The sequence below is a fragment of the Aestuariivirga sp. genome (assembly GCF_046294715.1).
Taxonomy (GTDB): Bacteria; Pseudomonadota; Alphaproteobacteria; order Rhizobiales; family Aestuariivirgaceae; genus Aestuariivirga.
The window spans coordinates 1-55,719 of the sequence record NZ_JBKBKI010000007.1 but is presented as its reverse complement, the minus strand read 5'-3'; the positions used below and the strand labels follow the sequence as shown (position 1 = coordinate 55,719).

Here is a 55,719-nt window from a genome sequence, read left to right as displayed (position 1 = left end):
CGCGCAGCACCCGGATCGGGCCGAATTCCTTTTCGACGTCGCGGATCTCGAGGAAAGCCATCTCAGCCCCCTGCCCGCATGCGGGCATTGTCGCGTTCGATCAGCCGGTCCACGAAGCGGGCCTGCGGAATGGTGATCAGCACGAAGAGGATCGCCACTATGGTCACGGCCGAGAGATTGAAGGCATTGGAGGCGATGATGCGCGACTGGTTGAAGGCATCGATGACCCCCACGACCTGCACCAAGGCCGTATCCTTCTGAAGCCCGATGAAGTCGTTGAGGAGCGGCGCCATGATGCGCCGCACCGCCTGCGGCACCACGACGTAGCGCATGGTCTGCATGTAGGAGAGACCGAGCGAGCGCGCGGCGGAGACCTGGCTCCAGTGGATGCTTTCGATACCCGCGCGATAGACCTCAGCCACGTAGGCGCCATAGGTGAGCGTGAGGGCCAGGATGCACCACCAGCTCACAGGAATGCGGGTAGCGGCACGCTGCTCTGCTACCGTCATCGACGATAGGTCGGTGAAAAGACCCACGATGTGCGGCACGATCAGATCGGGCAGGCCCGAGGTCGGAATTCCGAAGCCGATCAGGTAGAGCGTCACGATGGCCGGAAGACCGCGGAAAATGTCGCAATAGAGGATGGCAAGAGCCCGGATCGGCTGGCCCGCCTTGCCAGGCATGAGCCGCGCCAGCGCCACGACCAGCCCCCAGACGAGCACCAGCACCTCGGCCACGACGAATATGAAGATGTTGTTGAGCAGGAACTGCTTGGTGACCTGCCACCATTTTTCCTGCATCAGCGGCAGGTAGAAGAACGTCCGGCCCACCGCGACGTCGTTCATCATCAGGAAGCAGGAAAAGCCCAGCGCGATGAGCGCGAAAGCGCCCCAGCCGAAGGTGAGCCAGGCGTGGTCCCGCGCCGCCGCCGTCTCGATCCGCGCCGTGACGATGTCATCCTTGGCCAGGGCGGCACGCGCGCGGCGTGCGCCGGCCATTCCAGCCATGGCGGGAATGAACAGCAGCGACGTCGCGGCGATCACCAGCCAGAAGATCGCCGCCCAAAGGCCGGTCATCACGCCCAGATGATCGAGCGCGCTGCGGACGAGCCAGGTGGCGCCATAGGCCGCCAGAAGGCAGAGGAGCGCGAAGAGTGTCGCCGTGAGGGCGAGCCCATCGGCGCGCTGGGGCAGCGGAGGAGTGTAAGTTTTCACGGGAGAGGTGGCCCCGCCGGTCGTGCCCGGCGGGGTCATCCGATCAGGGGTTGAAGTAGGGAACCGTGGCCGGATCCTTGCCCCATGCGGCCGCAAGATACTTGGCGGCCAGCTTCGAAATGGTGCCGTCGTCGATCATCGCCTGCATGATCTTGTCGAGCGTGGCATTGTTGGCGTTGCCCTTCGGATAAATCGCTCCATAGGCCTCGCCCGTCTTGTACTGGCCGATCACCACGACCTTGTCCGGGTTGGCGACTTCCTCCGCGAGCGTGATCGACGTGTCGGTGACCGCGGCATCGATCTGCCCGGCGCGGAGCGCGGCGAACATGTCGCCTTGGTCCGGATAGACCTGCAGATCGGTGATGCCGAGCTTATCCTGCGCGAAGGCGGCGCCCGTGGTGGCCTGCTGCACGCCGACCTTCGCGGACTTGATGGATTTTTCATCAACCGGCGCATCCTTGCGCGTCAGCACCCCAATGTCCGAGTTGAAATACGACACCGAGAAGTCATGAACCTTCTTGCGTTCCTCGGTGATCGAGATTTGCGACATGGCAAGGTCGAAACCCTCGGTCTGCCCGGCAATCAGGGCGTCCCAGCCGACATTCACCACCTCCAGCTTGTCATAGCCGGCCCGCCAGGCGATCTCGGCGGCCATGCAGTATTCCATGCCATCCTTGATGGCTTCGGGCGTATCGCCATTCCACCAGATGGGCGAGGGAAGCGAGACCTCCACCGTCAGCTGGCCCGCCTTGGCGGGGTTGGCGATGGGAATCGAACCCTTCTCGCCCGTCACTTCGCAATTGCCGATCATGTTGGCCGCCGAGGCCGGCAGGCTCAACGCCAAGACCGCAGCTGCGGCAATCAAAATGCGCGACGAAAATGCCATCGATTCACTCCCTCTATCTTGACGTGTGAAGAAAATAGACTGGAAAATGCGGGCAAGAGCAAGAGGCAAGCGGAAGGACCGCGAGGCTCCCTCACCCAGTCCAGCCGAGCCCGGCCGCCACGCAGTTCATGGTCATCAGGAGCGGCATCATCTGCGGCTCGCCGCCGTCGTTGCGGCGGGTTTCCTTCAGTAGCTGCACCTGCCATCGGTTGGCCTGGTCCACCATGGGCCGGACGCGCTCGAAGCGGCGCTGCAGGCCCTCGAAACGTTCGCACAGGCGCATTTCGCCGGTGAGCTCGAGGATGGTGCGGGACGTGCGGCGATGCTCGTGGCGGATCAAGGCAAAAAGGCGCTCGGCCGAGGTGCGGTCGGTGACGAGTTCGGCATAGCGTTCCGCCACCTCCATGTCGGCGAGGTAGAGCGACTTTTCGACTTCGTCGACGGCCAGCCGGAAGCCGCGCGAGCGGTTGAACATGTCACGCAGGAGGCGCATGCCATCGGTCCCGCGGGGCACCAGGAAGTCGTCGAAGGCATAGCCGAGCCCGTACCAGCCAGTGAGAAGATGCCTGTTCTGGCTCCAGGCGAAGACCCAGGGAATGGCGCGAAGGTCGCCAATGCCCTTGGCCCCGAAACGGCGGGCGGGCCGCGAGCCGAGCTTCAGGTTGGCAAGTTCCTCCACCGGAGAGGCCTGGTGGAAATAGTCGAGAAGCGCCCTGTCCTCCGCCAGCTTGCGGTAGTGGCGGAAGGAAGCCTGCGCGATCCACTCCACCGCGCCCTGGTGCTCGGGATTGATCCTGAGTTCGGGCTCATCAATTGATTTCAGCGTGTGGATGAAGACACTGGAGGCGAGAATTTCGAGGTTGTTCTGGGCGGTGCCGCGGTTGGCGAATTTCGATGAGACCACCTCGCCCTGCTCCGTCACCCGCATGTGTCCGGCAATGGTGCCGGCCGGCTGAGCGGCGATGGCGCGGCCTGTCGGCGCGCCGCCGCGGCTCACCGATCCGCCGCGCCCGTGGAAGAAGCTTATGGCGATCCCCGCCTCGCGCCCGATGCGGATCAGGCGGCGCTGGGCTTCGAACAGCTCGAAGCTGGCGCAGAAGAAACCGCCGTCCTTGTTTGAGTCCGAATAGCCGAGCATCACCTCCTGCCGCCCCCCATTCGCCGACACGGAACTCTGCACCACGGGATGCTTCAGGAGTTCGGTCATGATGGCAGGAGCGGCGCGCAGGTCGTCGATCGTCTCGAACAGCGGCACCACGCGGATGCGGCAAGTCTCCCGCGCCGTCTCGTCGGCGAAGAGGCCTGCGAACTTGGCGAGCAGATAGAGCCCCAGCACGTCGCCGGCACTCTGCGTCATGGACAGGATGAAGGCGCCGATAGCCTGCGGATCGGGTCCGTCGATTGTCTCGCGGATGAGGCCGAGAAGGTTCAGGAGCTCGCGGGCCTCTTCCGAGATGCCGCGGAATTGCGGGAGGAAACCGAGCGGCTTGGCAAGTTCGGCCTCCACCCAGCCCTGCCACTCCCGGGTGCCGGGTTCAGGGCCTGCGCTCTCCTCCAGGGGATTGAGCTTCCGCCAGATCTCCTTCAGCACCCGGTTGATGACGGTGGTGTTCTGGCGGATGTCGAGGCTCTGCGTGCGGAAGCCGAAGGTTTCGACTTCCCAGCGCACCGGCCGCACCAGCGAAGAGGCGATGGAGACAGCCTGCATCTGCGCCAAAGCCTCCTCGCCGGCGAGCAGCTCGGCAATGAGTTCACCCGTGTCGCGGAAGCCGGTGCCCTTCGCCAGAGGATCGAAGGTCGCCGCGAGCCGCAGCCGAAGAGCTGTGAAGAACTGCCGGAACGGCTCATGCACGTTGCGGCCCACTATTCGCTGGGCATCGCCCGACAGTTCGATCTGCCGGGCGAGGCGATCCGAGAAGTCCGGTGGAAATGCAATTTCCTGCGAACTGAGCGAGACGAGCTGAGCGAGCTCATTCAGCCGCCGGTCAAGGCGCGAGACCACCGCCTGACGGTTCTCCTCCAGCGCATAGCGCGTCACGTCCACGGTCACGAAGGGATTGCCGTCGCGGTCGCCGCCGATCCAGGAAGAAAATCGAAGCGGCGGGCGGACGCGGCAGGGCGTTTCCGGGTAATGGCGCTGGAGTGCAGCCTCGAGAAGGTCGCAGAGGCTCACCGTGCGGTCGAACAGGGTTTCGCGGAAGAAATGAAGGCCCCAGTGGATTTCCTGTTCCACAGTGGGCTTCTCAAGGCGGATCTCGCCGGTAAGCCACAGAAGGTCGATCTCGTTCCTGAGCGCCTTCAGTAGGGCCGTGCGCTCGCGCGGCGTCCAGCGCGGACTTTCGAGCTCATAGAGCTTGAGATAGATGCGGCGGTGGATTTCGAGCACGGTAACGCGCTTCGCCTCCGTCGGGTGGGCGGTGATGGTGGGCTGGACATCGATGGTGTCGAGCGCCCTCTGCACTGCTTCCGGAGAGACGTTGGCGGCCGCCACGGCGGCAAACGCATGGGCGAAGGACCCCGGCACCTGGTCCGGCCCGCTCCGCGTCTCCATCTGGCGGCGGGCGCGCATCGCCGCATTCTCCTCGGCGATGTTGAGCAGCTGCAGCCAGATGCCGATGACCTGCAGCGCGTGCTCGATCAGCTCATCCGGCAGCGCCGCCGCATTCGAGGGTTCGTCGATCAGGGCGAGAACGCGGGGCTCGCGCAGCCGGATGACCTGGCGCAGCAGGTCTCGGAGCATCATGGTGATCTCGTCCAGGTAGGCGGCGTCCGCCGGGCCGGCCTGAATCACCCTGGCAGGGCGTCCGTCATTCACCTGATGTGCGCTCCTCAATTCCCATCACGGCTTGTGCGGTGCAGCACGCTCCAAGTCAATACCGTTTTGGACGACAGTGCGACGGGTGACAGGGCGGGTCCCGGCCGCTAGAAGGCGCTGCCATGCTGCACATCAACGGTCTCACATCCCGCATCGGCGGCCGCCTGCTCCTGGAAGAGGCCAGCGTTGCCGTTCCCGATGGCCACAAGGTGGGAATCGTCGGCCGCAACGGGGCGGGCAAGTCCACGCTGTTCCGGCTCATCCTGGGAGAGCTTCCGCCCGAAGCGGGCTCCATCACCCTACCCCGCAATGCGCGGATCGGCACCGTCGCCCAGGAAGCCCCGGGAGGCTCCGAAAGTCTCGTCGCTACCGTCATGGCGGGTGACGAGGAGCTGTCGGCGCTCACCGCGGAGGCGGAGACGGCGACCGACCCGCACCGCATCGCCGAAATCCAGACCCGACTCTCGGACATGGATGCACACAGCGCGCAAGCGCGCGCCGCCACCATCCTGAGCGGGCTCGGCTTCTCGGAAGAGGCGCAAGCCGGCCCCTGCTCCGCCCTCTCCGGCGGCTGGCGCATGCGCGTGGCGCTCGCCGCGGCGCTCTTCGCCAGGCCCGACGTGCTGCTGCTCGACGAGCCCACCAACTATCTCGACCTCGAAGGCACGATCTGGCTCAAGAGCTTCATCCGAGATTATCCGCACACCATCGTCCTGATCAGCCACGACCGCGACCTCCTGAACGAGGCGGTGGGCGACATCCTTCATCTGGAACGTGGCAAGCTCACGCTTTACCAGGGCAATTACGACAGCTTCGAGCGGCAGCGGCGCGAAAAGCAGGCACTCACCCAGAAGCTTCGCAAGAAGCAGGAAGACCAGCGCCAGCACATGATGGCCTTCGTGGAACGCTTCCGATACAAGGCGTCGAAGGCGCGCCAGGCGCAGAGCAGGCTGAAGGCGCTGGCCAAGCTCGAGCCCATCGCCGAACTCGTCGAAGACCGCGTGGCGCCCTTCTTCTTTCCCAATCCGGAAAAGGCGATCGCACCGCCCATCGTGAAGTGGGACAGGGTGAGCGTCGGTTACGCCGAGAACCGGCCGATCCTGAAGAACATCACGCTGCGGCTCGATCCTGACGACCGCATTGCACTCCTGGGCTCAAACGGCAACGGCAAGTCGACCTTCGCCAAGCTGCTCTGCGGCAAGCTTCAGCCGATGTCAGGCGAGATGAAGGCGCCCGCCCGGCTCACCGTAGGCTATTTCGCGCAGCACCAGCTGGATGAGCTGTCGCCGGAACGCACGCCCTACTCCTATTTCAGCGCACTGATGCCGGAAGAGCCGGAATCGAAGAGGCGCGCCCGGCTGGGCGCCTATGGGTTTGGCGCGGCGCTGGCGGATTCGCGCTGTGACACGCTTTCGGGTGGCGAGAAGGCGCGGCTGCTGTTCGCCCTTGCCGCCTTCCACGCGCCGCATGTGCTGGTGCTGGACGAGCCGACGAACCATCTCGACGTCGACAGCCGCGAGGCGCTGGTCATGGCGATCAACGACTACGAAGGCGCGGTCATCCTCATCAGCCACGACCGCCACATCATCGAAACCTGCGCCGACCAGCTCTGGCTGGTCAGCGACGGGACGGTGAAGCCGTTCGACGGGGACATGGACGATTACACAAGGCTGGTGCTCGAGCGGGCACGCGAGGCCCGGCGCGGCGAGCGGTCCACGGCTGCGAAGGCCGCAGCGCCGGCCGCGCGCGATGCGCCGCGGCCCTCTGCCTCCGCCACGCAGAAGGTGCTGGAAAAGCTCGACCGCAAGATGGAGGAGATCCGCGGCAAGATCGAGATCCTCGACCGGGCGCTGTCCGATCACAGCCTGTTCACGGAGGAGCCCCGGAAGGCGGCGGACTTCACACGGCTCCGCACAAGGCTGGCCGAGGAGCTCGATGCACTCGAGAACCAGTGGCTCGAGGCGCAGCTCGGCTGAGCGCTCAGCGCCCGGCGCGGTTCTGCCACTGTCCCCGCTCGTCCTGCTGGAAGTAAGTCACCTCATGGCCCGCTGCACGGAAACGCTTCCACCCGGCCCGTGCTCTCTCGACAGCTTCGCCGTCCTGCCCGTCGAAAAGGATGACGGCGCGCGTCAGCCCTTCGACCGCTTCGGGCTCCGCCCCGTCGACGAAGAAGCGGACATTGGCGTTGTTGGGATTATCGCCGTCTGCGGTAATCCAGATCGGCTGAAGGTCGGGAAATCCGTCGGCCTTAGTGCCGTGCGGCAGGAAGCTCTCCTCGTCGTGGCTCCAGAGCTGCGCGGCGATCGCCTCGGCTCGCTCTTCCGAGCCCGCCTGCACCACGACGCGCCAGCCTCTCTCGAGGCTCATCGCCAGCAGCTTCGGCAGGACCACGTCGAGGGGCTGCCGCTCGAGGTGATAGAAAAAGACTGGGGTCATGCCTCCATTCAGCAAGCGGCCCGCGGGCGGTCAAGTGCCTGGCGGGCGATATACAATCGATTACTTTGCGCTACGTCAGCCGTTTTGGAGCAACATTGGTCATCGCAGGAGAGCACAAGTAATTCCCTGCCGGGGACGAACTCACCCTAAGTCAAGTGATATGGCAGTTCTTCTATATTGCGCGGATGCATTTCCCGCGCGAACGTGCAACCTCGTAAACGCGTGACGTGAAGTTCAATTGCTGCAGCGGAGACCAGACGTGAGCGGTTCGGAACCAGATCATCGCCTCAAGCCCGACAACGCCACAGCGGTGAATGTCTATTGCATGGGTGCTCTGGTGGCGGACGAGGCGTCGCGAAACGGCTTCCGCGACCTGTCGCGCGCCATCGAGGCGGCGCTTCACGGCTTTCTCTCGGGACTTTCGCGCGACGAGCAGGGCCAGGCCCTGCGTCTCTCTTATGAGCTGGCGCTTCGCGGGGAGGATCCCTCACCGCCCCGCCTGAGGCTTGTCTATTCGCGGGACTAGAAGTCCGTCTTCTCGCCGCCTTCCGAAACGCGTCGGGCCACGAAGGCATCGATATCGGCAAGCGCCGCCGGATCGAGATGAGGCGGCGTGTACTCGGCAAGGGCCTGCTTCCAGAGTGCGTTGGCTTTCTTCTCCGCCGTCGGCCGCCCGGCCGCTTCCCAATTCGGAAAGTTGCGCCAGTCCGAAATGAGCGGCTGATAGAATGCGGTGGCGTAACGTTCCAGCGTATGCTGCGCGCCGAAAAAGTGGCCGCCCGGCCCCACCTCCTCCATGGCGGAGAATGCCATCTCGTCGTCATTGACGAGCACCGGCTTCAGGAATTCCTGCACCATCTGAAGCAGATCCACGTCCAGCGCGAACTTCTCGTAAGAGGCCACGAGGCCCCCTTCCATCCAGCCCGCGGCATGCTGGATGACGTTGCCGCCGCCCATGACGGCGCCCCACAGCGAGAACACTGTCTCGTAGGCAGCCTGCGCGTCGACGCTGTTCGCCGCGTTGGTGCTCGATGTGCGGTAGGGCAGCTTGTAACGCCGTGCGAGCTGCCCGCCGATGATGCAGGCCTTCATGTATTCGGGCGTGCCAAAAGCCGGAGCGCCCGATTTCATGTCGACGTTCGAGGTGAAACCGCCATAGACGAAGGGCGCACCGGGGCGCGCGAGCTGCGAAAGGGCGAGGCCCGCCAGCGCTTCGGCATTCTGTTCCACGAGCGCACCCGCGAGCGTCACCGGGGCCATGGCTCCGAGCAGCGTGAACGGTGTCACGACGACGATCTGGTTGAGCCGCGCCATCTCGATGATGCCCATGGCCATGGGTGCATCGAGCTTCAGCGGCGAATTGGTGTTGATGACGGTGTAGGCCGAAGGCTCGCGCAGCAGCTGCTCATGGCTGATGCCGCGCGCCAGCCGCACGATCTCGAGGCCGTCGAGCAGGCGTGCCTTGCCAGTGGCGTAGATGAAGGGCACCTTGTCCGAATAGACCATCTTGTTGCGCGTGATGTGCAGGTGCCGGATCGAGGCGTGTACGTCGAGCGCATCAACCGAGGCGCCGCCCGCCGTGTGCACGGTGTTGAAGAACTGCGCCAGCTTCACGAAGTTGCCGGCGTCCTCCAGCGTGCCGGGCCGGCGGCCGCGGTCGAGGTCAGAGCAGTTGGGCGGCCCGCCGACGGGAGCGAAGGCGATCCACTTTCCGCCCACGCGGATGCTGTGCGCGGGGTTCCTGGCGTGGAAGGTGAACTCGGAGGGCGGCGTCTTCAGCGCCTCCTCGATGATGTCGCGGCCGATCCGCACGCGCTCGCCGGAGACGCGGGCGCCGGCCTTCTGGAGAATGTCCCGGGCCTCGGGCAGAAGCACGTCCATGCCGAGTTCTTCCAGCACCTTCAGCGATTGGCGGTGAATGGCCTCGATGTGGTCGTCCGAGAGGATGCGCGAGAATTCCAGCGTGTGCTGCGGCTGCTGCCATGGCAGCTGGTGGATGGGTGAATGGGCGGCATCGGCCCGGCGGCCACGGCGCTGAACGTTCATGAGGAAATCTCCGCATAGGCGACGGCAAGCGCCGCGGCCATTCTGGCATTGTGCTTGACGAGAGCGATGTTGGCGGCGAGGGAGCGGCCTGCCGTGACGCCCGCGATCTCGGCCAGGAGAAAGGGTGTGAGCGCCTTGCCGGCGATGCCCTGTGCGTCCGCCTTGCTTACCGCCGCGGCGATGACGGGGGCGATCTCCTCTGCGGGGATCTCCGCCTCCGTGGGAATTGGATTGGCGACCACGATGCCGCCGTCCAGCCCCATCTCCCACTTGGCGTGCATCACCCGCGCCACCTCCTTGGGCGTGGCGCAGCTCATCGGCACGGCATGGCCGCTGGCGCGCGAGTAGAAGGCGGGAAAATCGTCGGTGCCAAGCCCGATCACCGGCACGCCCAGGGTCTCCAGGGTCTCCAGCGTCAGCCCGAGGTCGAGGATCGCCTTGGCACCAGCCGTCACCACGGCCACGCCGCTCCTGGCGAATTCCGTGAGGTCGGCGGAAATGTCGAAGGTCTTCTCCGCGCCGCGATGGACCCCGCCGATGCCGCCCGTCGCGAAGACGTGGATGCCCGCCAGGGCAGCGATCCGCATGGTGGAGGCGACCGTCGTCGCCCCATCCCGCTTCATGGCCACGACATAGGGAAGATCGCGCACCGAGACCTTGGCGATCCTCATTCCTTCCCGTCCCAGCCGGTCCAGCTCGTCGGCGGATAGCCCCACCTTCACGTCACCGCCCAGAATGGCAATCGTCGCCGGAACCGCGCCGCCTTCGCGTATGATCGCCTCGAGGCTGCGCGCCGTCTCGACGTTCTGGGGATAGGGCATGCCATGGGCGATGATGGTCGATTCCAAAGCCACCACGGCGGCCCTGCGCCGCAGCGCCTCGCGGATCTCCTCCGAAACGGCCAATCTGATCGTCACGCTCAGTCCCTATGGTAATCCCGCGAGGCGGAAGACCCTATCACGGGCGAGGCCCATCGCCACCGACTCGCGCGATGAAATCTTGCTGGCCGCGGCAGCCTGGCCGAGCCGCGCGGCCTGCACCAGCGTCCGGCCTTCGACGAGGCCGCAGACCAGCCCCGCGACGGCCGCATCGCCGGCACCCGTCACGTCGGCCACCGCCGCAGCAGTGCAAAGTGGCGCAACCTCCACGCTTATCTGCCCGTCCGAAGCGAGGGCGCCCTTTCCGCCGCGGTGGACAACGACGTTGGCAAAGCCCCTCTCGTGGAGCCGGTGCACGTCGCCCCCCGCAAGCGCCGCGAGCTGCTGCATGTTCGGGGTCACCGCGAAGACAGGCTGCGCGCGCTCGAACTGCAGGAGCTTCGCCGATTTCGCGACCGAGACCGGCTCGATCAGCAGGCGCCTTCCGTGATCCGCTGCGAAGGCGCAGAGCCAGGCGAGACAGGAGACAGGAATGTTGCAATCCGCCACCAGCATGTCGGCCGCTGCCAGGTGGCTGGCGGCCGCTTCGAGATGAGCGGGCGCGAGACCCTCGATGGCATGCATGTCGCTCACGGCGCTGACCATCTCTCCCGTATCGTCGAGCACGGCCAGGTAGGTGCCGGTGGCCGCATCAGAGGTTACGGTGTGCGAGAGGTCGATCCCTGCCGCCGCGCAAGCTGTGCGCAGGAACTCCCCGTTCGCATCTTTCCCCAGAACCGTAAAGAGCGAAGCCGCAATGCCGAGCCGCGCGAGATTGTCGGCGATGTTGCGGCCGACACCGCCCGGAGAAACGGTGACGTCGCCGGGGTTCGAGGTTCCGGAAACATAGGGGGCGCCGCAACGGCCCTTGATGTCGACATTGGCGCCGCCGATGACGATGACGCGCGCCATCATTCCTCAGAAATCCGTCGGCGCACCGCCCTCGGCCTTGCGGCGGTCGACGAAGGCGTTGAGCTCTTCGCGCACCGCCGCATCGATCGCGGGCTGCTGATAATCGGCGAGCGCCTGTTTCCACACGGCGTTGGCCCTCTGCCAGGCCTCGGGCTTGCCCGCCGCCAGCCACTGCTGGTTGTTGCGCCAATCGGAGATGATCGGTGCATAGAAGGCGCTGGTGTAGCGGGCGAGCGTGTGCTGCGCGCCGAAGAAGTGGCCGCCGGGGCCAACCTCGCGGATCGCCTCGACGCCCAAGGCATCCTCGCTGGTGTCGAGTGGCTGCAGGAACTCGCCGACCATCTGGATCAGGTCGCAATCGAGCACGAACTTCTCGAAGCTCGCCACCAGGCCGCCTTCGAGCCAGCCCGCGCCATGCATTATGAGGTTGCCGCCACCCATCGTGAGGCCCCACAGCGAGAAGACGCTCTCATAAGCCGCCTGCGCATCGACGGTGTTCGCGGCACAGGTGTTGGAGGTGCGGAACGGGATGCCGTAGCGCCGCGCCAGCTGGCCGCCGACGATCGTCGCCTTCATGTATTCAGGCGTGCCGAAGGCGGGTGCGCCCGACTTCATGTCGACGTTGGAGGTGAAGCCGCCATAGATGACAGGCGCACCCTTGCGCACGAGCTGGGCGAAGGCGATGCCGGCCAGTGCCTCGGCATTCTGCTGGACGAGCGCGCCTGCCACCGTGACGGGGGCCATGGCGCCCGCCAGCGTGAAGGGCGTCACACAGACGATCTGGTTCCGCGACGACATCTCGATGATGCCGCGCAGCATGGGCGTATCGAGCTTCAGGGGCGAATTAGTGTTGATGATGGTGAAGAGCGATGGCTGCTCTTCGAGCTGCCCTCCCGGGATGCCGCGGCCGATGCGGGCGATCTCGATCGCATCGCGGATGCGCTCGGTGCCCAGCGAATAGGCATGGAACGGCTTGTCGGTGAGCAGCACCATGTCGCGCAGGGCCTCGAGGTGACGGACCGAGGCGTGGATGTCGATCGGTTCCACGGGATAGCCCGAGAGAAAGCCGATGCAGTTGAAATATTGCGCGAGCTTGAGGAAGTTCCGGTAATCGGCGTGGTTGCCGGTCCGCCGCCCGCCATCCATGTCGGCGCTGTTGGGCGGGCTCGCCACCGTGCCGAAGCAGATGGCATCACCGCCGATCTCCAGGTCGTTTTCCGGGTTGCGGGCGTGGAATGTGAAGCGCGAGGGCGCGTGCGAGACCAGCTCTTCGATCATGGCAGGGTCGAAGCGAACGCGCTCGCCGGCGACGCTGGCGCCCGCCGCCTTCAGCATGTCGCGCGCCTCCGGCAGCGTGAAGTCCATGCCGATGTCGCAGAGCACCTTCAGCGAGGCGTGGTGGATTGCCTCGAGCTCATCCACCGAGACGATCTCCATGGGAGGGAAGGCCCGCCTCAGCTTGCGGCGCGGCACCTGCGGTACGGCGGCCTGGCCGCCGCCCCCGCCGCGGCGGCCTCCCCCCTCGCGGCGGCTTCTGCGGGGGGTCTCGGCTTCGATGTTGGTCACGTGGGCTTTCCTTTTTCGCGGTAGGGCTCGAGTGCCGGATCGGCAGCGATCTGCTTCGCCAGCCACTCCTCGAAGCGCTTGATCTTGGGTTTCATGCGGTGCTCGGCGTTGCATGCGAAGAGCCAGTTATGCCGGTGCTGCACCTTCAGGGGAAAGGGCTGCACGAGGCGGCCAAGCTTGATCTCCTCGGTGGCGAAGGGCCCGATGGTCATCGCCACCCCCCTGCCCTCGATCGCGGCTTCCTGGGCCAGGATGTAGCTGTCGAAGGCCAGGCGGTCGGACAGCTTGATGCCCTTCACGCCCGCCGCCTCGAGCCAGATGTGCCAGTCCTCCTCGGCGGTATAGACATAAAGCAGCTTGTGTTTCTTCAGGTCCTCGGGCGTCTTCAGCGCGTTCGGGCCCTTCAGCAGCTCGGGCGAACAGATGGGCGTGAGCCGCGAGTTGAACAGCGTCCGGTAATAATGGTCGGGCGAACGGTTGCGCGCGAGGATGAAGCCGACGTCGACGTTCTTCTCGTCGAAGTCCCAGTCGAAATAGGAGGTGGAGAGCCTCACCTTCATGTCCGGGAATCGGCGCTCGAAATCATGAAGGCGCGGGATCAGCCACTTCAGCGCCACCGTGACATAGACTTGCACGGTGAGTTCATTGTCCGCCGCCGAGGGCTTCAGCGCCCGGGTCTGCGCCTCGACCATGTCGAAGGCCTCGCGGACCGGGGGAAAATAAGTGTGGCCGGCCTGGGTGAGTTCGGCCCGGCGGGCATCCCTCCGGAACAGCTGGACGCCGAGGCGCTGCTCCAGCGATTTCACCTGGTGGCTCACGGCCGAGCGGGTGATGCCGAGTTCGCTCGCCGCCAGCCTGAAGCTGCCGAGCCGGGCCGCGGCCTCGAAGGCGGTCAGCGCACGCAAGGGGGGCAGGTCTCGTCTGGCCAAGTTTCCTCACCACTGGGTCGAGGCCGCCTTTTATCACCAATGAAATTCGGGCGATAAGAGGGGAAAACAGGGATTGCACCGAAATGTGGTGAAAAATATTGACGCTGCCCGGAAAAAGATAGGCCATTGAAACCGGGCCGCGAAACGGGGGATATAGGGGCAAATCAGGAGTCTTTTTCATGAGTGCTGTCGAAGACCTTTCCCGCCGCCGCGGCGGCCGCGAAGCCCGCCGTGCCCTGCGCTCCCGCCCCATTCCCATGGCCGAGGCGGCCGTGCGGCCAGGCATGGAAGGCGGCCAGTACAAGCCGCTCTCCGAGCACGACATGCAGCGCATCCACCGCACCGCGCTGCAGCTGCTCGAAACCGTGGGCCTGGCGCAGGCGATACCGAGCTGCGTCGAGGCGATGACGGCCAGGGGCTGCTGGCTCAGCCCGCAGGGCCGCCTGTGCATTCCTGCAAGCCTCGTCGAAGATACGCTGGCAAGCTGTGCGAGAAACTTCGTTCTCCACGGGCGCGACCCGAAGCACGACATGGAACCCTCGGGAAACAAGGTCTACTTCGGCACGGCTGGTGCGGCCGTCCACATCGTCGAGCCGAAGACCCGGGAATACCGCGAGTCGGTGCTGGTCGACCTCTACGACGCGGGCCGCATCGTGGACAATTGCGAGCACATCCACTTCTACCAGCGCCCGGTCACCGCGCGCGACATGCTCACCGGCCACGACCTCGACATCAACACCATGTATGCCTGCATCGCCGGAACGCAGAAGCACGTCGGCACCTCCATGGTCGATCCGGCGCATGTCGAGGAATGCCTGCAGATCCTGCATTTCGTGGCGGGCGGCGAGGACAAGTGGCGCGAGCGGCCATTCGTGTCGCAGTCAAACTGCTTCGTGGTGCCGCCGATGAAGTTCGCCGAGGACGCCTGCCGCTGCCTGGAGGTGGCCGCAAGGGGCGGCATGCCGGTGCTGCTGCTGTCGGCCGCGCAGGCCGGCGCCACATCGCCCGCGGCGCTTGCCGGAACCGTGGTGCAGGCGGTGGCGGAATGCCTCGCCGGCCTCGTCTACATCAACTGCGTCGTCCCCGGCGCGGTGGCGATCTGGGGCCCATGGCCCTTCGTGTCCGACCTCCGCACCGGCGCCATGTCGGGCGGCTCGGGAGAGCAGGCGCTCATCACCTCGGGCTGCGCCCAGATGGGGCACTTCTACAATCTCACGGTCGGCTCCGCCGCCGGCATGTGCGACTCCAAGATGCCGGACATGCAGGCCGGCTACGAGAAGGGCGTCACCGCCGGCATCTCCGCCATGACCGGCATCAACCTCCTTTACGAATCCGCCGGCATGCACGCATCGCTGCTGGGCTTCTGCCTCGAGAGCCTGCTGATCGACAACGACATGCTGGGCTCGATCAACCGCAACGTCCGCGGCATCGAGGTGAACGAGGACACGCTCTCCCTCGAGGTGATCTCGCAGGTCTGCCTCGAAGGTCCGGGGCACTATCTCGGCAACGAGCAGACGCTTTCCCTCATGCAGAAGGAATACGTCTATCCGCACGTGGCGAACCGCATGAGCCCCAAGGAGTGGAACGAGGCGGGCAAGCCCGACCTCGTCGAGCGCGCCGCCGCCCGCAAGCGCGAGATCCTCTCAACCTATTACCCGGACTACATTCCGCGCCAGGTCGACGAGGCGATCCGCGCCAAGCACGACATCAAGCTGCCGCGCAGCGTGATGGAGCCGGGCGATCCGCGCTGGGCGTAAGCGTGGAACACCCGGTTCTGACGGCGATCCGCCGGGCGGCATTCACGCCGCTCGGCTGGTTTGCGCCGTCGCCCGACGACAAGGTGCCGGAGGGCGCGCGTTTCGTGATTCTCATCGGCAATGCCGGCCCGGACATGTTCCGCCGCTTCGCGCGCGAACGCGATCCCGCCCGGGAAACGATGGACGAGTGGACGCGCGACACGGTCGCGCAGTTGGCGCGCGATCTCGAGGCCAGGGCCGCCTATCCCTTCGACACGGATCCGCCATGGCCCTTCCTCACCTGGGCGCGGCGCGGCGGCGCCGGGCATGTCTCGCCGCTGGGGCTCAACATCCACCCCACCTACGGCCTGTGGCACGCCTATCGCGCGGCGCTGCTGTTCCCGGTCGCCTTCGACCTGCCGCCTCCGGCGGCCGGGCCCCACCCCTGCGAGCGCTGTGCGGAGAAGCCCTGCCTCGCCGCCTGTCCCGTCTCCGCCTTCGACGGCACGCGTTATGACGTTGCGGCCTGCGCGGGCCACGTGGGGCGCGAGGCCGGAAGGGAGTGCATGTCGCGCGGTTGCCTTGCGCGGCACGCCTGTCCTGTGGGACAAGGCTTTGCCTATGCTCCCGCACAGGCTGAATTCCACATGCGCGCCTTCCTCGCGGCGCGCCAGAAGGCATGAACATGTACGACCACATAAGGGACAAGCTCGCGCGCGGCGAAACCATCATTCTGGACGGCGGTACGGGAACCGACATCCAGCGCCGGGGCGTGCCGATGAGCAGCAGCACCTGGTGCGCCGAGGCGAACATCACGCATCCGCACGTGGTGCGCGAGGTGCACGAGGACTACATCAGGGCCGGTGCCGAGATCATCATCGCCAACACCTTCGCCACCTCGGCCCTGCTCTTCAACGCGCTGGGCCGCGACGAGGAGATGCTGGAGATCGACCGCGCGGCGGTGGCGATCGCTAAACAGGCCGCAGCCGGCCATGCGGTGGCCGTGGCGGGCTCGATGTCCACCATGCGGCCGGTCGTTCCGGGGAGCGACCGAACCTCGAAGCAGCAGGAATGGCCTGAAGCGAAGGCCCGCACGCTGTTCAAGCGCAAGGCTGACAATCTCGCGGCCTGCAAGGTCGACCTCATCATGATGGAAATGATGCGCGACCAGGACTACTCCGTGTGGGCCACCGAGGCGGCCAAGGCCACCCGCCTTCCGGTCTGGGTCGGCATCTCGGCCGAACGCCAGAAGAACGGTAAGCTCACCGGGTTCGGGCGTGAGGACCAAGCCTTCGAGGATGTCGTTCGCGTGCTCGCAGCCCGCGAACCGGACCTCATCAGCATCATGCACACTTCGCCGAACGACACCGACGAGGCTATCGACATCCTGCGTCGGCACTGGAAGGGTCCGATCGGAGCCTATCCGGAGAGCGGCTATTTCAAGATGCCGGAGTGGACCTTCGTCGACATCATCCCGCCCGAGGAACTCGTGGCGAGATCGAAGGTTTGGAAAAGCAAGGGGGTTCTCGCCTTCGGCGGCTGCTGCGGCCTGGGGCCCGAACACATTTCGGCTTTGGCGGAGGCATTCAAATCGTGAAGACCGGATCATGCCTGTGCGGTGCAGTGAGCTTCGAAGTGCGGGGAGCCTTGCGGCCGACGATCGCCTGCCACTGCACGCAGTGCCGGAAGCAGACGGGAACCTACATGTCGGCCACATCCTGCGCCGACGGCGAACTGGCGTTGAGGCGGCAGGACGGCCTCAAGTGGTTCCGCTCGAGCGAGAAGGCACAGCGCGGCTTCTGCATGGAGTGCGGCTCCGTGCTGTTCTGGAAGGAGGACGGCAGCGACACCACCTCCATCGCTGCCGGCTCCATCGACGGCCCTTCGGGCGCACCGCTCGAAGGCCATATCTTCTGCGCGAGTGCCGGAGATTACTACGAGATTGCCGGAGGCTCCTATCGGAAGGACCGTTGGTAGAATCCGGTCCTTCTTGCGGTCAGTCCATCAGGCTCTCGCCTTCAGCCCCGTCTCGAGCTCGCCATAGCCGGTATAGCGGTATTCATAGGCAAGACCCAGGCGCTTGGCGGCTTCCATGGCCTTCTTCGCCAGGTCTTCGTTACGCGTCTGGGCGAGGAAGACGATCTTGGTGTAGTTGCCGAAATAGAGCGGCAGCAGCTCCGGGTGCCGGTCGAGTCCCAGGCCTTCCCAGATCAGCTTGTCGAAATGGCGGGCAAGATAGTCGGTCAGGAAGAAGGCCGTCACGTCCTCGTCCGCATGCTTCTCGAACTCGGCATTGCCCGAAAAGAACGCATAGCAATGCGGGCCCTCTATGCGCTCGATTCCCTGTTCCGCCAGCAGCCGGTCGATCTCTCCCCCGGTGCCGCAATCGCCGTAGAGAACATAGATCGACTGGTAGCGCCCCTTGGCTTGCGCAATCTTCTCGCGCAGCGCCGGCACGATCTTGTCCGGCGTGTTGTGCCATTTGGCGGGCAGGCACTGGAGGTCGAAGCCTTCCCAGCGATTGCGCTCCACGAGGTCGACGATCTCGCGGGCCAAAGCGCCGCAGGCCAGGAGAAGCACCTTCCCCTGGCCCGGCTTGAACTCGTATTCATCGGATGGCTTGAGATTGACAAGGGTCATGAGCGACCCTCCGGATTTCAGCCCGCCGCGAGCTGGTTGTGCTTTCTTGCCATGAAGCTCTTGGCGGTTTCCACCGCCACGGCCGCGTCACGGCAATAGGCGTCGGCGCCGATGGCCTTGGCGAATTCCTCGTTCAAGGGCGCGCCGCCGACGAGCACCACGTAGTCCTCGCGCATGCCCTTCTCCTTCATGGTGTCGATCACCACCTTCATGTAGGGCATCGTGGTGGTGAGCAGCGCCGACATGCCGAGAATGTCCGGCTTGTGCTGCTCGATCGCGTCCAGATACTTCTCCACAGGGTTGTTGATGCCGAGGTCGATCACCTCGAAGCCCGCACCCTCCATCATCATGCCCACGAGGTTCTTGCCGATGTCGTGGATGTCGCCCTTCACCGTGCCGATCACCATCTTGCCCTGGCGCGGCGCACCCGTAGCGATCAGGAGCGGGCGGAGGATGGACATGCCGGCCTTCATGGAGTTGGCGGCCAGCAGCACTTCCGGAACGAAGAGGATGCCGTCACGGAAATCGACGCCGACGATGCGCATGCCCTCGACCAGCGCCTCGGTGAGAACCTTGTAGGGTGCCCATCCACGGTTCAGAAGGATGTGGACCGCCTCCTCGACTTCTTCCTTCAGGCCGTCATAGAGGTCGTCATGGACCTGCTGCACCAGCTCCTCGTCATTGAGGGAGTTCAGGTCAAGTTCACCATCGTCGCTCATCAGCTGTCTCCGGACCGGAAATCTTCAGGGGATCACGATAGCCGTCGCCGCAGGAAGGGCTCTGCCAGCGGGCGACGTCCACATGCCGGAAAGCGACGGTTGAGGCAAGGGGAAAGGCCGTTTAAGGGTACCTTCCCTTTGTCGATACTGGATTATTAGATGACCGCCTTCGACGTCGCCTCTTGCCGCGCCCAGTTCCCCGCCCTCTCGATCGCCGACGGGGGGCGTCCCCGGGTCTATTTCGACAACCCGGCCGGAACCCAGGTACCCCGCCAGGTTATCGACCGGACGGTGGAATGCCTCACCACCAAGAACGCCAACCTCGGCGGCTATTTCACCACGACGGTTGAGGCCGGCAAGCTCGTGGACCTGGCGCACCAGGCCTGCGCCGATTTCTACAACGCCGCCTCCGCCTCCGAGATCGTGTTCGGCCAGAACATGACGACGCTGACCCTCCACATGTCGCGCTGCCTCGGCAAGCGGTTCCGGCCCGGCGACGAAATCGTGCTTTCCCGCATGGACCACGACGCCAACGTGGCACCATGGCTGCTGCTGGCCGAAGATCTCGGCCTCGTGGTGCGCTGGATGGATTTCGACACCGAAACCTACGAGTTCCCCGACGACGCGCTCACCCGGGTGCTGAGCGACAGGACACGGCTTCTCGCCATGGGTATGGCGTCCAACTGCACCGGCACGGTGAGCGACGTGAAGCGCCTCGCGGCCGAAGCCAGGGCCGCGGGGGCGCTGGTCTATCTCGACGGCGTTCAGTACGCGCCGCATTACGCGATCGACGTTCAGGATCTCGGCGCCGACTTCGTCGTTTCCTCTGCCTACAAGTGGTTTGGCCCGCACCAGGGCATATTGTGGGGCCGGGAGGCGGTGCTGAAGGAAACCTACGGCTACAAGGTGCGCCCCGCCGGCGAGGAGCTCCCCTCGAAGTTCGAGACCGGCACCCTCTCGCATGAGGGCATGGCCGGAACGCTGGGCGCCATCGAATATCTGGAGCAGTTCGGCCAGGGTGATACGCGGGCGAAGCGCATCGCGTCCGCCTGGGGCCGGCTCGCCGAATATGAACACCGGATTACGCTGCGCCTGATCGAGGGGCTGAAGGGCTTCAAGGGCCTCACCATCCGCGGCATCGCCTCGGCGAACGCCATGCACCGCCGCGTGCCAACCGTGTCCTTCACGCTCGAGGGGCATCATCCACAGGCGCTCGCCAAGGGCTTCGCTCGGGACAATATCTTCGTCTGGTCCGGCCACAACTACGCGGTCGAGCCGGTCGCACGCATGGGGCTGATGGACAAGGGCGGCGTGCTGCGCGTGGGACTTGCGCATTACAATACGGAAGCGGAGGTGGACGCTCTGCTCTCCTCCCTCACCCGCCAGATCAGGAGCGCGTGACAAGATGGCCTTCAGGCTCGGCATCATCGGACTGGGAAAGATCGCGCAGGACCAGCACCTGCCGGTGGTGGCGAAGAACCCTGATTTCGAACTTGCCGCCGTCGTCTCTTCACGCGGCGGGCATGGCGAAGTTCCCGCCTTCCGCACCCCGGCGGAGCTGTTCCGGAGCGGCCTCGCCCTCGATGCCGTGTCTCTCTGCATGCCGCCAGAGCCGCGCTATGCCATCGCGCGCGACGCACTCGATGCCGGGCTCCATGTGCTGATGGAAAAGCCGCCGACGCCGACGGTGGGTGAACTCGACGCGATCGCCGCGCACGCACGCACGAAGGGGCGCATCCTCTTCACCACCTGGCACTCGCAATACAACGCGGCCGTGGACGAGGCGAAGCGGCTGCTCGCGGGCAAGGCCGTCTCGCGACTCCACGTGAGCTGGAAGGAGGACGTGCGCCACTGGCATCCCGGCCAGGAGTGGATATGGGAACCGGGAGGTTTCGGTGTGTTCGACCCCGGCATCAACGCCTTCTCGATCGTCACCAAGATCCTGCCGCAGCCCATCTTCGTCGCGACCTGCGTTCTGGAGACGCCCGAGAACAAGTCCACACCCATCGCCGCCAAGATCACGTTCAAGCCGTCATGGGAAGGCGAGGCGAAGCTCACCGCCGAACTCGACTGGCGGCAGACGGGCGAGCAGAGCTGGAACATCGACGTCGAAACCGCAGACGGGCTGAAGCTGCAATTGAGAAAAGGCGGCACAGAGCTTCACGTTGGCGGTACAGAGGTCATCGCAGCACCCATGGCCGAGTATGAGGGCATCTACGCCCATTTCGCGGAGCTCTTGCGCAGCGGTCGCTCGCACGTGGACGGCGCCCCGCTTCGGCTCGTCTCGGACTGCTTCATGCTGGGCCGGCGGCGGGAAACGGAAGCATTTTTCTGACGCGGGAGAGCACCTGGCCCGGTGTGCCGGAAGCATCGGCGCGGGACCAGTCGAGCGCGCCCAGATCATAGCGAAGCTGCCTTTCCACCACCTCGGGCGTCGCATCCGAGGCATCGCCGCGCCGCGCATTCACCCGCGACTTCAGCACATCAGCGGGCGCCTCCAGCCAGATGCCGGCGAACCGCACGGCATGCCGGCGCGCCAGCTCGGCCGCGGCGCGGCGCTCTTCCTCCTGCGCGAAGACGGCATCCAGGATCACGGCGTGGCCGGCGGCGAGCGCCCTTTCGGCACGCGAGAAGCAGGCCTCGTAAACGGCGAAGGATGCCTGGCGCGAATAGCTTTTTTCCGGCAGCCGCTCAGTCTCCGCCACGCCCCCCAGGACTTTTCTTTCGACATCGCTTCTCGCATGGAGCGCACCGGGTGCGGAGCCAAGGCCGGATGCGAGGCGTGCGGCGAGCGTCGATTTGCCCGTGCCAGAGAGGCCGCCGATGCAGACGAGCACGGGCGGGCGGGGCTTCAGGTAGGCGATCGTCGCCCGGAACCAGTCCAGCGCCTGCCCGCGCTCCTTCATCGAGTTCTTGAGGGCCAGTTCGTGTGCAAGGTCGGCGGTGACGAGGGCCCGCACCCCCGCCCTCGTCGAAAGGAAGAGGGGCAGCAGCGCCAAGCCCGAGAGATCCTCCTCAGCGCGGCGGAGGTGGAGATACTGGTTGAACACCAGATTGGCGGCGGTGCGCTCGCCATGCGTCCACAGGTCCATGAGCAGGAAGGCCAGGTCGTAGAGCACGTCGATGGTGGCGATCTTCTCGCTGAATTCGATAGCGTCGAAGAGCTTGGGCTCTCCTTCCTCCACGATGATGTTGCCGCTGTGCATGTCGCCATGGCAGCGGCGGACGAGACCGCGCTCGCTGCGCTCATTCAGCAGTGCCTTGTGCTGCTTGAGTGAGGACTGGCAGAGCCCATGATATTCGAGCGTCTCGGCGGGGTGGAATATGTCGGGCGAGTCGGTGAATGCATTGGCGAGCTGCGCGGCGAGTCCCGACATGATGTCGGAGCCGCGCGTCTCGCGCCGCGGTGCCACCGCATGCGCTTTCGCCGCCATGGCGGCGAGACGACGGGCGAGTTGAGCGCCGATCTCGCCATGCGCCATCTGCCAGGCGAGCAGCGAATGGGCGGGGAAGCGGCGCATCACCAACACCGGCTCCCTCCGAACCTCCTCGACGCCGAGATAAAGGTCGGGCGCAAAGACGCGGTTGATGGCGAGTTCCGCGTCAAGCACCTCTTTCCGCTTCGCGCGGTCCGAGAAATCGAGATACGGAAGCTTCACCGGCTTCTTGATCTTGAAGGCCCGGCCATCGACGAGAAACACATGCGCCGCATGGGTTTCGACATGCTCCACCGCCTGCCCGGGGAAGCCCCAGGTCTCGCCCTTGAGAAATGACGTGTCGAACATGGCGCGAGAATGCCGCGCCCGGCGTCGGCGTTCATTGACGGGGGTCAATTCCCGCGGCGGCGCTCCCGGCGGGCAGCACCCGCGGCCGCCACATCCACACCCCTTGCGAGTTCGGAGACGGGGCCGAGCTTCTGCTCGATCAGTTCCAGCGCGGGGCGCTCGCCCTTCGTGTGCGTCTCGAGCGCCTTCCTCATCGCGGCGAGGTGCTCGGGGCTCGTGCCGCAGCAGCCGCCGATGATCTTCGCCCCCGCGTCGAGCGCGATCCGGGCATAATCGGCCATGAGTTCCGGCGTGCCGGAATAGTGGATGTGGCCGTCCACATACTGCGGAATGCCGCAATTGCCCTTGGCGACGACCGCGGCATCGGGCCGCGCCCCCGAAATGCCGAGCACGGTGGCGACGAGTTCGGAAGCTCCCACCCCGCAGTTCGCACCTATGGCGACAGGCTGGACGGGAAGCGCCGCCGTCAGCGCGCCGAAGGCCTTCGGGGTGATCCCCATCATGGTGCGGCCGTTGGTGTCGAAGCTCATGGTGGTGACGATGGGGAGGCCCGCCTGAGCCGCCCCCTCGACGGCTGCCCGCAATTCCTCTTCGGAGGACATGGTCTCGATCCAGATCACGTCCGCCCCGCCTTCCTTGAGCGCCAGGGCCTGCTCGGCGAAGGCCTTCACCGCTTCCTCGTGCGAAAGGGCGCCCACCGGCTGCATGATCTCGCCCGTGGGGCCAACCGAGCCCCCGACATAGACGGGCCGGCCTGCCGCGTCGGCCTCGGCGCGTGCGTTCTGCGCCGCGGCGACGTTGATCTCCCGCACTTGGTCCTGTGCATTGTGCAGCTTCAGGCGGTGGCGGTTGCCGCCGAAGGAGTTGGTGAGGATGATGTCGGCGCCGGCTTCGATGAAGCGGCGGTGCAGCGAACGCACCCGCTCCGGGTGCTCGAAGTTCCACATCTCGGGGGCGTCGCCGGAAACCAGGCCCATCTGAAAATAATTGGTGCCGGTGGCGCCGTCGGCGAGCAGCCATGGCCGCGATGCGAGGGCTTCGGTGAAGGACGGATGGGTCATGGGAGCCTCCGACGGGATAAGGACATAAAGAAGTCTTTATATGATCAGCCACCCTCTTGCCAAGAGGCAAACGCGTCTTCCGAGAGCAGGAGCGACATCCGCTGGTTTACGGGCCAGGATTCCGGTCGCTCGCCGCTTGCCTTGAGCTTGCGCAGGGAATGGCCGAGGTCCGCCACGTCCTGCGGGGCGAGGCGCGGAGCGCGGTGGAGGCGATCGGAGTCCGGCCGCCCATGGGCGCTGAGAATGGTCGTGCCCTCGTCGAGTAGCGGCAGAACGGCCTCGGCGGTCTCCAGGTAGGACTTGAGATCCGAGTTGCGGATCTGCGCATAGAGTTTGCCGGGATAGACGAAATCCGCTGCGAAGAAGATGCCGCCCGCCCGGTCATGGAGTGAAATGGAGTCCGGCGAGTGACCCGGCGTGTGAAGGAGCTCAAGCACCCTGCCTCCCAGATCGATCGACGAGCCAATGGCAAGCCAGTGGCCGATCTTCACCGGCGTCCAGCTCATCCCTTCCCACCAGCCGACATAGAGATCGTCCGTCGGCATCAGCCATCCGGCCTGGTCGCAGGCGCGCAGCACCGGAATGTCGGGAAGCGCCACATCGCCGAAGCCGGAGAGGCCGCCCGTATGGTCGAAGTGCATGTGCGAGGGCAAGGCGGTGACGGGCAGCGTGGTGAGCTTGCGCACCGCGCGGGCGATGTCGCGCACGCCGGGCCCCGTGTCGAACAAGAGGGCGCGACGGGTGCCCAGGATCAGATAGTTCCAGTTGATCTGGTAATAGCGGGGCTCGCCAATGGCGATGACGCCGGGCGCCACCTCCTCGAGGGCGAACCAGTCATCGAGCCATGTGACGCCCTTGGCCAGCATCAGGCGGCCTTGGCGCCGTAGAAGAGCGTCACCACGTGCTGGGCCTCGGCGAAGAACAGCCAGCGCTCGAACACCGCCGCCGCAAGGGCCGCAGCCGCTGCAAGCACTGCAACGGGCGGCAGCAGCCAGGAGAGCGCAAGCAGCAGAACCGCGAGCCCGAGAAGCAGGATCACCAGCCGCCGCAGCTTCGCCGCGTGCTTGCGGGCCACGGCATAGCCCATCTCCTTCTGCACGTAGTTCTCGGAGGTGTGCGGCACCTCCCACTGGCTCACCCGGCCGATACGGCCGAGGCCGGTGGCGCCCTCGATCGTCCGGGCGCGCAGTGCGGTATCGATGGCGTGCCAATAGGCGAGCTTGAGGCCGATGGTCAGCACGCTCAGCAGGCTCGCCAGGATAACGAGAAAACCCGGGAAATTGCCGAAGACGGAGGTTATGCCTGCGAGCAGCGCCGCCCCCGTCGCCAGGCTGAAGGAGAGATAGACCGGCACGGTGAGGCCGTTGTTCCAGGCGCGGATCGTCGTGAGAGTCGAATAGATCTTGCCGGTGCAATAGACGGTGACCATCGCCATGGCGGCGCTGAGCAGCCCGAGAGGACCGATGAAGCCGGGCACCTCGACGAGGCCGGACCACGTGAGCCCGAATCCCAGTGCCGGCACATAGGTGAGCACCGCCGCGACGCCTTCGCGCGAGAGCCAGGAGGAGCGCCATTGCGAGAAGGCCCGCCAGGCTCGCTCCGGATGGCCGAGATGGAAGGTGGACGCCAGAAGCCCGACGGTGACGAGCCCCAGCGCGATCAACATCGAGACGAGGCCGAAGGCGAGGCTCGAGGCTTGGCCATGGTTGAAGCCGACCAGCCCGAGAAGCGCCAGCAGGCCGTAGCCCGCGCCCGAGGCCGTGGTGAAGAGGATGACGGAATAGGCGGGATGCATGGTCAGCCTTCGAGCTTGGCGGAGTGGTCGGCCTCAGCGGCACCGGCAGTGACGTTCCGCGCGGAGAGCACCCTGTCCGCCCAGGCGAAGAGGCGGTCGAAGGCGGAGCCATCCTGCTTCGGCAGCGCTTGCGGCGCGCTCGTCGTGGCATCGCGGCGGGCCCGCGGCGGGAGATACTTGTTCACCGGCTTGTAGCCCATCTCCGGCAGAAGGTCGTAGCCGCCGCGCTCCGCCACGAGTTGCGAGACGGGCGAGGCGGGATCGCCCAGGTCGCCGAAGTGCCGCGCTCCCGTGGGGCAGGCCTTGACGCAGGCGGGGAGCCGGTCCTCCGGCTCGAAATTCTCGTTGTAGATCCTGTCCACGCAGAGCGTGCATTTCTTCATCACGCCGTGGGCCTGGTCATATTCGCGCGCGCCGTATGGGCAGGCCCAGGAGCAGAGCTTGCAGCCGATGCAGGTCTCGGGGTTCACCAGCACGATGCCGTCTTCCGCACGCTTGTAGCTCGCGCCCGTCGGGCAGACGGTGACGCAGGCCGGCTCCTCGCAATGGAGGCAGGAGCGCGGGAAATGCACGATGCGCGATTGCGCCTGCCCCTCCTCCTTCACCTCATAGCCGTGGACGCGGTTGAGCCACACGCCGGAAGGCTCCGCGCCATAGGGGTTCTCGTCGTTGAGGGGCGCGGAATAGCCCTGCGTGTTCCACTCCTTGCAGGAGGTGGCGCAGGCCTGGCAGCCCACGCAGGTGTCGAGATCGATGACGAGGCCGAGCTTCTTCGCGGAAGGGGGCGGAAGCGTGGTCATTCGGCCCCCGCGAGCGGCTTCAGCGTTGCGAATTGCGGTTGGCTGGCTTCACCCTTCTCCGTCGCCTTCTCCACCCGCACGCGCAGGTCATACCAGGCGGCCTGGCCTGTCACCGGATCGCTGTTCGAATAGCGGTAGCCGCCTTCGCGCTCCGGCAGCAGTTCGGAAATCAGGTGGTTCAAGAGGAAGCCCTTCTTCGATTCGTCCGCGCCCGGCTCCAGGTTCCAGGCGCCCGAACGCTTGCCGATGGCGTTCCACGTCCATACGGTCTCGGGGTTGACGCCGTCCATCAGTTTCGCCTGCGCCCTGATCCGCCCATGGTGCGAGGTGACGGTGACCCAGTCGCCATCGGCGATCTTGAGTTTCGCCGCCATCTCGCGCGCCATGTAGAGCCAGTTCCGCCCGAGAATCTGCCGGAGCCAGGCGTTCTGGGAGCCCCAGGAATGATACATCGCCATGGGCCGTTGCGTCACCGCATGCATGGGAAAGTCCTCGCCCGAGACCATCTCGCCCTCGAAGGGCGGGTACCAGAAGGGGATCGGGTCGAAATGATCGGCGATGCGCTGCCGGTGTTCCGCAGGCGGCACCGCCTTGCCGTGGCCGCGCGCGGCCAGCCTGAACTTCTGCAGCGGCTCGCAATAAAGCTGGTGGATCACCGGATCGGGCTTGCCGATGAAGCCGAAGAAGGTGGCCCAGTCGAGATAGGCCCAGTTCACATGGCGGTAGTAGCGCATGTGCTCGGGCAGCTCGTAGTACCAGTGGCAGCCGTGCTCGATGTAGTGCTGCAGCTGTTCCGGGTTGGGCGTGCCCCTGCCCTGCGAGCGGCCGTCGGGGCCGCGGAAGCCGGCGAGCGGGCCGATGCCGGGTGCTCGCTCGTGGTTCACGATGTAATCCGGGTAGCCGCCGGGATAGCGCGGCGAGCCGTCGGTGCGCGTCATGCCGGGAAGGCCCAGCCTGGCGCCGAGGTCGAGCAGCACGGTCTGGAAGGGGCGCACGTCGCGGTCCGGCTCCACCACCGGCTGGCGGATCGAATCCGCCGGTCCATCGGCCTCCGAGATCGGCCGGTCGAGGAGCGAGATGCAGTCCCAGCGTTCGAGATAGGTGGTGTCCGGCAGCACGAGGTCCGCGTAATGCACCATCTCCGAGGCGTAGGCGTCCGAATAGATGATCTTCGGTATGGTGTAGGAGCCGTCCTCTTCCTTCTGCGTCAGGTAGCGGATGGTGTCCGGCACGTTCATCGCCGAGTTCCAGCTCATGTTCGCCATGTACATGAACAGCACGTCGATGCCGTACGGGTCCTTCCTGGCGGCATTGGTGATGACCATGTGCATCATGCCATGGGCGGCGAGCGGGGCCTCCCAGCTATAGGCCTTGTCGATGCGCTGCGGCCTTCCCTCCAGGTCCACCAGCAGGTCTTCCGGGGAGGTGACGAAACCCAGCGGCGGTCCGGGCAGCGGTGTTCCGGGCTTCACCTGGCCGGGCTTCCCCGCCGGCTTGAGACCGGGCGGCGGCGGCTTTGGGAACGGCGGCTTGTAGCGGAAGCCGCCCGGCACATCGATGGTGCCGAGCAAAATCTGCAGCAGGTGGATCGTGCGGCAGGTCTGGAAGCCGTTGGCATGGGCGGAGATGCCGCGCATCGCGTGCATGGAGACGGGGCGGCCCACCGTCTTCTCGTGGTAGCGGCCGAGATGATCCGTCCACGGAACGTCGAGGGCGATTTCTTCCGCGAAGGCGGTGTGCGCGAGCTCGGCGGCGATGCGTCGGATCGTCTCCGCCGGAACGCCGCAGCGCGCCGCCACCTTCGCCGCCGACCACTCCGGCTCGAGGAAACGCTCGGCGATCAGCGTGAAGGCGGTGGCCACGCGGCGGCCATCCGGCAGCTTGTAGCGCCCCATCAGCTTCGGCGCGGCGTCGGGCGAAAGTGCGGGCATGGGCGAGTTCGAATGGCCGTCCCACACGAGGGCGGAGCCTTGCGCGTTGCGCGCGAGGAGGCCGTCGTCGGCACCCCCTTCGTTCTCGATCACCAGCCAGGGCGAGTTGGTGTAGCGCAGCAGGTATTCGCCGTCGATCTTCTGGCTGTTCAACAGCTCGTGGATGAGAGCGCCCACGAAAAGCCCGTCGGTTCCCGGGCGGATGCCCACCCATTCATCCGCGATCGCCGAATAGCCGGTGCGGATCGGGTTGATCGACACGATCTTGGCGCCGCGGGCCTTCAGCTGGCCCAGCGCCTTCTTGATGGGGTTCGAGGCGTGGTCCTCGGCCACGCCGAACAGCATGAAGTATTTCGTGTGCTTCCAGTCGGGCTCGCCGAATTCCCAGAAGGAGCCGCCGAAGGTATAGAGCCCGGCCGCCGCCATGTTGACCGAGCAGAAGCCGCCATGGGCGGCGTAGTTGGGTGTGCCGAACTGCGTCGCCCACCAGCCGGTGAGGCCCTGGCTCTGGTCGCGGCCGGTGAAGAAGGCGAGCTTCCTCGGGTCCTTTGCCCTCACCTCGCCCAGCCATTGCGTGGCGAGGCCGAGTGCCTCGTCCCACTCGATTTCGCGGAATTCGCCCGATCCGCGCTCGCCCACGCGCAGAAGCGGCTTCGAAAGGCGGGCGGGGGAATAATGCTGCATGATCCCGGCGGCACCCTTGCCGCAGATCACCCCCTTGTTCACGGGATGGGCCGGATTGCCGTCAATGTAGGTGACGCGGCCGTCCTTCAGGTGAACGCGGATGCCGCAGCGGCAGGCGCACATGTAGCAGGTCGTCGTCTTGATCTCGTCCCAGGTGCGGAGCTGGGTATTCACGGTGGGCTCGGTCATGCTCATGCAGCCTGGGGTTCAATCTCTGCTACTCTAACGGCTCTCTTGGCACTATGATAGGTCCAGTCGGACCCTTCACAGGTACCAAGCTTGCGCGATTGGCTCGTCCATATCCGGAGAAACGAACACGCCAGCCTCCAGACTCAGATCCGGGAGGCGCTGGTCTCCGCCATACTCGATGGCCAGCTGGCCCGGGAAGAGCCCATTCCCTCCACCCGAAAGATGGCAAAGAGCCTTGGCGTTTCGAGAAACACCGTGGTCCTGGCCTACCAGGGCCTGCTCGACGACGGCTATCTCGTGGCGCGCGAACGCTCCGGCTATTACGTCTCCGAGAAGGCCATCGAAACGGCGGCCCCGCCCCGGCTGGCCATCAAGCCGGCGCCGGTCGCCGGCGGCGGGCTGGACTGGGCGAGCCGCCTCACCATGGAGCCCGCCAATCAGGCCAATGTCTCGAAGCCGCTCGACTGGCAGTCCTACGCCTACCCCTTCATTTACGGCCAGGTGGACCACACGCTGTTCCCTCTGGCCGAATGGCGCGACTGCGCCCGGCAGGCGCTGGGCAAGAAATGGCTCGGCTCCTGGACCAACGACACCTGGGCCCATGACGATCCGCTGCTCGTCGAGCAGATCCGCCGCCGCATCCTGCCGCGCCGCGGCATCATGGCCGGCGACGACGAAATCCTGGTGACGCTCGGCGCCCAGAACGCCCTCTACCTCCTCACCAGCCTGCTGGTCAGGCCCGGCACGCGGGTCGGCATGGAGGAACCGGGCTATCCCGACGTGCGCAACATCTTCCGGCTCTGCACGGCGCACGTGTCGCTCCTGCCGGTGGACGAGAAGGGGCTGGTGCCGGGCGAGGAGTTCAATTCCTGCGACGTCGTCTTCACCACGCCCAGCCACCAGTTCCCCACCACGGTGACGATGCCGCTCGAGCGCCGCCTCGAGCTCCTGAGGCGGGCGGCGAAGCATGACGTCGTCATCATCGAGGACGACTACGAGTTCGAGACGAACTACGTGAACGAGCCCTGCCCGGCGCTGAAGTCGCTCGATGACGAGGGCCGCGTCATCTATGTGGGCTCTCTTTCGAAGACGCTGTTCCCCGGCCTCAGGCTGGGCTTTCTCGTGGCGCCGAAGGAGGTGGTGGCCCAGGCCAGGGCGCTGCGCCGGCTCATGGTGCGCCATGCGCCGAACAACAACCAGCGAACCGCCGCGCTCTTTCTTTCCCTTGGCCATCACGACACGCTGATCCGCCGCCTGCACCGCGCCTACAGGAGCCGCTGGGAGATCATGGGCGAGGCGCTGAACCGGCACCTCCCCGATGCCAGCCGGGTGCCGAGTTTCGGCGGCACCAGCTTCTGGGTGAAGGCCCCCGAAGGGCTCGACAGCGAAGAGCTGGCGCGAGAGGCTGCCTCCCGCGGGGTGCTGATCGAGGCCGGCCGCGTCACCTTCGGCGCCGCCAACCCGCCGCGCAACTTCTATCGCCTTGCCTTCTCCTCCATCGACGAGAAGAAGATCGAGCCGGGCATCCGCCTGCTGGCGGGGCTGGTTCGCGGCTGAAAGGCAAGAGAGCCCGAAGAAGACCAGCCATGCCGCTCCGGCCCCTTCCGCGTGGCCTGCGCCACGGCTAATGCGGTTTCATGCAGTCTCCCACCGACAACCGCGCGCTCGCAACGCTGTGCATCCTGACAGGCATCGGGCTGGCCTCGGCGCAGGACGCGGTTGTGAAATACATGTCCTCGGGCTACCCGGCCTACGAGACGCTGCTGTTCCGCTGCATCGGTTCGGTGCCGGTCGTCGGCTTCCTGCTGTGGAAGGAAGGACGGGGCTGGTCCATCGGAACGCCGCTGTGGCCGCGCGTGCTGCTGCGCGGGCTGATCCTCGCCGCCGCCTATCTCTCCTTCGTGCTGGCGATCGCCGCCATGCCGATCGCCAACGGCGTGGCGATCTATTTCACCATGCCCTTCTTCGTGGCGGGAATGGCCGGGCCGATGCTCGGCGAGCGGGTGAGGCTGCACCGCTGGATGGCGATCGTCGCCGGCTTCGTCGGCGTGCTGATCATGGTGCGGCCGGGTGTCGGCGTGTTCGAGCCCGCCGCCCTGCTGGCGCTCATGTCCGCCTTCGGCTACGCGACGGGGCAGATGCTGGGGCGCCCGCTTTCCCAGAATGTCGCGCCGATCATCATCGCGACCTGGCAGAACATCGTCTATGCGGCCCTGGCCATCGCCATCCTCATCCTGTTCAACACGGTCGATTTCGGCAGCTTCGAGCATCCGAGCCTCGTCTTCCTGTCGCGGCCCTGGGTATGGCCCGGTCCGTTCGACGCAGCCCTGCTGCTCGGCCATGGCGTGCTCGCGGGCTTCGCCATGCTGCTGTTCATCAACGCCTACAAGCTGGCGGAAACCAATTTCGTGGCGCCCTTCGAGTATTCCGCCATGATCTGGGCGGTGAGTTTCGGGCTCGTGCTGTTCGGCGATTTCCCCGACATCTACACGTGGGCAGGAGCAGCGATCGTGATCGTCGCCGGCATCCTCATGATCCTGCGCGACCGGCAGCTCGACCGCTCGCTGGGCTAGAGCCCGAAGCGCCGCCAGAGCCTGCCGGCCAGCGAATGGGCGGCAAAGGGCTGATCGGCATCGACGCCGCGCCGCGCCCAGATCGTGGCATACATGTGCATGAAAGGCGAAGCGGGCGGCTCCCTGTCCTCGAGGAAGAAGCCCGGCACGTTCCACCACGCCACGGGATCGACGGCCTCCGGCGGCAGGATCGCCACATCTTCCTCCGGCTGCTTCAGCATCAGGTCCGAGAGCATGTGCGGACCCACGTTCTCCCAGCTGCGCTCTTCCGGATTGAGCGCGACCACGCGGCCCACCGCCCGGTGCCACAGGTCGCCCGCCCTGGGCTCCGGGTTCACCATGAAGCAGTTCGTCACCTGGGTGAGGCTCTCGCCCGTGGGCGTCGGCTCGGCGTGGCGGAAGGGTCGTCGCTTTTCCGAGGCGACAAGCGGCACGGCCTCGATCTGCGGGTCGTCCGCAAGCGCCACCACGTCCATGTCGGACCAGATGCCGCCCCGTTCCGCCAGCAGGCGATAGCGGAACAGGCTGGTGAGATAGGCCATGTTGGCGGCTTCCTCCTCGGCCAGAGGCAGGATCACGGCGGCATCCAGCACATCGCCCGCCTCGCCCCGGAGATGCTCCGGATCATAGCTCCACAGCGTGACGCGGTAGCCATTGGCCCTGAAGCTCGCCAGCGAGAGGCGCGCCAGCCGGGACAGCTCGCCTGAAACCCAGAGCATGTGGACCGGAAGGCTCTTCAGCATGTCACTTATCCCAGATCGGATAGCCGCCCCAGCCCTTCACCGTGCGCAGCGCCAGAGAGGACTGGATGCGCTGCACGCCGGGCAGGCGCGAAATCCGCGAGCGGTGGATGCGCTCGTAGTCGGAGGCATCGGCGGCGGCAACGCGCAGGAGATAGTCGAACTGGCCGCTCATCAGGTGGCACTCGAGGATTTCCGGCACCCGCTGCACCGCCTTCTCGAATTTCTCGAAGGCCTCTTCCGTCTGGGCGGAAAGCGACACCTCGACGAAGAACTCGTTGGCAAGGCCCAGGGCGGCGCGGTCGAGATTGGCGGTATAGGACTGGATGACGCCCGCCTCCTCGAGGAGCTTGACCCGCCTGTGGCAGGAGGACGGCGAGAGGCCGGCCTTCTGGGCCAGGTCGGCGATGGGCCGCTGGGCGTTCTTCTGCAACTCGGACAGGATGATCATGTCCGTCTTGTCAAGATCGCGGGATGACATTCGGAGTAATTAGCATTCTTTCGAAGAACATTTCAATGCTGCACTGCTCCGGAACCCTCTTCGGAAATTCATTCGAGGCGATTCTTGATAGGTTCCCGGCACCAAACAGGGAGGGTTTTTTCCATGCTGATCGGCGTTCCGAAAGAGATCAAGAACCATGAGTACCGGGTGGGCATGACGCCGACCTCCGTGCGCGAAGCGGTGCGCCACGGGCACCAGGTCTGGGTGCAGGCCAATGCCGGCTCCGGCATCGGGGCCACCGACGCCGACTACACCCATGCCGGCGCCACCATCATCCCCACGGCGGAAGAGATCTTCGCCAAGGCCGACATGATCGTGAAGGTGAAGGAGCCGCAGGCCGTGGAGCGCAAGATGCTGCGCCCCGGGCAGATCCTCTACACCTATCTCCACCTCGCTCCCGATCCGGAGCAGACCAAGGACCTCGTCAATTCCGGCGCCATCTGCATCGCCTACGAGACGGTGACCTCGGCCCGCGGCGGGCTGCCGCTGCTCGCCCCGATGAGCCAGGTCGCGGGCCGCATGTCGGTCCAGTCGGGTGCCCACTGCCTCGAGAAGGCACAGGGCGGACGCGGCGTGCTGCTGGGCGGCGTGCCTGGCGTGGCGCCGGGCAAGGTCGTCATCCTCGGCGGCGGCGTGGTCGGCACCAACGCGGCGATCATCGCCCTCGGCATGGGTGCGGACGTGACGATCCTGGAAAAGAACACCGACCGCATGGAAGAGCTCGTCGCCCGCTTCGGCACCTCGATCAAGACGATCTATTCGACTCAAGGGGCGGTCGAGGACGAATGCGCCACGGCCGACCTGGTGATCGGCGGCGTGCTGATCCCCGGCGCCGCGGCGCCCAAGCTCGTCACCAAGGCCATGCTGAAGGACTGGAAGCCCGGCTCGGTGCTGGTCGACGTCGCGATCGACCAGGGCGGCTGTGCCGAAACCTCGAAGGCCACCACCCACGCCGATCCGACCTATGTGGTGGACGGCGTCATCCATTACTGCGTCGCCAACATGCCGGGCGGCGTTGCCCGCACCTCGACCTTCGCGCTCAACAACGTGACGCTCCCCTTCGCCCTGGCGATCGCCAACAAGGGCTGGAAGAAGGCGCTGAGCGACGATCCGCACCTGATGAACGGCCTCAACGTGGCCAACGGCAAGGTGACCTACAAGGCGGTGGCCGACGACCTCGGCTACAGCTACGTCGCCGCCGAGAAGGCGATGGCGGCCTGATCCCTCGTCAGCAGATCCGGGCATTCGGATGGCCGGGGCACTCCCCCGGCCATTTCCGTTTCGCTGATCAGGACGGCGTGATGCCCGCCACCCTGTAATAGATCTTCTTAAGGCGGCCGCGCAGATCGCGGCGCAGCCGTTCGGCCTTGGCAAAGCCATTGAAGAGCGCAGATGGCACGCCGGGGCCCGCCACCATCACGTCGGCGATGCCCAGCCTGTCGCGCCAGACGTGATCGTACATCGGGTGGTCCGGAATGGCACAGCAATCGGCGAGCGCCAATCCTTCGGCGAAGATGTCTTCGGTCGCCGCGAGCAGCAGCAGGACGCCGGGAGAGACGCGGGCGAAGTCCTCGTCATAGGCGACCTTCAGGATGTCGCCCTTGCCGCCGTCCACGATCATGCTCATCATCGCGATGGGACGATCGTCCAGCTTCATGCACCAGAGCCTCAGCTTGCCCGCAGCGGCCAGCCCCGGCATCGCCTCGCGCAGTGTGCCGCAGGCGCGGGCATCGAACTTGAGCGCGGTACCCTTATGGCCTTTCCAGCCTTTGGCCTCGAGATCGAAGAAGGCCGAGAGCCAGCCGTCAAGATTTTCGCCCGTGGCCTGGCGCTCGATCACGACCTGCCCCAGTTCGGAGAGCTTGGCGCGCTTGCGCCGAAAGCTGTAGCGGCGCTTGCCGTCGAAGTTCGCGTCATACCAGGCGGCAAAGCTGCCTCGCGGCCGCACCACGGCGCGTTGCCAGCGGCGTAGCACCGCAACCTGCGCGGAGGAGGCCATGAGGGCGTCCCAGAACGGGCCCTCGGTGGCCACCTCGCCGAGCAACAGCGGCCGCGGCAGTGCATCGAGGAAGGCGGTGAGTGCCGGCACCGCCCCCTCGCGCGCGAGATGGGGCACCGCCGGGTAGTTCACCGGGGTCTCGAGACCCCTGAACCAGGGCCGCCAGACCCGCGGCGGCAGCAGCGGAAAGGCGAGCTTGAGCGCACCGTCCTCGCGCACGGTGGCGAGCACCGCCCGGCGCTCCCCTGCCAGCGCGGGGAGAACGAGGTCCGGCAGGTTGTGGCAGGAAGGCCCGAGCGCTTCTGCGGCCAGGGCGCGCCAGTGGGGCGCGACCGAGCGATCGGCAGGAGCGAGGCTGACGTTCATCAAGGATCGGTTTGAAACAAGCATGCTTCGCCAGTAGCAAGAACCGGACCAAAATGCACGCTTCGGGCGAGTTCGCCGCACGCCGCCTTCCAAGCGCAGCTCGAAACGCAAGAAGCCAGCCCGGAGGCTGGCTTCGAAGCGTCGAACAGAATGCCCGGATCAGGCTTCGGTCTTGGGCGTCAGCACCTGGCGGCCCTTGTAGAGGCCGGTCTTCAGGTCGATGTGGTGGGGGCGGCGGAGCTCGCCCGACTTCTTGTCCTCGACCCAGGTCACCGTGGCGAGCTGGTGGCCGGACCGGCGCATGCCGATGCGGCTCTTGGACATTTTCTTGCGTGGAACGGCCATCTCAAACTCCATGGGAAAGGAGCGCGGGGAACGGCCCACGCCCTTCAGTTGGCCGGGCTTCTAACCCAGACTAGGGCTGAAGGCAAGTCAGATAGGGGCCCATGCCGTTCATCCGGATGAGAATCCGGTTGGCGGTGGCGCGGACTCCGCGCGAGGGTTTCCCGGCATTGCGCTTCACCGGGTTGGGCAGCACCGCCGCCAGCAAGGCCGCTTCCTTTTTCGTGAGCTTTTTCGCGGATTTGCCGAAATGATGGCGGGCAGCCGCCTCGGCCCCGTAGACGCCGGGCGCCCATTCCACGATGTTCAGGTAGATCTCGATCATCCGCCGCTTCGACCAGACCAGGTCCATCCACATGGCCAGCGGCAGTTCGATCAGCTTGCGGATGGCGAAGCGGCCGTCCCACAGGAAGAGGTTCTTGGCGGTCTGCATGGGAATCGTCGACGCGCCGCGGACGGGGGCTTCGTCCTGGTCGAGCGCGTCCTCGATGACGCCCTGGAATTCCACCCAGTCCACCCCCCGGTGCTCGCAGAAGCGGGCATCCTCGGAGGAGATCACCGCCCGCGGCAGGTTGGGCGAGATGTCCCCGAGGCTCACCCATTGCCTGTCGATCCCGGAACCGGACAGCGCACGAAGCAGCATGACGTTGCTGAAGGGCGGCGGCACGACGGCATAGACGAGCGTCATCACGACAGGCCAGGCCACGAGGAACGCAAGGAGCCAGAACCCCCAGCGCATCAGGCGGCGCGGCCAGGGCCGCCGCATCTCCGGCAGGCGCGAAGGCGCAGAGGGCGCAGGCGCTGCAGCCGGATCGACGGTCCGGTCCGCCTCCGGCGCGAGAACGGCTGCTGGTTGAGTTTCTTGTGCCATGCCCCTAATCAATGGGCCCCTTACCATAGGATCTTCGCCTTGTCCTTTGAGGATGCACTCGCCCGCTGCGCCGCCGAGACCGATGCCCTGCTGGATCGCCTGATCCCGGCAAATGGCTTTCCCGCCGGCCGGCTGAACGCGGCGATGCGCTATGCCGCCCTCGGCCCGGGCAAGCGGCTCAGACCCTTCCTGGTGGTGGAATCGGCGGCCCTCTTCGGAGTTCCGCGCGAGCGCGCCCTCCGGGTGGGGGCCGCGGTCGAATGCGTCCACTGCTACTCACTCGTCCACGACGATCTGCCCGCCATGGACGACGACGACCTCCGCCGCGGCAAGCCCACCACGCACAAGGCTTTCGACGAGGCGACCGCCATCCTGGCGGGCGATGCGCTGCTGACCCACGCCTTCGAGATCCTCGCCGGAGAGGAGACCCACCCCCAGCCGCAGGTGCGGGTGAGGCTGGTGGCTGGCCTCGCGAGGGCCGCGGGTGCCGCCGGCATGGTGGCGGGCCAGATGCTCGACATCGAAGCCGAAACACGAATCGATTCAGAGCTTTCGGGCGTAAGCCTCATCCAGTCCCTCAAGACGGGTGCATTGTTCCGCTATGCCTGCGAGGCGGGCGCAACTCTGGGCGGCGCCGACCCCGCTCCCCTCATCCGCTACGCCCAGAGGGTCGGCCTCGCCTTCCAGATCGCCGACGACATCCTGGACGTCGAGTCGACTTCCGAGGCGCTCGGCAAGGCCACCCAGAAGGACAAGGTGCTGGGCAAGGCCACCTTCGTGGACCTGCTTGGCCTCGACGAGGCGAAAGCGCGGGCCGCAGCACTGGTCGATGACGCCATCGCCAGCCTCGCCCCCTATGGCGAGAAGGCCGCCACCCTGGGCGAGGCCGCGCGGTTCATCGTGACGCGAAGGAAGTGAAGCCGCTTGAGGGACGCCATGTCATGCTGAGCCGGGGCTGCGTCTTCTTCAACTTTGGAAGCGGCTATGCGTTGCGGCTCCTCGTCGCCCTGCATTCCTTCCGGCAACATTATTCGGGCCCGATCTCGGTCCTCGTCGCCGATGACGCATACGGCGCTCCGCTCGCAGTCGAGATCGAAAGGCTTGGCGCCTCGGCGATACCGATCGATTCCCTGAGCAAGTCCTTCGACCGCCATCGGCTCTTCCTGGAGAGCCCGTATGAGACCACGCTCGCCTTCGACAGCGACCTCGTGTTCTTCGGCGGAATCGATCCGCTCTGGCCCGAACTGGAGAAGGAAGGCGTCCTCGTCACCCGGTTCTATCCTGCACCCTATGGTCTTGAGGGTTCGCCCGAGCGGCCGAGCGGAAGGATGCTCATGATGGCCGCGATCAGGCATCTGGTCGATCCCGACACCTATGCCGGAGCGGTCCGCCGCATCTGCGTGGACCAGAAGGACGTGAACATCGGAGTTCTCGGCATATCGAGGCCCAAGGGGAATGCCTTTCTCCACGACCTCGCGGAGCATATCGAGCGCGGCCGGAACTCCTCCATCATGCTGCTGGACGAGATGCTCGTGGTGGCGCTGCTCGGCAACCACGCCCACCACCTCGCGGAAGAAATCTGGAACTGCCCGGCCGATGAATTCTACCGCCGGACGAACCTCCGGGACGCGGTCATCATTCATTATTTCGCCGAAGGGGCTGTCTATCGGGGTATCCCGATCGGGCGCAACCCCAACAGCTGGGCAGGCAAGAAATGGTTCGACGCGTTCGAACGCGCAGCACGAGACCTCGACCTGAAGAAATGGATCTCCGAAGACCCCGCCCTCATGCATGCGCCGGCGTGACCGGGACCTCCACCCCGTGCCGAAGGAGCAAGCCGGCATGATTGGGCGAAGATGGTGATATCGACGAACCCCATGGTCAACCGCAACGCCATCATGCTCTGCACGGATGCCAACATGATCGTGCCGGCCATGTTCGTCGCGCATGCCGTGATCTCGCAAGCCGGAGCCCGGGCATCCACCTTCGACACGGTCATCGTCACCGACGCCGAAGCCGCAGGAGACGAGGAAAAGGCATGGATGGATGCCAATCGCGTCCTCCATACGCTCGTCAGCTTCAACGAGCTCCGCAGCATCTTCGACAGGAGCGGTCGGCTCACCTCCGCAACGCTCGTCAAGCTCACCCTGCCGCGCCTGTTCGCCGGCCGCTACGACCGGATCCTATATCTCGACTCGGACGTCACGGTGCATGCGGACCTGAGCGGCCTCTTCGCGCTCGACCTCCAGGGTTTCCCGGTCGCGGCAAACCGCCGGGGCGTCGTGTTCCGGACGGAGGCGGAACAGAAGTCCACCTGGTCACATTTCCAGCAACTCGGCATGTCGGAGCCGTTCCGCTACTTCAACTCGGGCGTGATGCTGATGGACGTCGCCCAGTGGAACGGCGAGCGCATCGCCGAGAGGAGCCTGGAGTTCATCCGCGAGAATCCGGAACTCTGTCCGCTGCCGGATGAAGACAGCCTCAACGCAGTCCTGAACGGGCGCTTCGCACCCCTGTCGCCGGCGTGGAACATGCTCCCGCGGCGGGACGTCTACATTCCCCTCCACAATCATATCGACCCCGCCATCGTTCACTACACCGGGCACGACAAGCCCTGGAAGCGTTTCGGCGCCCACAAGCCGCTGCTGCCCGACATGGAAGCCTATCGCCTCTACGAGACGTTCCTCGCCACGTCTCCCTGGCCCCGCTGGCTGCGGACCCAGTGGAACATGCACGACCTTGCCGCGGCACTCCGCACCGGCTTCGACGAGAATTGGCGGCGGTTTCGGGGAGCGTCCGTGACGCCAGCGAAACAGGAGACTGCCGGCTACCTCGACAGGTACCTCCGCTTCGTGAGCGAAGCGGACTTCATCGACGTCGCGCAGGGGCTTGCCCGCCGCGACGGATCGAGCCTGCGGCTCAATCGCTGAATTCTTCCCTCTCAGCCCGCCCTCCCCCAGCGGCCCTTCACGTAATCTTCCACGATGTCCTTGAACTGCTGGGAGAGGTTCTCGCCGCGGAGCGTCATGGCTTTCCTGCCGTCGATGAAGACCGGAGCCGAGGGCAGCTCGCCCGTGCCGGGAAGCGAGATGCCGATGTCGGCGTGCTTCGACTCTCCCGGACCATTCACGATGCAGCCCATGACGGCGAGCTGCAGCGTCTCGAAGCCCGGGTAGTCGCGCCGCCAGTCCGGCATGCGGGTGCGGACATAGTCCTGGATGTCCTGCGCCAGCTCCTGGAAGACGGTGGAGGTGGTGCGGCCGCAGCCCGGGCAGGCGATGACCATGGGCGCGAAGCTGCGGATGCCCATGGTCTGCAGGATCTCCTGCGCCACGACGACCTCGCGCGTGCGGTCACCGCCGGGTTCGGGCGTCAAGGAGATGCGGATCGTGTCGCCGATCCCCTCCTGCAGCAGCACGGCGAGTGCGGCCGTCGAGGCCACGATGCCCTTGGAGCCCATGCCGGCCTCGGTGAGGCCCAGATGCAGGGCATAGTCGCAGCGGGCGGCCAGCGAGCGGTAGACGGCAATCAGGTCCTGCACCTCGGAGCATTTGGCGGAGATCAGGATCTTGTCCCTGGGGAGGCCCAGTTCCACCGCGCGCTCGGCCGAGAGCAGGCCGGACAGCACCATCGCCTCGTGCATCACCTCGCGCACGTCCTGCGGCTCGGGCGAGGCCGCGTTGCGGTCCATCAGGTCGGTGAGCAGCGCCTGGTCGAGCGAGCCCCAGTTGACGCCGATCCGCACCGGCCGGCCGAATTTCAGCGCCGTCTCGATCATCATGGAGAAGTTGCGGTCCTTCTTCTCACGGAAGCCGACATTGCCGGGGTTGATGCGGTACTTGGCCAGCGCCTCGGCGCAGGCGGGGTGATCGTTGAGGAGCGTGTGGCCGTTGTAGTGGAAGTCGCCCACCAGCGGCACGTTCACACCCATCCGGTCCAGCATGTCGCGGATATGGGGAACGGCCCTGGCCGATTCCTCGCGGTCCACGGTGATGCGCACGAGTTCGGAGCCTGCCCGCGCCAGCGCCGCCGTCTGGCGGGCCGTGGCCTCGGCGTCGGCGGTGTCGGTGTTGGTCATGGACTGGACGACGATGGGAGCACTTCCCCCCACCGTCACATGCCCGACCTTGACGGGGATCGAGGCCCGCCTGGTCTTGATCGCGGAATAGCTCATGGGATGATTAGTTGGCCTGTGGGCGGAGCAAGGTCAAGACGAAGAGGAGCCCCGCTGCGAGCACGATCGCCGGGCCGGCGATGGCGTTGGCGAAGGCCGAGAGCAGAAGGCCCGCGATGACGGCGATCGCGGCGAGGCCCGCCGCCAGCAGCGCCATGGATTCGGGCGAGGCGGAGAGCCGGCGCGCCGCGGCGGCCGGGATGACGAGCAGTGCCGTGATGAGGAGCAGGCCCACGATCTTCATGGAGATCGCCGTCATCAGCGCGATCAGCAGCACGAAGCCGAGTTCCACGCGGCGGACCTTGATGCCCTCGGCCTGCGCCAGGTCCTCGTGGACCGACATGGCGATCAGGTCGCGCCAGAGCAGGCCCAGGACGAAGAGCACCGCCGCCGCACCGCCCCAGACGATGGCGACGTCCGCCCAGCTCACGGTGAGGATGTCGCCGAACAGCAGGTCCATGTGGTCACCGGCGGCCCCCGTCACCAGCCCCACCGTGACGATGCCGAGGGCGAGGGAGGAATGCGAAAGGATGCCGAGCAGCGTGTCCGTCGCCAGCACGCGCTGTCGCTTCAGGAGGAGCAGCAGCAACGCCACGGCGATGGCGGTGGCCGCCGCCCCCAGCGTCAGGCTGAAGCCCAGCAGCAGGCCGAGGCCGACGCCGAAGAGCCCCGAATGGGCCAGCGTCTCGCCGAAATAGGCCATGCGCCGCCAGACGATGAAGCAGCCCACGGGCCCCGCCACGGAGGCGATGGCAAGCCCGGCGAGCAAGGCGCGCTGGAAAAAGGTTTCGGCGAGGATTTCGAGCACGGAGGTCAATGCCGGTGATGGGGGTGGCCGCAATCGCGATCTTGGCCATGGCTTTCATGGTCATGGTCGTGATGGTGCGTGTAGGCGGCGATCATGCGGGCGGCGGAGGGACCGAAGAGCTTGGCGAATTCCGGGTCCTGCTGCACCTTGACGGGGCCGCCCTCGCAGCAGACATGGCCGTTGAGGCAGACGACGTGATCGCTCTCCGCCATGACCATGTGGAGGTCGTGGCTGACCATCAGGATGCCGCAGCGATGGCGCTTCCTGACCTCCGAGATCAACTCGTACATGCGCGCCTCGCCCATGAAGTCCACCGCCTGGACGGGCTCGTCCAGCACGAGGAGCTCGGGCTTCCGGAGCAGCGCCCGGGCCAGCAGCGCGCGCTGCAGTTCGCCGCCCGAGAGCCGCGCCACGCTGGCGCCCTTCAGGTGCGGGATGCCGGTCTCCTCCAGGGCCGCGTCGATCTCGTCCTCGCCCGGCTTCAGGGTGAGCGACAGCAGGCGCCGCACGTCGAGCGGCACGTTCGGCACCTGAGGAAAGCGCTGCGGCACATAGCCGACGCGCAGGTCCGTCGTCCTGATGATCTCGCCGGAGGTCAAGGGCTGGAGCCCGAGGAGGCAGCGCACGAGCGTGGACTTGCCGGCACCGTTGGGCCCGATCACGGTGACGATCTCGTTCGGGCGCACATCGATGTTGACGCGGTCGAGGATGGTGCGGCCGCCGATGACGAGCGACGCGTCGCGGGCGCTCAGAAGTGCATTGGTGACCTTCAGCATTGCCGCCCTCCTCCGCAGGCTGCGCACAGCCCCGTCAGTTCGACCACCATGCGGCGCACGGAGAATTCCTGCCCGGAGGCCGCCTTGCGCAGGCCCTCGAACACCTGCGGCGCATCGAGTTCCGCCACGAGGCCGCATTGCTCGCAGACCAGCATCGCGGCGGGCTCGCCCTCATGCGGGTGGGTGCAGGCGACGAAGGCGTTGCGGCTTTCGATCTTGTGGACGAGGCCATGGGCTTCGAGGAAATCGAGCGCGCGGTACACCGTGATCGGGGCGGGCCGAGGGCCCCTGCTCGCCATGCGCTCGATGATGTCATAGGCACCCACGGCGGAATGGCTCTGGGCCACGCAGTTCAGGATGTCGCGGCGCTGGCCGGTCAGGCGCGCGCCGCGGCGCTCGCAGGTGCGCTCCGCCCGCGAGAGAAGTTCGGCGGTGCACCGGGCGTGATCGTGAAGGGGTTCTGGAAACGACATCTTGTTATAATATAACATGCTTGCGGCAAGTTCCAGTTCCATCCACCATGGGCCGGAAAAATCACGGAGTCCGCCATGACCGGCACCGCCAAGGCCACGGTTTTCATCGAGAATGACCGGGTGATCGTCACAGAGTACCGGTTCGCTCCCGGCGCCAATACCGGCTGGCACAAGCACGGTCATGACTACGTGGTGGTGCCCCTGATGGACGGCAAGGTGCGGCTCGAGACCCCCACCGGCCCCGCCCATGCCGAGATGAAGAAGGGCGTTCCCTATTTCCGCCATGCCGGAGTCGAGCACGACGTCATCAACGCCAACGAAACGGAATACGCCTTCATCGAGATCGAGCTGAAGTGAGGCGCCGATGATCCGCGGAGCGCTTCTTGGCTTTGGCTTCATCGCCGCCACGACGCCGGCCTTCGCCGTGGAGTTCGAACCGGCCCCCGGCGGCTACATCGAGTTCACCATGCCATCCAACAACGTCGGCTGCGTCTACCGCGACGAGGAAGGAACCGGGCTCGTGCTCGAATGCGACCGGGTGGAGCCAAGCTATGTCCGGGTGCGGCTCTTCGAGGAGGGGCTGCCGCAGGTCCACAGGAATGTCGGAGACCCCTCCTGCTGCGGGGCCGAGAATACCTTCGAATACGGCACCAGCTGGCGCAAGGGACCCTTCACCTGCGCCTCGACCACCTCGGGCCTGCGCTGCAACAACGGCGATCACGGCTTCCGGCTGAGCCGCAGCGGCGTGAAGACCTACTGATGCGGTCTCTTCTCCGCCCCGTCCGCGTCCGATGAAGATCCTCGTTCTCAACGCCGGCTCCTCCTCGCTCAAGTTCGCGATCTACGATGGCGAACTCGCGCTGCTGGTGAAGGGCCAGGTCTCGGGCATCGGCTCGATGCCGCGTCTCGAGGTCGCTGGCCATGTGGCGCGGGAGGTGCCGCATGTGACGACGCCCACGGAGGGGCTGCTCGTCGCAGTCCAATGGCTGGCGGACAATGGCCATGAGCCCGAGCGCTTCAACGGCATCGGCCATCGCATCGTGCATGGCGGCACCACCTATGTGACCCCGATCGCCGTCAACGATGCGATCCAGCACGACCTCGAGGCGCTGCGCTCGCTGGCGCCGCTGCATCTTCCCTTCGGCCTCGGCGTGCTGCGCGAGATGCGGCGGGTGGCGCCGGAGGTGCCGAACATCGCCTGCTTCGACACCGCCTTCCACGCCACCCAGCCGGAACTCGCCACCAGGCTGCCGCTGCCGCGGGCCTATTACGACAGGGGCTACCGGCGTTATGGCTTTCACGGCCTCAACTACCAACACGTCGTCGAGGCCCTGCCGCGCCTCTCGGGAAAACCCCTGCCGCGGAGGCTGCTCGCCGCTCACCTGGGCTCCGGCGCCTCGATGTGCGCGATCTTCGACGGCAAGAGCGTTGCCACCACGATGGGCTTCTCGACGGCGGACGGCCTCGTCATGGGCACGCGCACCGGCTCCATCGATCCCGGCGTGCTGGTGGCGCTGATGCGCGACGAGCACATGAGCCTCGATCAGCTGGAAGACCTGCTCTACCGCAAGAGCGGGCTCCTCGGGCTCTCCGGCATCTCCCCCGACATGCGGGTGCTGCTGGCGAGCGACAGGACGGAGGCAATCGAAGCGGTGGACTACTACTGCTATTCCGCCGCGCGCCACGCCGCATCGCTCGTGCCCGCGCTGGGTGGCGTCGATGCCATCGTGTTCACCGGCGGCGTGGGCGAAAACGCGGGGCCGGTGCGCGCGCGCATCCTGTCGCACCTCAAGTGGCTCGGCGTACCTGGCACGCATGTCTATGTGGTGCCCGCCAACGAGGAACTCACCATCGCAAGGAACGTGCGGGAGCTGGTGTAGCCCTCGAAGGGGCCCTCACCCCATCGCCAGCAGCAGCGCCGCGGTCGCCACGATGTCGTCCACGCTGGCGCCGCGCGAAAGGTCGGAGACGGGCTTCGCGAAGCCTTGCAGCACGGGGCCCAGGGCCTGCGCGCCGCTCAGATACTGCGTGAGCTTGTAGGCGATGTTGCCGGCGTCGAGATCGGGGAAGACCAGCACGTTGGCGCGGCCCGCCACGTCGCCCGGCTCCTTCATCTTCTTCGCGGCGACGGCCGGGGAAAGTGCCGCATCGCCCTGCATCTCGCCGTCGATCAGGAGATGCGGAGCCTTCGCCCTGGCGATGCGCAGCGCCTCGGCGACCTTCTCCGCATCGGGGTGGCTGCCGCCGCTGCCCTTCGTGGAGAAGGAGAGAAGCGCCACGCGCGGTTCCTCGTCGAGAAGGCGCTCGGCACTTCGTGCCGAGGCAATGGCGATGTCGGCAAGTTCGGCCGCGGTGGGCTGGATGACGACGCCGCAATCCGCGAAGACGAGGCGCCTCCCGGGCCATTGCATGAGGAAGAAGCTCGACGGCGTCGCGATGCCCTCCGCCGGGCCGATGGTCATCAGCGCCGCCTCGATGACCCGCGCCGTGGGGTTCGCAGCGCCCGCGAGCATCGCATCCGCCTCGCCCGCCGCCACTGCGGCCCCGGCGCGGTAGAGCGGCTTTCTCAGCAGGCGCGCCGCCATCGCGTCGTTCATCTTCCCGCGGTGCTGCCGCACGATGGCGAGGTGATGCGGCCCGGCCTCTGGCACGTCCTCCGCGCCGAACACGACGGGCTCCGCCAGGTCTTCCTCGCGCAGCCGCCGGGCCGCCTCGCGGATGCGGGCGTCCTCGCCTTCTGGCATCACGAGTTTCAGCCTTCTGCCCTTGATTTTGGCCCTTGCTTCGTCGATCACGCTCATGGGATTCTCTCCGGATGGCGGCCATGTCAGCAGAAGAAAAGATCGAAATCCACCGGGGCCTCAAGGGCGTCTATTTCGAGCGCTCGGGCACCACCTTCATCGATGGCAAGGCGGGCGAGCTCCGCTATCGCGGCTATTCGATTCACGACCTCGCGCAGCATTCCAGCTTCGAGGAGACGGCCTACCTGCTGCTCCATGGCGAGCTTCCCACGGCGGCCCAGCTCTCGGCGTTCGACGCCGGCCTCAAGGCGGCAAGGCGGCTTCCGCCCGAGATCGTCGCGATCATCGAGACGGTGAAACGGGCTCATCCGATGGACGTGCTGCGCACTGCCGTTTCCGCGCTCGCCGCCTTCGATGCGGAAACGCAGGAGAATTCGGTGGAGGCGACGCGCGCCAAGGGAATGCGCCTCGCAGCGCAGGTGCCGATGATCGTGGCGGCCCACGAGGCGCTGCGCAACGGGCGCAGCTTGCCGGAGCCCGATCAGTCGCTTTCGCACGCCGCGAACTTCCTGTGGATGATCACCGGCCGCAAGCCTTCGCCCGAGGGTGCGCAGCTGATGGACCGCGACCTCATCCTCCATGCCGAGCACGGCAGCAATGCCTCCTCCTTCGCGGCGCGCGTGGTCGTTGGAACGGAGGCCAATCTCCACGCAGCGGTGACGGCGGCGATCGCCGCGCTCTCCGGCCCCGCGCATGGCGGGGCGGCGGAAGACGTGATGCGCATGGCGCAGGAGATCGGCGAGCCGGAACGCGCTGCGGCCTATGTGAAGGCCAAGCGCGCGGCGGGCGAGGCGGTGACGGGCTTCGGCCATCGTGTCTACCGCACCGAGGACCCGCGCGCGCGCCATATGCGCGAGGGCGTGGAGAAGCTGTCGCGCGAGATGGGAGAGCCCAAGTGGTTCGCCATCCTGCAATCCGTCGTCGACGCGATGAAACCCTATGCGCGCTTCGGCGTAAATGTGAACGTCGACTTCTACTCGGGCGCGATCTACTACCTGAACGGCATCGCGGCGGATCTTTTCGTGCCGATCTTCGCCGTCGGGCGCGTGCCTGGCTGGACGGTGCAATGCATCGAGCAACTGCAGAACAACATTCTCATCCGTCCACTGACGCTTTACGACGGCCCACAACCTCGGGCCTATGTTCCGCTTACGGAACGCTGACGAGAGAATCCTTATTCTTGCCCGCTCTCCGCCACATTCGCCCGGCACGGTGATTTCGTCAGCCGTGCGACCGCGGGAAAAAACGTGGAGCATGGCGCGGGACGGCCGCAGACAACAGGAGTTGGCAGGGGATGTGTCATGCCATCGCTTCGGGTTCCGCGACCGCGGGGCCCGACCGTCACGGAGATCACCACTTCGCCATGACGAGCGGTTGCGCCGCGGCGGGTTGACGCCCTGCGCGCGACATTCCCCACATCTTCAGGAGCTAGGACATGACGCAACGCCCTCGTCCTTCCGACAAGGATACGACCGCCGAAACACCGGAGCGCCCGCAGCAAGCCGCCCCCCACGCGAGCTGGGTTCTGACCGCCGAGAACGAGGCTTCCTCCCGCGAGGAGCTTCTCGCCCGCTACCGGCGGCAGCGCAACCTGTCCGAGGACCCCTTTGGAGACGGCAGGCCCACCGCCCCCTCCGGCTACCGCGACCGCGTGATGTCGCGGCCGCGGCCGGCGGCACGCTTCCTCGAAAGGGAAGAGGCACCGGTCGAGACCAAGGCCCCGCCCGTGGCGGCGCGCAGCGTCAGCCTCGGCCAGACATTCGCCATCGCGGCGATGATGGCGCTGATCTCGGGCGGCGGCGTCGGCTTCCTCAATGCCTACCTGGCGTCCTCGCCTTCGAGCACGCCCCAAGTTGCGGCGGCTGAGGCCGATGCGCCCGATCTGCCGCAGTTGAAGCAGCAGGCCCCGCAGCCTGTCCAGGCCGCATCGGCAGCGGCGCCCGCGCAGGCCGCACAGGCAGCGGCGCCCGCGCAGGCCGCTGCGGCAGAACAGGCGACGGTCATCCAGAAGAAGCCGGTTCCCACCGCCACGCTGCAGGTTTCCGACGTCGAGGGCCAGACCAACAGCTTCATCCCGCTTGCACTCCGCGCCGAGCCTGCCAGCCTCGGCAGCGACATGCTGCTCAAGATCTCGGGCATTCCGGAGGGCGCCTATCTCACCTCCGGCCGGCGCGACCAGGACATGATCTGGGCACTGACGCTGGACGACCTCAAGGACGTGAAGCTGGTCGTGCCCGAAGCACAGCAGCCCGAGATCGACCTCGCCGTCGCCGCCTTCGAGCCGAAGACGGGCGAACTCGCGGCCCCGGTGAAGACCATGACTGTGGCGCTCTCGGACGTGGTGGTGCAGCCGGCTTCGGCTCCGCCCCCGCAACAGGTGGCGCGTGCGGCGCCTGTGGCCTCCGCCAAGTCCGGCCTTCCGGCGAGTTCGGGAGACGCGCTGCCCGCGCCCATTCCTCCACCGGAGAGCGTGAGCCTGGCGCTCGCCACGCCGCAGGAGACGCCGCAGGCCCAGCACCTCGTCCTGGAGGGCGACACGCTGCTGAAGAGCGGCGACGTGCGCGCTGCCCGCAAGGCTTACGAGCAGGCGTGGAGCGGCGGTTCCGCGGCGGGCGCCTTCGGCATCGCCCGCAGCCATGACCCCGTGGTGCTCGGCAGCCTTTACCTGAAGAACGCGAAGCCCGACAAGGAGCAGGCCCTTCAATGGTATGAGCGCGCCGCAGCGGCCGGCCACACCGAGGCGGCCGCGGCCATCGTTCGGCTCCGCCTCAAACCCTGATCAGCTCGTCGGCTTGCCGGCGAGCGCTGCCTCGAGCTTGCGGTCCCGTCCATAGACGTCGGGCCGGAACTCGAGGCTGCCATTCTCGCCCTGGAAGGCCGTGGCATAGACGAGGTGAATCGGAATCTTGTCCTTGAGCACGACACGCGTCGTCTTGCCGCTCTCGAACGCCGCATCGATGCGGGTCTTCGGCCAGCCGGCGATCTCCCCCACCAGGCGGTAGGCCAGTTCGATCGGCCGCGACAGCCTGATGCATCCATGGCTGAAGGCGCGGGTGGTCGCGAGGAACTTGTCCTTGGCCGGCGTGTCGTGCAGATAGATGTTGTGGCTGTTGGGGAACATGAACTTCACCTTCCCAAGCGCGTTCTTCGGTCCTGGCTTCTGGCGGAAGGTGAAGGGGAAACGGCCCGGGCCATAGGCGTTCCAGTTGATGCCGCCCCATGAGGCGAGCTTGCCGTTCATGAAGACCTCGAAATCGCCGGCATAGGCCATGGGGCTGCGCCTGAGCTTCGGCAGCATCTCCCTCGTGGCGATCGAGTACGGCACCGTCCAGGTCGGGTTGATGTCGACGTATTCGATCTCGTCGGAGAACTCCGGCGTCTGGGTGGCCACGGCGCCCACCACCACGTCCATCCGGTCCACCAGCTCCTGCTGTTCGATCTCCTGCAGTTCGAAGCCGGCGAGGTTCACCATGAAATGGTGGTCTCCGAGGTCTTCCGGCATCCAGCGCCAGCGCTCCATGTTGAGCATGATCTGGCGAACGCGCTGGGCGGGGGGCACGTTCAAGGCCATCACCGTCTGCTTGCCGATCAGCCCCTTCGATTCGAGGCCGTGGCGCATCTGGAAGCTGCGCACCGCCAGCACCGTTTCATCATCGTAGACATCGCCGCCGCCGCCGCCGGGATGGTCGCCCGTCAGCATCAGCAGCTTTCTGATCTCGGGAATGCGCGGATCGCGGCCACCCGGCTCGATGTTCTCGCCCGTCGGGATCGAGGGCCACTTCACCGACTCGGCCATGGCGCGGTAGAGGGCGAGCATCCGCTTCAGCGACTGGTAATGCGGGTTCTGCGATTCGAACTGGTCGAGGAACCTCTCGGGGTAGTGCTGCTTCTGCAGGTCCGTCAGCACGCGCAGCACGTCGATGGTCTTGCGGTTGCGGAACAGGCGCGGATCGACCTTTTCCGGCGTCACCCGGCCGATCTTGAGGTCCGCCGCGTAGGTGACGAAGAAGGCGGAAAAGTAGAGTTCCGCCGCCGCCGCGCCGTCCACATCCTCCGCCGTGATGTCGTCGCGCAGCTGCATCAGCGCGTCGATCGGGTAGTCGGCGGGGTTGAGTCCGTCCTCGGCGGCATCGGCGAGGCGCTGCAGGAACGGCGTCATGCGGCCCGTTCCCACCCAATAGACGTCGCCCTGGTCACGAACGTAATGCGCGATGAGCGCGGGCCGGATGCGCTCGAGCGGCAGGGGAAGCCTGTCCGGTGCGGTCAGGATATCCGCCACCGCCTCGGCGACGGCGGCGGCTTCCGGCGCCGGCTTTCCGGCGGCGAAGGCAGGCTCCGGCGCTGCCGACCACAGCAGCACCGCCAGCACGATTCCGATCAGCCTGCGCATCGCCCTCCCCGGCCTTTCCCTGACTGCGACTCAGATCATGTTATCCGTGAATGCCCTGCCCTGTCCTCACACGTTGAGCAGCAGGTATTCACGTTCCCATGAGCTGATCACGCGGCGGTAGTTCTGCATTTCCTGGTATTTCACGTCGTTGTAGGCCTCGCAGAACTTCTCGCCCAGCACCTGCTTCAGGGCCTTGGTGTAGTTCAGCTTGTCGAGGCTCTCGTCGAGGCTGATCGGCAGGGTGTGGGCGTAGCGGTAGGCCGAGCCTGCGACCGGATCGGAAGGCTTGATCCTCTCCACCATGCCGAGGTAGCCGCAGGCGAGCGAGGCGGCGAAGGCGAGATAGGGGTTCGCATCCGCACCCGGCACGCGGTTCTCGACGCGCGAGTTGCTGGGGTCGGAGGATGGAACGCGGAGCGAGACGGTGCGGTTGTCCACCGCCCAGTGCACGTTGGTGGGGGCATCGGAATCCGGCACAAGCCGGCGGTAGGAATTGACGTTCGGCGCACAGAGCGAGAGGGCCGCCGCCAGATAGCGCTGCAGGCCGCCGATGTGGTTGAGGAAAAGTTTCGACTGCGTGCCGTCCTTGCTGGCGAAGATGTTCTTTCCCGTCTTGGCGTCCATCACCGACTGGTGGATGTGCATCGAGGAGCCGGGCTCGTTCTCGTGCGGCTTCGCCATGAAGGTGGCATACATGTCGTGCTTCAGCGCCGCCTGCCGCACCGTGCGCTTGAACAGGAACACCTGGTCTGCGAGTTCCAGCGGGTCGCCGTGGTTGAAGTTGATCTCGAGCTGGGCGGGGCCGCTCTCGTGGCTCAGCGTGTCGACGTCGAGTTCCTGCGCCTCGCAGAAATCATAGATGTCCTCGACGATGGGATCGAAGTCGTTGGCGGCGTCGATGCCATAGGCCTGTCCTCCCGGCTCCTTGCGGCCCGAGCGGCCGACCGCCGCATCGAGCGGGTAGTCGGGATCGAGGTTCTTCTTGACGAGGTAGAATTCGAGTTCCGGCGCAACGACCGGCCGCCAGCCCTTCTCCTTGTAGGCCTCGAGCACACGCTTCAGAACGTAGCGCGGGGAAATCTCCACGGGTTCGTCGTCGAGGTGGAAGGCGTCGCAGATCACCTGCGCGGTGGGCTCGGCGTACCACGGCACGAAGCGGATCGTGTCGGCATCGGGCTTCATGTAGATGTCGATGGCGCTGTCGCTCACCGCGCGCGTGTCCTGCGTGTAGCGGCCATTGATCGTCAGCGTGAAAACCTCCTCCGGAATGCGCAGCCCGCGCGAGCGGTTGCCGGAGAGAAATTTCTTCGGAGGAAGAATCTTGCCGCGCGCGGTGCCGTTCATGTCGGCCACGAGGCATTCCACCTCGCTGATCTTGTGCTCGTGCAGCCATTCCTCAAATCGTGATTGGGTCATGATATTCCGCAACTGGTTGAAACACTTACAGTGTAGCCCGGAAGCTTGACCAAAGAGAAGGGGGGCCGCTAAACCCCTTCCACCATGCCAAAATCGATCACTGCGCCGAGCTATTACCAGGCGACCGCAACCCCCTTCCCCGCCCACCCGCCGCTCATGGGAGATGTGAGCGCAGACGTCTGCATCGTGGGCGCGGGCTATACCGGGCTTTCGGCTGCGCTGGAGCTTGCGGAAGCCGGGCACCGGGTGGTGGTTCTCGAAGCCGAGACGGTGGGTCATGGCGCCTCGGGGCGGAACGGCGGGCAGATCTGCACGGGCTTCTCCTCCGGCCAGGAGAAGATCGAGGCCCAGCTCGGGCGTGAGGATGCGCGGCGCTGCTTCGCGCTGGCGGAGGAATCGAAGCGCCTGCTCGTCGAGCGCGTCGATCGCCACCAGATCGACTGCAATCTGCGCTGGGGCTATCTCCATGCACTGCCGAAGCCCAACCGCCTGGACGGGCTCAGGGAATGGAAGGAGGAGTGGGACGAGCTCGGCTATACCGACACCCAGATCCTTTCCAAGGCCGAACTCGAGGAGAAGCTCGGCACGAGCGCCTATCACGGGGCGCTGCGCGAGGGGGGTGCCGGGCATTTCCATCCGCTGAACTACTGCCTCGGCCTCGCCCGCGCGGCCGCTGCGGCGGGCGCTTCAATTCACGAACATTCTCCCGCCATCGAGGTCAACACCAGTTCGCAGCCCTTCGTGCGCACCGCGAAGGGCAAGGTGAAGGCCAAGTTCGTGATCATCGCGTGCAACGCCTATCTGGGGCGGCTGGTGCCGAAGCTCTACGGCAAGGTGATGCCGGTGACGAGCTACATCATCGCAACGGAGCCATTGGGTGAAAACCGCGCCCGCGCCCTGATCCGCGACGGCGAGGCGGTGGCGGACACCAATTTCATCGTCGACTATTTCCGCATCACCAGCGACACGCGCATGCTGTTCGGCGGCCGCGCCAGCTACACCACCCTCGAGCCGGCGGACCTCGGCGCCTACATGCGGCCGCGCATGACGAAGATCTTCCCGCAGCTTTCCGACGCCAGGATCGATTATGCCTGGGGCGGCTTCATCGCCATTACCTACAACCGCATTCCGGACTGCGGCCGGCTCAGCGCAACGACCTATTATGCGCATGGCTATTCCGGCCAGGGCGTGGCTCTCGCGGGGATTTATGGGAAGCTGATGGCGGAGGCGGTGCGCGGCACGGCGGAACGCTTCGATCTTCTTTCGCGGGTGCGCCACATGCCTTTCCCCGGCGGCCCCATCCGCGTGCCCATGCTGGCCGCCGCCATGCTGTTCTACCGCCTCAAGGACGCCTTGAACTGATGAGCAAGCTCTTCTCACCCGTCACCTTTCGCGGCATGACGCTCAAGAACCGCGTCGTCGTGGCGCCCATGTGCCAGTATTCGGCCCGGCACGGCTTCGCCGATGACTGGCACCTCGTGCATCTCGGCCGCTTCGCGCTCGGGGGCTTCAGCCTCGTCATCGCCGAGGCCACCGCGGTGACGCCCGAGGGCCGCATCACCTATGCCGATCTCGGATTGTGGGACGACGCGCAGATCGAGCCTCTGCGGCGCATCGTCCGTTTCCTGCACCGGCACGGTGCGGCGGCGGGGATCCAGCTTGCGCACGCCGGGCGCAAGGCTTCCGCGCCTGTTCCCTGGCGGGGCGCCTTTACCGAAACGGAGGAGGAGAAGCAGGCGCTGGCCTTCGAGGCCTGGACGCCCGTGGCACCTTCCGCGGAACGGCACATGGCGTCCTACGCGATGCCGGAAGCGCTGGACGAGGCCGGCATGGCGCGCATCCTATCGGGCTGGGTGGCAGCCACCAGGCGTGCCGAGGCCGCGGGCTTCGACATGATAGAACTTCACTCGGCCCACGGCTATCTCCTGAACCAGTTCCTCTCGCCGATCGCGAACAAGCGGACGGACCAGTATGGCGGCAGCCGTGAGAACCGCATGCGCTGGCCGCTCGCCGTCGCCCGCGCCGTGCGCGAGGCATGGCCTGAAGGAAAGCCGGCCTTCGCCCGCATCTCGGTGACGGACTGGATCGAGGGCGGTGTCACGGTCGAGGACAGTGTCGCATATGCGAAGGAACTGAAGACCATCGGTTATGACCTGATCCACTGTTCCTCGAGCGGATTTGACGGCGCGAAGATTCCTTTGGGGCCGCTCTACCAGGTGCCGCTGGCGGAGGCCGTGCGCAAGAGCGCAGGCGTGCCGGTGGCGGCGGTGGGCCTCATCACCAAGCCGCACGAGGCTGAGGAGATCCTCAAGGCGGAGCGGGCCGATCTCGTGGCGCTCGCCCGCCAGGCGCTGGACGATCCCAACTGGCCGCTTCACGCGCTGCGTGACCTGGTGGGCGGCGACACCTACGCCGCCTGGCCGGACCAGGCAGGCTATGCAATCCGCAACAAGGACAGGGCGCTGGGCATCTTCCGCTGAAGGCTCACTCACCCATCGGTGCGGCGCGCGCACCCTTCTGCCAGGCCTTGAGGCAGAGATATTCCATCACGAGGGACGAGGCGGCGAGCGAGGTGATCTCGGCGTGGTCATAGGGCGGGGAAACCTCGACCATGTCCATCGCCACGAAGTTCACTTCCGTCAGCCGGCGGATGATCGATGCCGCCTGGTGATAGGTGAGACCGCCCGGAATGGGGGTGCCGGTGCCGGGTGCCGCGGAGGGATCGAGGCAGTCGATGTCGAAGGTGAGGTAGGCCTTGTTGTGCCCCACCACCTCGCGCACGATCTCCGCCACCTGGCCGGGGGAGCTGTCATGCACCTCATCGGCATAGATGAGGCGGAAGCCGAAGGTGCGCTCGCCGGCGAACACGGTTCGCAGCCCGATCTGCACGGACCGCTTCGGATCGATCAGCCCCTCCCTGACGGCATAGCCGAACATGGTGCCGTGGTCGATGCGGCCGCCGTCATCGGGCTCGACGTCGCGGTGGGCGTCGAAATGGACGAGCGAGAGGGGCCCATGTTTCTTCGCGTGCGCCTTCAGCAGCGGATAGGTGATGTAATGGTCGCCGCCGAAGGAAATCATTTCCGCCCCGGAGGAGATGATCTCCGTGGCGTGGTCCTCGAGGCGCTGCGGGAAGTTCTCCTTGCGTCCCCAGTCGAAGAAGCAGTCGCCGTAGTCGATGACGGCGAGCGTGTCGAAGGGATCGAAGTTCCACGGCCAGAACGGCCCCCAGGCGTTCTCGACGGACGCCTTGCGGATGCCCTCCGGCCCCATGCGGGTTCCGGATCGGTGCGAGACCGCCTGGTCGAAGGGAATGCCGGTGACGGCGATGTCCACGCCCGCGAGATCACGCGTGTACTTGCGGCGCATGTAGGAGAGGGCCCCCGCATAGGTGGGCTCCCACTGCGTGCCCTTCAGGCTCTCGCGGCGAAAGGCGTTGTCGCCCGGCAAGGGGCCCTTGGAATTCATCTCGAGCGACATCCCGCTACTCCGTGAGAACGATCGAATCTTCGGGCGCCCAGTGCACCCACACGCTCTGCCCGCGCTCGACGCCCGCCCCGCCGATGCGCGTGTCGTTCTGGACGTTGACGGCGAGATCGAGCCCGTCCGCCGCCTCGATGACGACATGGCTGGTGTCGCCATAATAGGCCACGTCCCGCACCTTGCCCTGGATGCGGATCGCGGATTGCGGCTCCGTCTTCGCGATCTTGAGTTTCTCGGGCCGCACCGCGATTGCGACCTGGCCTCCAACGAGGCCGTCGCTCGCAAGTTCCAGGCGGCCGATTCCGCGCGCTTCGCAGTCGATCTTGCTCCCGAGCTGGCGAAGGACCTTTGCCTCGATCAGGTTCACCTTGCCGATGAAGTCCGCCACGAAACGGCTCTTCGGATGCTCGTAGAGCTCGGCCGGCGTGGCCACCTGCTGAACCGCACCCTTGTCCATCACCGCGATGCGGCTCGCCATGGAGAGCGCCTCGTCCTGGTCGTGCGTCACGATGATGAAGGTGATCCCCACCGTCTGCTGCAGCCGGGTCAGCTCCATGCGCATGTCGTCGCGGAGCTTGGCGTCCAGCGCCGAGAGCGGTTCGTCGAGCAGCAGCACCTTGGGCCGCTTCACGAGCGCGCGCGCCAGGGCCACGCGCTGGCGCTGGCCGCCCGACATCTGGTCCGGCTTGCGGGAGGCGAGCGCCGACAGCTTCACCATTTCGAGGGCCTCGGCCACGCGGCGCTTCGTTTCGTCTGCCGGAACGCCCGTGACCTTGAGGCCATAGGCCACGTTCTGCTCCACCGTCATGTGCGGGAACAGCGCGTAGGACTGGAACACCATGTTGGTGGGACGCTTGTTGGGCGGCGTGAAGGCCATGTCCTCGCCGGCGATGATGATCTGGCCCGAGGTCGGCGTCTCGAGGCCGGAGATCATGCGGAGAAGC

The 55,719-nt window shown here is 66.1% G+C and carries 53 protein-coding genes (1 of these 53 only partly in view); 21 read left to right on the top strand and 32 right to left on the bottom strand.

Going from position 1 to position 55,719, the window contains the following annotated elements; genetic code table 11:
* The 4 genes from ACK4HL_RS07025 to ACK4HL_RS07010 form a co-directional block, all read right to left on the bottom strand.
* Positions 1-61, bottom strand: partial view of an amino acid ABC transporter ATP-binding protein gene (locus ACK4HL_RS07025; RefSeq protein ID WP_409757768.1) — the start only. 683 nt of this gene lie to the left of the window's left edge; only the first 61 of its 744 coding nucleotides appear in the window; it begins with the start codon at positions 59-61; its stop codon lies off the left edge, out of view.
* 1 nt (position 62) lies between these two features.
* On the bottom strand, positions 63-1,253 hold the full coding sequence (locus ACK4HL_RS07020; RefSeq protein ID WP_409757765.1) for an amino acid ABC transporter permease: 1,191 nt from the start codon (positions 1,251-1,253) through the stop codon (positions 63-65).
* Positions 1,254-1,257: 4 nt separating this feature from the next.
* Positions 1,258-2,100, bottom strand: a complete 843-nt coding sequence (locus ACK4HL_RS07015) for an ABC transporter substrate-binding protein (RefSeq protein WP_409757762.1) — start codon at positions 2,098-2,100, stop codon at positions 1,258-1,260.
* A gap of 91 nt (positions 2,101-2,191) precedes the next feature.
* A complete protein-coding gene (locus ACK4HL_RS07010) occupies positions 2,192-4,915 on the bottom strand; it encodes a phosphoenolpyruvate carboxylase (protein WP_409757759.1) in 2,724 nt (907 codons plus the stop codon).
* A gap of 122 nt (positions 4,916-5,037) precedes the next feature.
* Between ACK4HL_RS07010 and ACK4HL_RS07005 the strand changes: the two genes are divergently transcribed.
* Entirely contained in the window at positions 5,038-6,891 is a 1,854-nt protein-coding gene (locus tag ACK4HL_RS07005) for an ABC-F family ATP-binding cassette domain-containing protein (protein ID WP_409757756.1), read from the top strand.
* Positions 6,892-6,895: 4 nt separating this feature from the next.
* On the opposite strand, the gene ACK4HL_RS07000 is transcribed toward ACK4HL_RS07005, so the two are convergent.
* On the bottom strand, positions 6,896-7,351 hold the full coding sequence (locus tag ACK4HL_RS07000; RefSeq protein ID WP_409757753.1) for a DNA polymerase III subunit chi: 456 nt from the start codon (positions 7,349-7,351) through the stop codon (positions 6,896-6,898).
* A gap of 259 nt (positions 7,352-7,610) precedes the next feature.
* On the opposite strand from ACK4HL_RS07000, the gene ACK4HL_RS06995 reads away from it, so the two are divergent.
* Complete coding sequence (locus tag ACK4HL_RS06995) at positions 7,611-7,877, top strand: hypothetical protein (protein ID WP_409757750.1); 267 nt, start codon at positions 7,611-7,613, stop codon at positions 7,875-7,877.
* Here the strand turns inward: ACK4HL_RS06995 and ACK4HL_RS06990 are convergent.
* From ACK4HL_RS06990 to gcvA, 5 genes are read right to left on the bottom strand one after another with little or no spacing between them, the layout of a single operon-like run.
* Positions 7,874-9,397, bottom strand: coding sequence for a trimethylamine methyltransferase family protein (locus ACK4HL_RS06990; RefSeq protein WP_409757747.1), 1,524 nt, complete (start codon positions 9,395-9,397; stop codon positions 7,874-7,876). The two genes, ACK4HL_RS06995 and ACK4HL_RS06990, sit on opposite strands and share 4 nt — an antisense overlap.
* A complete protein-coding gene (locus ACK4HL_RS06985; protein WP_409757744.1) occupies positions 9,394-10,314 on the bottom strand; it encodes a pseudouridine-5'-phosphate glycosidase in 921 nt (306 codons plus the stop codon). Before ACK4HL_RS06985 ends, ACK4HL_RS06990 begins: the two co-directional genes overlap by 4 nt.
* A 9-nt stretch (positions 10,315-10,323) precedes the next feature.
* Positions 10,324-11,229 carry a carbohydrate kinase family protein gene (locus tag ACK4HL_RS06980; protein WP_409757741.1) on the bottom strand — a complete coding sequence of 302 codons (906 nt, stop codon included), beginning with the start codon at positions 11,227-11,229 and terminating at the stop codon, positions 10,324-10,326.
* Between the two features lie 3 nt (positions 11,230-11,232).
* Entirely contained in the window at positions 11,233-12,792 is a 1,560-nt protein-coding gene (locus ACK4HL_RS06975) for a trimethylamine methyltransferase family protein (protein ID WP_409757738.1), read from the bottom strand.
* Positions 12,789-13,721, bottom strand: coding sequence for a transcriptional regulator GcvA (gene gcvA / locus ACK4HL_RS06970; protein WP_409757735.1), 933 nt, complete (start codon positions 13,719-13,721; stop codon positions 12,789-12,791). The genes ACK4HL_RS06975 and gcvA overlap by 4 nt, the downstream gene beginning before the upstream one ends.
* A gap of 179 nt (positions 13,722-13,900) precedes the next feature.
* Here gcvA and ACK4HL_RS06965 point away from each other — a divergent pair, with 179 nt between their 5' ends.
* From ACK4HL_RS06965 to ACK4HL_RS06950, 4 genes are read left to right on the top strand one after another with little or no spacing between them, the layout of a single operon-like run.
* Complete coding sequence (locus ACK4HL_RS06965; protein ID WP_409757732.1) at positions 13,901-15,478, top strand: trimethylamine methyltransferase family protein; 1,578 nt, start codon at positions 13,901-13,903, stop codon at positions 15,476-15,478.
* A 2-nt stretch (positions 15,479-15,480) separates the two neighbouring features.
* A complete protein-coding gene (locus ACK4HL_RS06960; RefSeq protein WP_409757730.1) occupies positions 15,481-16,140 on the top strand; it encodes a ferredoxin in 660 nt (219 codons plus the stop codon).
* A 2-nt stretch (positions 16,141-16,142) separates the two neighbouring features.
* Entirely contained in the window at positions 16,143-17,054 is a 912-nt protein-coding gene (locus ACK4HL_RS06955; RefSeq protein WP_409757727.1) for a homocysteine S-methyltransferase family protein, read from the top strand.
* The gene (locus ACK4HL_RS06950; RefSeq protein ID WP_409757724.1) at positions 17,051-17,434 is read left to right on the top strand and encodes a GFA family protein; all 384 of its coding nucleotides are present in this window, start codon (positions 17,051-17,053) and stop codon (positions 17,432-17,434) included. Before ACK4HL_RS06955 ends, ACK4HL_RS06950 begins: the two co-directional genes overlap by 4 nt.
* Positions 17,435-17,461: 27 nt before the next feature.
* Here ACK4HL_RS06950 and ACK4HL_RS06945 read toward each other — a convergent pair whose 3' ends face one another.
* On the bottom strand, positions 17,462-18,097 hold the full coding sequence (locus tag ACK4HL_RS06945; RefSeq protein ID WP_409757721.1) for a DUF1638 domain-containing protein: 636 nt from the start codon (positions 18,095-18,097) through the stop codon (positions 17,462-17,464).
* A 17-nt stretch (positions 18,098-18,114) separates the two neighbouring features.
* Positions 18,115-18,816: a corrinoid protein gene (locus ACK4HL_RS06940; RefSeq protein ID WP_409757718.1), complete on the bottom strand. Its 702-nt coding sequence runs from the start codon at positions 18,814-18,816 to the stop codon at positions 18,115-18,117.
* Positions 18,817-18,975: 159 nt separating this feature from the next.
* On the opposite strand from ACK4HL_RS06940, the gene ACK4HL_RS06935 reads away from it, so the two are divergent.
* Together ACK4HL_RS06935 and ACK4HL_RS06930 are read left to right on the top strand one after the other, a co-directional pair.
* Positions 18,976-20,217, top strand: coding sequence for a cysteine desulfurase-like protein (locus tag ACK4HL_RS06935; RefSeq protein ID WP_409757715.1), 1,242 nt, complete (start codon positions 18,976-18,978; stop codon positions 20,215-20,217).
* Between the two features lie 4 nt (positions 20,218-20,221).
* Positions 20,222-21,151: a Gfo/Idh/MocA family protein gene (locus ACK4HL_RS06930; protein WP_409757712.1), complete on the top strand. Its 930-nt coding sequence runs from the start codon at positions 20,222-20,224 to the stop codon at positions 21,149-21,151.
* On the opposite strand, the gene ACK4HL_RS06925 is transcribed toward ACK4HL_RS06930, so the two are convergent.
* From ACK4HL_RS06925 to ACK4HL_RS06900, 6 genes are read right to left on the bottom strand one after another with little or no spacing between them, the layout of a single operon-like run.
* Positions 21,111-22,601, bottom strand: a complete 1,491-nt coding sequence (locus ACK4HL_RS06925; RefSeq protein WP_409757709.1) for an AAA family ATPase — start codon at positions 22,599-22,601, stop codon at positions 21,111-21,113. The two genes, ACK4HL_RS06930 and ACK4HL_RS06925, sit on opposite strands and share 41 nt — an antisense overlap.
* A gap of 44 nt (positions 22,602-22,645) precedes the next feature.
* On the bottom strand, positions 22,646-23,662 hold the full coding sequence (gene bmt, locus ACK4HL_RS06920; RefSeq protein ID WP_409757706.1) for a betaine--homocysteine S-methyltransferase: 1,017 nt from the start codon (positions 23,660-23,662) through the stop codon (positions 22,646-22,648).
* Between the two features lie 44 nt (positions 23,663-23,706).
* Positions 23,707-24,528 carry an MBL fold metallo-hydrolase gene (locus tag ACK4HL_RS06915; RefSeq protein WP_409757703.1) on the bottom strand — a complete coding sequence of 274 codons (822 nt, stop codon included), beginning with the start codon at positions 24,526-24,528 and terminating at the stop codon, positions 23,707-23,709.
* Positions 24,528-25,457, bottom strand: a complete 930-nt coding sequence (locus ACK4HL_RS06910; protein WP_409757700.1) for a dimethyl sulfoxide reductase anchor subunit family protein — start codon at positions 25,455-25,457, stop codon at positions 24,528-24,530. Before ACK4HL_RS06910 ends, ACK4HL_RS06915 begins: the two co-directional genes overlap by 1 nt.
* A 2-nt stretch (positions 25,458-25,459) precedes the next feature.
* Positions 25,460-26,257 carry a 4Fe-4S dicluster domain-containing protein gene (locus ACK4HL_RS06905; RefSeq protein WP_409757697.1) on the bottom strand — a complete coding sequence of 266 codons (798 nt, stop codon included), beginning with the start codon at positions 26,255-26,257 and terminating at the stop codon, positions 25,460-25,462.
* Entirely contained in the window at positions 26,254-29,061 is a 2,808-nt protein-coding gene (locus ACK4HL_RS06900) for a molybdopterin oxidoreductase family protein (RefSeq protein ID WP_409757694.1), read from the bottom strand. Before ACK4HL_RS06900 ends, ACK4HL_RS06905 begins: the two co-directional genes overlap by 4 nt.
* 90 nt (positions 29,062-29,151) lie before the next feature.
* On the opposite strand from ACK4HL_RS06900, the gene ACK4HL_RS06895 reads away from it, so the two are divergent.
* Together ACK4HL_RS06895 and ACK4HL_RS06890 are read left to right on the top strand one after the other, a co-directional pair.
* Entirely contained in the window at positions 29,152-30,618 is a 1,467-nt protein-coding gene (locus tag ACK4HL_RS06895; protein WP_409757691.1) for a PLP-dependent aminotransferase family protein, read from the top strand.
* Positions 30,619-30,698: 80 nt separating this feature from the next.
* On the top strand, positions 30,699-31,634 hold the full coding sequence (locus ACK4HL_RS06890; protein ID WP_409757688.1) for a DMT family transporter: 936 nt from the start codon (positions 30,699-30,701) through the stop codon (positions 31,632-31,634).
* Here ACK4HL_RS06890 and ACK4HL_RS06885 read toward each other — a convergent pair.
* Positions 31,631-32,377, bottom strand: coding sequence for a hypothetical protein (locus ACK4HL_RS06885; protein WP_409757685.1), 747 nt, complete (start codon positions 32,375-32,377; stop codon positions 31,631-31,633). The two genes, ACK4HL_RS06890 and ACK4HL_RS06885, sit on opposite strands and share 4 nt — an antisense overlap.
* A gap of 1 nt (position 32,378) precedes the next feature.
* Positions 32,379-32,855 (bottom strand): Lrp/AsnC family transcriptional regulator, encoded by a 477-nt coding sequence (locus ACK4HL_RS06880; RefSeq protein WP_409757682.1) that lies wholly within the window; start codon positions 32,853-32,855, stop codon positions 32,379-32,381.
* A gap of 123 nt (positions 32,856-32,978) precedes the next feature.
* Between ACK4HL_RS06880 and ald the strand changes: the two genes are divergently transcribed.
* Positions 32,979-34,097, top strand: coding sequence for an alanine dehydrogenase (ald, locus tag ACK4HL_RS06875; RefSeq protein WP_409757679.1), 1,119 nt, complete (start codon positions 32,979-32,981; stop codon positions 34,095-34,097).
* Positions 34,098-34,164: 67 nt separating this feature from the next.
* On the opposite strand, the gene ACK4HL_RS06870 is transcribed toward ald, so the two are convergent.
* From ACK4HL_RS06870 to mtgA, 3 genes are all read right to left on the bottom strand, one after another.
* Positions 34,165-35,241 (bottom strand): GNAT family N-acetyltransferase, encoded by a 1,077-nt coding sequence (locus tag ACK4HL_RS06870; protein WP_409757676.1) that lies wholly within the window; start codon positions 35,239-35,241, stop codon positions 34,165-34,167.
* Positions 35,242-35,400: 159 nt separating this feature from the next.
* Positions 35,401-35,586, bottom strand: coding sequence for a 50S ribosomal protein L32 (gene rpmF, locus ACK4HL_RS06865; RefSeq protein WP_409757673.1), 186 nt, complete (start codon positions 35,584-35,586; stop codon positions 35,401-35,403).
* Between the two features lie 70 nt (positions 35,587-35,656).
* Complete coding sequence (gene mtgA, locus ACK4HL_RS06860; RefSeq protein WP_409757670.1) at positions 35,657-36,454, bottom strand: monofunctional biosynthetic peptidoglycan transglycosylase; 798 nt, start codon at positions 36,452-36,454, stop codon at positions 35,657-35,659.
* Positions 36,455-36,493: 39 nt separating this feature from the next.
* On the opposite strand from mtgA, the gene ACK4HL_RS06855 reads away from it, so the two are divergent.
* Genes ACK4HL_RS06855 through ACK4HL_RS06845 form a run of 3 tightly spaced genes read left to right on the top strand, consistent with a single transcriptional unit; the run spans position 36,494 to position 39,384 of the window.
* Complete coding sequence (locus ACK4HL_RS06855; RefSeq protein WP_409757667.1) at positions 36,494-37,372, top strand: polyprenyl synthetase family protein; 879 nt, start codon at positions 36,494-36,496, stop codon at positions 37,370-37,372.
* 23 nt (positions 37,373-37,395) lie between these two features.
* Complete coding sequence (locus tag ACK4HL_RS06850; protein ID WP_409757664.1) at positions 37,396-38,259, top strand: hypothetical protein; 864 nt, start codon at positions 37,396-37,398, stop codon at positions 38,257-38,259.
* Positions 38,260-38,310: 51 nt separating this feature from the next.
* Entirely contained in the window at positions 38,311-39,384 is a 1,074-nt protein-coding gene (locus ACK4HL_RS06845; protein ID WP_409757661.1) for a glycosyltransferase family 8 protein, read from the top strand.
* Between the two features lie 11 nt (positions 39,385-39,395).
* On the opposite strand, the gene ispG is transcribed toward ACK4HL_RS06845, so the two are convergent.
* Genes ispG through ACK4HL_RS06825 form a run of 4 tightly spaced genes read right to left on the bottom strand, consistent with a single transcriptional unit; the run spans position 39,396 to position 42,685 of the window.
* Complete coding sequence (gene ispG, locus ACK4HL_RS06840; RefSeq protein WP_409757658.1) at positions 39,396-40,628, bottom strand: flavodoxin-dependent (E)-4-hydroxy-3-methylbut-2-enyl-diphosphate synthase; 1,233 nt, start codon at positions 40,626-40,628, stop codon at positions 39,396-39,398.
* A 7-nt stretch (positions 40,629-40,635) separates the two neighbouring features.
* Complete coding sequence (locus tag ACK4HL_RS06835; RefSeq protein WP_409758077.1) at positions 40,636-41,436, bottom strand: iron chelate uptake ABC transporter family permease subunit; 801 nt, start codon at positions 41,434-41,436, stop codon at positions 40,636-40,638.
* A 5-nt stretch (positions 41,437-41,441) separates the two neighbouring features.
* The gene (locus ACK4HL_RS06830; RefSeq protein WP_409757655.1) at positions 41,442-42,212 is read right to left on the bottom strand and encodes an ATP-binding cassette domain-containing protein; all 771 of its coding nucleotides are present in this window, start codon (positions 42,210-42,212) and stop codon (positions 41,442-41,444) included.
* Positions 42,206-42,685: a transcriptional repressor gene (locus ACK4HL_RS06825; protein WP_409757652.1), complete on the bottom strand. Its 480-nt coding sequence runs from the start codon at positions 42,683-42,685 to the stop codon at positions 42,206-42,208. The genes ACK4HL_RS06830 and ACK4HL_RS06825 overlap by 7 nt, the downstream gene beginning before the upstream one ends.
* Positions 42,686-42,760: 75 nt before the next feature.
* Here ACK4HL_RS06825 and ACK4HL_RS06820 point away from each other — a divergent pair, with 75 nt between their 5' ends.
* The 3 genes from ACK4HL_RS06820 to ACK4HL_RS06810 are packed head-to-tail and all read left to right on the top strand — an operon-like array spanning position 42,761 to position 44,565.
* A complete protein-coding gene (locus ACK4HL_RS06820) occupies positions 42,761-43,042 on the top strand; it encodes a cupin domain-containing protein (protein ID WP_409757649.1) in 282 nt (93 codons plus the stop codon).
* A 7-nt stretch (positions 43,043-43,049) separates the two neighbouring features.
* On the top strand, positions 43,050-43,445 hold the full coding sequence (locus ACK4HL_RS06815) for a hypothetical protein (RefSeq protein ID WP_409757647.1): 396 nt from the start codon (positions 43,050-43,052) through the stop codon (positions 43,443-43,445).
* 31 nt (positions 43,446-43,476) lie between these two features.
* Positions 43,477-44,565 carry an acetate/propionate family kinase gene (locus ACK4HL_RS06810; RefSeq protein WP_409757644.1) on the top strand — a complete coding sequence of 363 codons (1,089 nt, stop codon included), beginning with the start codon at positions 43,477-43,479 and terminating at the stop codon, positions 44,563-44,565.
* 15 nt (positions 44,566-44,580) lie between these two features.
* Here the strand turns inward: ACK4HL_RS06810 and ACK4HL_RS06805 are convergent, their stop codons facing one another.
* A complete protein-coding gene (locus tag ACK4HL_RS06805) occupies positions 44,581-45,486 on the bottom strand; it encodes a phosphate acyltransferase (RefSeq protein WP_409757641.1) in 906 nt (301 codons plus the stop codon).
* Between the two features lie 23 nt (positions 45,487-45,509).
* Here ACK4HL_RS06805 and ACK4HL_RS06800 point away from each other — a divergent pair, with 23 nt between their 5' ends.
* The gene (locus ACK4HL_RS06800; protein ID WP_409757638.1) at positions 45,510-46,649 is read left to right on the top strand and encodes a citrate/2-methylcitrate synthase; all 1,140 of its coding nucleotides are present in this window, start codon (positions 45,510-45,512) and stop codon (positions 46,647-46,649) included.
* Positions 46,650-46,921: 272 nt separating this feature from the next.
* Positions 46,922-48,265 carry a hypothetical protein gene (locus ACK4HL_RS06795; RefSeq protein ID WP_409757636.1) on the top strand — a complete coding sequence of 448 codons (1,344 nt, stop codon included), beginning with the start codon at positions 46,922-46,924 and terminating at the stop codon, positions 48,263-48,265.
* Here the strand turns inward: ACK4HL_RS06795 and ACK4HL_RS06790 are convergent, their stop codons facing one another.
* Positions 48,266-49,876, bottom strand: coding sequence for a murein L,D-transpeptidase (locus tag ACK4HL_RS06790; RefSeq protein ID WP_409757634.1), 1,611 nt, complete (start codon positions 49,874-49,876; stop codon positions 48,266-48,268).
* A gap of 66 nt (positions 49,877-49,942) precedes the next feature.
* Positions 49,943-51,292, bottom strand: a complete 1,350-nt coding sequence (locus ACK4HL_RS06785; protein ID WP_409757631.1) for a glutamine synthetase family protein — start codon at positions 51,290-51,292, stop codon at positions 49,943-49,945.
* Between the two features lie 84 nt (positions 51,293-51,376).
* On the opposite strand from ACK4HL_RS06785, the gene ACK4HL_RS06780 reads away from it, so the two are divergent.
* Together ACK4HL_RS06780 and ACK4HL_RS06775 are read left to right on the top strand one after the other, a co-directional pair.
* Positions 51,377-52,654, top strand: coding sequence for an NAD(P)/FAD-dependent oxidoreductase (locus tag ACK4HL_RS06780; RefSeq protein WP_409757629.1), 1,278 nt, complete (start codon positions 51,377-51,379; stop codon positions 52,652-52,654).
* Positions 52,654-53,772: an NADH:flavin oxidoreductase/NADH oxidase gene (locus ACK4HL_RS06775; RefSeq protein WP_409757626.1), complete on the top strand. Its 1,119-nt coding sequence runs from the start codon at positions 52,654-52,656 to the stop codon at positions 53,770-53,772. The genes ACK4HL_RS06780 and ACK4HL_RS06775 overlap by 1 nt, the downstream gene beginning before the upstream one ends.
* A gap of 4 nt (positions 53,773-53,776) precedes the next feature.
* Here ACK4HL_RS06775 and speB read toward each other — a convergent pair whose 3' ends face one another.
* On the bottom strand, positions 53,777-54,772 hold the full coding sequence (gene speB / locus ACK4HL_RS06770; RefSeq protein WP_409757623.1) for an agmatinase: 996 nt from the start codon (positions 54,770-54,772) through the stop codon (positions 53,777-53,779).
* 4 nt (positions 54,773-54,776) lie between these two features.
* Positions 54,777-55,719, bottom strand: a 943-nt coding sequence (locus ACK4HL_RS06765; protein WP_409757620.1) for an ABC transporter ATP-binding protein, incomplete at its 5' end; no start/stop codon positions are given.

Coding starts and splice junctions, on each gene's coding strand:
- ACK4HL_RS06795 (WP_409757636.1), top strand. CDS start 46,922: ATGACGCAACGCCCTCGTCCTTCCGACAAGGATACGACCGCCGAAACA.
- ACK4HL_RS06850 (WP_409757664.1), top strand. CDS start 37,396: ATGCTGAGCCGGGGCTGCGTCTTCTTCAACTTTGGAAGCGGCTATGCG.
- ACK4HL_RS06885 (WP_409757685.1), bottom strand. CDS start 32,377: ATGCTGAAGAGCCTTCCGGTCCACATGCTCTGGGTTTCAGGCGAGCTG.
- ACK4HL_RS06820 (WP_409757649.1), top strand. CDS start 42,761: ATGACCGGCACCGCCAAGGCCACGGTTTTCATCGAGAATGACCGGGTG.
- ACK4HL_RS07005 (WP_409757756.1), top strand. CDS start 5,038: ATGCTGCACATCAACGGTCTCACATCCCGCATCGGCGGCCGCCTGCTC.
- ACK4HL_RS06810 (WP_409757644.1), top strand. CDS start 43,477: ATGAAGATCCTCGTTCTCAACGCCGGCTCCTCCTCGCTCAAGTTCGCG.
- ACK4HL_RS06785 (WP_409757631.1), bottom strand. CDS start 51,292: ATGACCCAATCACGATTTGAGGAATGGCTGCACGAGCACAAGATCAGC.
- ACK4HL_RS06900 (WP_409757694.1), bottom strand. CDS start 29,061: ATGACCGAGCCCACCGTGAATACCCAGCTCCGCACCTGGGACGAGATC.
- ACK4HL_RS06805 (WP_409757641.1), bottom strand. CDS start 45,486: ATGAGCGTGATCGACGAAGCAAGGGCCAAAATCAAGGGCAGAAGGCTG.
- ACK4HL_RS07000 (WP_409757753.1), bottom strand. CDS start 7,351: ATGACCCCAGTCTTTTTCTATCACCTCGAGCGGCAGCCCCTCGACGTG.
- ACK4HL_RS06830 (WP_409757655.1), bottom strand. CDS start 42,212: ATGCTGAAGGTCACCAATGCACTTCTGAGCGCCCGCGACGCGTCGCTC.
- ispG (WP_409757658.1), bottom strand. CDS start 40,628: ATGAGCTATTCCGCGATCAAGACCAGGCGGGCCTCGATCCCCGTCAAG.
- ACK4HL_RS06965 (WP_409757732.1), top strand. CDS start 13,901: ATGAGTGCTGTCGAAGACCTTTCCCGCCGCCGCGGCGGCCGCGAAGCC.
- rpmF (WP_409757673.1), bottom strand. CDS start 35,586: ATGGCCGTTCCACGCAAGAAAATGTCCAAGAGCCGCATCGGCATGCGC.
- ACK4HL_RS06940 (WP_409757718.1), bottom strand. CDS start 18,816: ATGAGCGACGATGGTGAACTTGACCTGAACTCCCTCAATGACGAGGAG.
- ACK4HL_RS06825 (WP_409757652.1), bottom strand. CDS start 42,685: ATGTCGTTTCCAGAACCCCTTCACGATCACGCCCGGTGCACCGCCGAA.
- ACK4HL_RS06870 (WP_409757676.1), bottom strand. CDS start 35,241: ATGAACGTCAGCCTCGCTCCTGCCGATCGCTCGGTCGCGCCCCACTGG.
- ald (WP_409757679.1), top strand. CDS start 32,979: ATGCTGATCGGCGTTCCGAAAGAGATCAAGAACCATGAGTACCGGGTG.
- ACK4HL_RS06915 (WP_409757703.1), bottom strand. CDS start 24,528: ATGCTGGCCAAGGGCGTCACATGGCTCGATGACTGGTTCGCCCTCGAG.
- ACK4HL_RS06890 (WP_409757688.1), top strand. CDS start 30,699: ATGCAGTCTCCCACCGACAACCGCGCGCTCGCAACGCTGTGCATCCTG.
- ACK4HL_RS06775 (WP_409757626.1), top strand. CDS start 52,654: ATGAGCAAGCTCTTCTCACCCGTCACCTTTCGCGGCATGACGCTCAAG.
- mtgA (WP_409757670.1), bottom strand. CDS start 36,454: ATGGCACAAGAAACTCAACCAGCAGCCGTTCTCGCGCCGGAGGCGGAC.
- ACK4HL_RS07020 (WP_409757765.1), bottom strand. CDS start 1,253: ATGACCCCGCCGGGCACGACCGGCGGGGCCACCTCTCCCGTGAAAACT.
- ACK4HL_RS07015 (WP_409757762.1), bottom strand. CDS start 2,100: ATGGCATTTTCGTCGCGCATTTTGATTGCCGCAGCTGCGGTCTTGGCG.
- ACK4HL_RS06945 (WP_409757721.1), bottom strand. CDS start 18,097: ATGACCCTTGTCAATCTCAAGCCATCCGATGAATACGAGTTCAAGCCG.
- speB (WP_409757623.1), bottom strand. CDS start 54,772: ATGTCGCTCGAGATGAATTCCAAGGGCCCCTTGCCGGGCGACAACGCC.
- ACK4HL_RS06990 (WP_409757747.1), bottom strand. CDS start 9,397: ATGAACGTTCAGCGCCGTGGCCGCCGGGCCGATGCCGCCCATTCACCC.
- ACK4HL_RS06780 (WP_409757629.1), top strand. CDS start 51,377: ATGCCAAAATCGATCACTGCGCCGAGCTATTACCAGGCGACCGCAACC.
- ACK4HL_RS06905 (WP_409757697.1), bottom strand. CDS start 26,257: ATGACCACGCTTCCGCCCCCTTCCGCGAAGAAGCTCGGCCTCGTCATC.
- ACK4HL_RS06955 (WP_409757727.1), top strand. CDS start 16,143: ATGTACGACCACATAAGGGACAAGCTCGCGCGCGGCGAAACCATCATT.
- ACK4HL_RS06910 (WP_409757700.1), bottom strand. CDS start 25,457: ATGCATCCCGCCTATTCCGTCATCCTCTTCACCACGGCCTCGGGCGCG.
- bmt (WP_409757706.1), bottom strand. CDS start 23,662: ATGACCCATCCGTCCTTCACCGAAGCCCTCGCATCGCGGCCATGGCTG.
- ACK4HL_RS06930 (WP_409757712.1), top strand. CDS start 20,222: ATGGCCTTCAGGCTCGGCATCATCGGACTGGGAAAGATCGCGCAGGAC.
- ACK4HL_RS06790 (WP_409757634.1), bottom strand. CDS start 49,876: ATGCGCAGGCTGATCGGAATCGTGCTGGCGGTGCTGCTGTGGTCGGCA.
- ACK4HL_RS06845 (WP_409757661.1), top strand. CDS start 38,311: ATGGTGATATCGACGAACCCCATGGTCAACCGCAACGCCATCATGCTC.
- ACK4HL_RS06980 (WP_409757741.1), bottom strand. CDS start 11,229: ATGATGGCGCGCGTCATCGTCATCGGCGGCGCCAATGTCGACATCAAG.
- ACK4HL_RS06925 (WP_409757709.1), bottom strand. CDS start 22,601: ATGTTCGACACGTCATTTCTCAAGGGCGAGACCTGGGGCTTCCCCGGG.
- ACK4HL_RS06935 (WP_409757715.1), top strand. CDS start 18,976: ATGACCGCCTTCGACGTCGCCTCTTGCCGCGCCCAGTTCCCCGCCCTC.
- ACK4HL_RS06880 (WP_409757682.1), bottom strand. CDS start 32,855: ATGTCATCCCGCGATCTTGACAAGACGGACATGATCATCCTGTCCGAG.
- ACK4HL_RS06800 (WP_409757638.1), top strand. CDS start 45,510: ATGTCAGCAGAAGAAAAGATCGAAATCCACCGGGGCCTCAAGGGCGTC.
- ACK4HL_RS06815 (WP_409757647.1), top strand. CDS start 43,050: ATGATCCGCGGAGCGCTTCTTGGCTTTGGCTTCATCGCCGCCACGACG.